General features: G+C 45.2%; 40 protein-coding genes and 2 pseudogenes. 20 read left to right on the plus strand and 22 right to left on the minus strand.

Going from position 1 to position 47,383, the window contains the following annotated elements; all coding sequences use genetic code 11:
* The first annotated feature begins 97 nt into the window (after positions 1 to 97).
* Both QUA53_RS21385 and QUA53_RS21390 read left to right on the plus strand, forming a co-directional pair.
* Positions 98 to 1,144 carry an FAD-dependent monooxygenase gene (locus tag QUA53_RS21385; RefSeq protein ID WP_333099758.1) on the plus strand — a complete coding sequence of 349 codons (1,047 nt, stop codon included), beginning with the start codon at positions 98 to 100 and terminating at the stop codon, positions 1,142 to 1,144.
* A gap of 193 nt (positions 1,145 to 1,337) precedes the next feature.
* Positions 1,338 to 2,603, plus strand: a complete 1,266-nt coding sequence (locus QUA53_RS21390; protein ID WP_333099756.1) for an alpha-L-fucosidase — start codon at positions 1,338 to 1,340, stop codon at positions 2,601 to 2,603.
* A gap of 1,134 nt (positions 2,604 to 3,737) precedes the next feature.
* Here QUA53_RS21390 and QUA53_RS21395 read toward each other — a convergent pair.
* On the minus strand, positions 3,738 to 4,526 hold the full coding sequence (locus QUA53_RS21395) for a class II glutamine amidotransferase (protein WP_333099754.1): 789 nt from the start codon (positions 4,524 to 4,526) through the stop codon (positions 3,738 to 3,740).
* Between the two features lie 192 nt (positions 4,527 to 4,718).
* On the opposite strand from QUA53_RS21395, the gene QUA53_RS21400 reads away from it, so the two are divergent.
* Positions 4,719 to 4,901: a hypothetical protein gene (locus QUA53_RS21400; RefSeq protein WP_333150845.1), complete on the plus strand. Its 183-nt coding sequence runs from the start codon at positions 4,719 to 4,721 to the stop codon at positions 4,899 to 4,901.
* Positions 4,902 to 5,161: 260 nt separating this feature from the next.
* On the opposite strand, the gene QUA53_RS21405 is transcribed toward QUA53_RS21400, so the two are convergent.
* Positions 5,162 to 5,311: a hypothetical protein gene (locus tag QUA53_RS21405; protein ID WP_333099750.1), complete on the minus strand. Its 150-nt coding sequence runs from the start codon at positions 5,309 to 5,311 to the stop codon at positions 5,162 to 5,164.
* Between the two features lie 34 nt (positions 5,312 to 5,345).
* Between QUA53_RS21405 and QUA53_RS21410 the strand changes: the two genes are divergently transcribed.
* A complete protein-coding gene (locus QUA53_RS21410; protein WP_333099748.1) occupies positions 5,346 to 7,265 on the plus strand; it encodes an iron uptake porin in 1,920 nt (639 codons plus the stop codon).
* An 875-nt stretch (positions 7,266 to 8,140) separates the two neighbouring features.
* On the opposite strand, the gene QUA53_RS21415 is transcribed toward QUA53_RS21410, so the two are convergent.
* Both QUA53_RS21415 and QUA53_RS21420 read right to left on the minus strand, forming a co-directional pair.
* A complete protein-coding gene (locus QUA53_RS21415; RefSeq protein WP_333099744.1) occupies positions 8,141 to 9,031 on the minus strand; it encodes a thermonuclease family protein in 891 nt (296 codons plus the stop codon).
* Positions 9,032 to 9,127: 96 nt separating this feature from the next.
* Positions 9,128 to 9,706, minus strand: a complete 579-nt coding sequence (locus tag QUA53_RS21420) for an ACP phosphodiesterase (protein WP_333075001.1) — start codon at positions 9,704 to 9,706, stop codon at positions 9,128 to 9,130.
* 43 nt (positions 9,707 to 9,749) lie between these two features.
* Between QUA53_RS21420 and QUA53_RS21425 the strand changes: the two genes are divergently transcribed.
* Positions 9,750 to 9,995 (plus strand): hypothetical protein, encoded by a 246-nt coding sequence (locus QUA53_RS21425; protein ID WP_333099742.1) that lies wholly within the window; start codon positions 9,750 to 9,752, stop codon positions 9,993 to 9,995.
* Between the two features lie 141 nt (positions 9,996 to 10,136).
* Here QUA53_RS21425 and acs read toward each other — a convergent pair whose 3' ends face one another.
* The gene (gene acs, locus QUA53_RS21430) at positions 10,137 to 12,107 is read right to left on the minus strand and encodes an acetate--CoA ligase (RefSeq protein WP_333099740.1); all 1,971 of its coding nucleotides are present in this window, start codon (positions 12,105 to 12,107) and stop codon (positions 10,137 to 10,139) included.
* Positions 12,108 to 12,398: 291 nt separating this feature from the next.
* Here acs and QUA53_RS21435 point away from each other — a divergent pair, with 291 nt between their 5' ends.
* Both QUA53_RS21435 and galT read left to right on the plus strand, forming a co-directional pair.
* A complete protein-coding gene (locus QUA53_RS21435; RefSeq protein ID WP_333099738.1) occupies positions 12,399 to 13,058 on the plus strand; it encodes a restriction endonuclease subunit R in 660 nt (219 codons plus the stop codon).
* A 243-nt stretch (positions 13,059 to 13,301) separates the two neighbouring features.
* Entirely contained in the window at positions 13,302 to 14,324 is a 1,023-nt protein-coding gene (gene galT / locus QUA53_RS21440; RefSeq protein ID WP_333099736.1) for a galactose-1-phosphate uridylyltransferase, read from the plus strand.
* A gap of 420 nt (positions 14,325 to 14,744) precedes the next feature.
* On the opposite strand, the gene QUA53_RS21445 is transcribed toward galT, so the two are convergent.
* Positions 14,745 to 15,029, minus strand: a complete 285-nt coding sequence (locus tag QUA53_RS21445) for a hypothetical protein (RefSeq protein ID WP_333099735.1) — start codon at positions 15,027 to 15,029, stop codon at positions 14,745 to 14,747.
* Positions 15,030 to 15,185: 156 nt separating this feature from the next.
* Positions 15,186 to 16,163, minus strand: coding sequence for an acetamidase/formamidase family protein (locus QUA53_RS21450; RefSeq protein WP_333099734.1), 978 nt, complete (start codon positions 16,161 to 16,163; stop codon positions 15,186 to 15,188).
* Positions 16,164 to 16,479: 316 nt separating this feature from the next.
* Here QUA53_RS21450 and QUA53_RS21455 point away from each other — a divergent pair, with 316 nt between their 5' ends.
* The 3 genes and pseudogenes from QUA53_RS21455 to QUA53_RS21460 all read left to right on the plus strand — a co-directional run bounded on the left by QUA53_RS21455 (position 16,480) and on the right by QUA53_RS21460 (position 19,800).
* Positions 16,480 to 18,276 carry a metallophosphoesterase gene (locus QUA53_RS21455; RefSeq protein WP_333099732.1) on the plus strand — a complete coding sequence of 599 codons (1,797 nt, stop codon included), beginning with the start codon at positions 16,480 to 16,482 and terminating at the stop codon, positions 18,274 to 18,276.
* A 253-nt stretch (positions 18,277 to 18,529) separates the two neighbouring features.
* Positions 18,530 to 18,703 carry a transposase family protein gene (locus QUA53_RS29305; protein WP_445304976.1) on the plus strand — a complete coding sequence of 58 codons (174 nt, stop codon included), beginning with the start codon at positions 18,530 to 18,532 and terminating at the stop codon, positions 18,701 to 18,703.
* Between the two features lie 76 nt (positions 18,704 to 18,779).
* A pseudogene (locus tag QUA53_RS21460) lies at positions 18,780 to 19,800 on the plus strand (IS4 family transposase).
* 512 nt (positions 19,801 to 20,312) lie between these two features.
* Here the strand turns inward: QUA53_RS21460 and QUA53_RS21465 are convergent.
* From QUA53_RS21465 to QUA53_RS21475, 3 genes are all read right to left on the minus strand, one after another.
* Positions 20,313 to 20,615: a hypothetical protein gene (locus tag QUA53_RS21465; protein ID WP_333099730.1), complete on the minus strand. Its 303-nt coding sequence runs from the start codon at positions 20,613 to 20,615 to the stop codon at positions 20,313 to 20,315.
* 268 nt (positions 20,616 to 20,883) lie between these two features.
* Entirely contained in the window at positions 20,884 to 22,620 is a 1,737-nt protein-coding gene (locus QUA53_RS21470; protein ID WP_333099728.1) for a sulfatase-like hydrolase/transferase, read from the minus strand.
* A gap of 321 nt (positions 22,621 to 22,941) precedes the next feature.
* Positions 22,942 to 23,439 carry a peptidoglycan-binding protein gene (locus tag QUA53_RS21475; RefSeq protein ID WP_333099725.1) on the minus strand — a complete coding sequence of 166 codons (498 nt, stop codon included), beginning with the start codon at positions 23,437 to 23,439 and terminating at the stop codon, positions 22,942 to 22,944.
* 314 nt (positions 23,440 to 23,753) lie between these two features.
* Between QUA53_RS21475 and QUA53_RS21480 the strand changes: the two genes are divergently transcribed.
* Positions 23,754 to 24,422, plus strand: a complete 669-nt coding sequence (locus QUA53_RS21480; RefSeq protein WP_333099724.1) for a response regulator transcription factor — start codon at positions 23,754 to 23,756, stop codon at positions 24,420 to 24,422.
* A gap of 7 nt (positions 24,423 to 24,429) precedes the next feature.
* Positions 24,430 to 25,746 (plus strand): hypothetical protein, encoded by a 1,317-nt coding sequence (locus tag QUA53_RS21485; protein WP_333099723.1) that lies wholly within the window; start codon positions 24,430 to 24,432, stop codon positions 25,744 to 25,746.
* A gap of 84 nt (positions 25,747 to 25,830) precedes the next feature.
* Here QUA53_RS21485 and QUA53_RS21490 read toward each other — a convergent pair whose 3' ends face one another.
* The gene (locus QUA53_RS21490; protein ID WP_333099721.1) at positions 25,831 to 27,036 is read right to left on the minus strand and encodes a DUF4336 domain-containing protein; all 1,206 of its coding nucleotides are present in this window, start codon (positions 27,034 to 27,036) and stop codon (positions 25,831 to 25,833) included.
* 125 nt (positions 27,037 to 27,161) lie between these two features.
* Entirely contained in the window at positions 27,162 to 27,983 is an 822-nt protein-coding gene (locus QUA53_RS21495; RefSeq protein ID WP_333099719.1) for a Uma2 family endonuclease, read from the minus strand.
* Positions 27,984 to 28,102: 119 nt separating this feature from the next.
* On the opposite strand from QUA53_RS21495, the gene leuB reads away from it, so the two are divergent.
* The gene (leuB, locus tag QUA53_RS21500) at positions 28,103 to 29,188 is read left to right on the plus strand and encodes a 3-isopropylmalate dehydrogenase (RefSeq protein ID WP_333099717.1); all 1,086 of its coding nucleotides are present in this window, start codon (positions 28,103 to 28,105) and stop codon (positions 29,186 to 29,188) included.
* A 365-nt stretch (positions 29,189 to 29,553) separates the two neighbouring features.
* Positions 29,554 to 29,625: a hypothetical protein gene (locus tag QUA53_RS21505; protein ID WP_333152334.1), complete on the plus strand. Its 72-nt coding sequence runs from the start codon at positions 29,554 to 29,556 to the stop codon at positions 29,623 to 29,625.
* A gap of 10 nt (positions 29,626 to 29,635) precedes the next feature.
* Here QUA53_RS21505 and tnpC read toward each other — a convergent pair.
* A pseudogene (tnpC, locus tag QUA53_RS21510) lies at positions 29,636 to 30,654 on the minus strand (IS66 family transposase); the annotation flags it as partial.
* 846 nt (positions 30,655 to 31,500) lie between these two features.
* Between tnpC and QUA53_RS21515 the strand changes: the two are divergent.
* Positions 31,501 to 31,902 carry a hypothetical protein gene (locus QUA53_RS21515; protein ID WP_333099713.1) on the plus strand — a complete coding sequence of 134 codons (402 nt, stop codon included), beginning with the start codon at positions 31,501 to 31,503 and terminating at the stop codon, positions 31,900 to 31,902.
* Positions 31,903 to 32,046: 144 nt separating this feature from the next.
* Here QUA53_RS21515 and QUA53_RS21520 read toward each other — a convergent pair whose 3' ends face one another.
* The 3 genes from QUA53_RS21520 to QUA53_RS21530 all read right to left on the minus strand — a co-directional run bounded on the left by QUA53_RS21520 (position 32,047) and on the right by QUA53_RS21530 (position 35,067).
* Positions 32,047 to 33,069 carry an ATP-binding cassette domain-containing protein gene (locus QUA53_RS21520; protein WP_333099760.1) on the minus strand — a complete coding sequence of 341 codons (1,023 nt, stop codon included), beginning with the start codon at positions 33,067 to 33,069 and terminating at the stop codon, positions 32,047 to 32,049.
* A gap of 572 nt (positions 33,070 to 33,641) precedes the next feature.
* Positions 33,642 to 33,830, minus strand: coding sequence for a hypothetical protein (locus QUA53_RS21525; protein ID WP_015175516.1), 189 nt, complete (start codon positions 33,828 to 33,830; stop codon positions 33,642 to 33,644).
* A gap of 313 nt (positions 33,831 to 34,143) precedes the next feature.
* On the minus strand, positions 34,144 to 35,067 hold the full coding sequence (locus QUA53_RS21530) for a histone deacetylase (RefSeq protein ID WP_333099711.1): 924 nt from the start codon (positions 35,065 to 35,067) through the stop codon (positions 34,144 to 34,146).
* Positions 35,068 to 35,463: 396 nt separating this feature from the next.
* Between QUA53_RS21530 and gyrA the strand changes: the two genes are divergently transcribed.
* Complete coding sequence (gene gyrA / locus QUA53_RS21535) at positions 35,464 to 38,181, plus strand: DNA gyrase subunit A (protein ID WP_333099709.1); 2,718 nt, start codon at positions 35,464 to 35,466, stop codon at positions 38,179 to 38,181.
* A gap of 228 nt (positions 38,182 to 38,409) precedes the next feature.
* Positions 38,410 to 39,702: a ribonuclease D gene (locus QUA53_RS21540; RefSeq protein WP_333099707.1), complete on the plus strand. Its 1,293-nt coding sequence runs from the start codon at positions 38,410 to 38,412 to the stop codon at positions 39,700 to 39,702.
* A gap of 54 nt (positions 39,703 to 39,756) precedes the next feature.
* Here the strand turns inward: QUA53_RS21540 and QUA53_RS21545 are convergent, their stop codons facing one another.
* Positions 39,757 to 40,167 carry an aldo/keto reductase gene (locus QUA53_RS21545; RefSeq protein ID WP_333099705.1) on the minus strand — a complete coding sequence of 137 codons (411 nt, stop codon included), beginning with the start codon at positions 40,165 to 40,167 and terminating at the stop codon, positions 39,757 to 39,759.
* Entirely contained in the window at positions 40,109 to 40,342 is a 234-nt protein-coding gene (locus QUA53_RS21550) for an aldo/keto reductase (protein WP_333099703.1), read from the minus strand. Before QUA53_RS21550 ends, QUA53_RS21545 begins: the two co-directional genes overlap by 59 nt.
* A 130-nt stretch (positions 40,343 to 40,472) precedes the next feature.
* Between QUA53_RS21550 and QUA53_RS21555 the strand changes: the two genes are divergently transcribed.
* Positions 40,473 to 41,258 carry a hypothetical protein gene (locus QUA53_RS21555; protein WP_333099701.1) on the plus strand — a complete coding sequence of 262 codons (786 nt, stop codon included), beginning with the start codon at positions 40,473 to 40,475 and terminating at the stop codon, positions 41,256 to 41,258.
* 53 nt (positions 41,259 to 41,311) lie between these two features.
* Here QUA53_RS21555 and QUA53_RS21560 read toward each other — a convergent pair whose 3' ends face one another.
* The 4 genes from QUA53_RS21560 to QUA53_RS21575 form a co-directional block, all read right to left on the minus strand.
* A complete protein-coding gene (locus tag QUA53_RS21560; protein WP_333099699.1) occupies positions 41,312 to 42,319 on the minus strand; it encodes an aldo/keto reductase in 1,008 nt (335 codons plus the stop codon).
* Between the two features lie 58 nt (positions 42,320 to 42,377).
* Entirely contained in the window at positions 42,378 to 43,022 is a 645-nt protein-coding gene (locus QUA53_RS21565; RefSeq protein ID WP_333099697.1) for a TMEM175 family protein, read from the minus strand.
* Positions 43,023 to 43,107: 85 nt separating this feature from the next.
* On the minus strand, positions 43,108 to 44,169 hold the full coding sequence (locus tag QUA53_RS21570) for an NAD(P)-dependent alcohol dehydrogenase (RefSeq protein WP_333099695.1): 1,062 nt from the start codon (positions 44,167 to 44,169) through the stop codon (positions 43,108 to 43,110).
* A 12-nt stretch (positions 44,170 to 44,181) separates the two neighbouring features.
* Positions 44,182 to 44,592 (minus strand): (R)-mandelonitrile lyase, encoded by a 411-nt coding sequence (locus tag QUA53_RS21575; RefSeq protein WP_333099693.1) that lies wholly within the window; start codon positions 44,590 to 44,592, stop codon positions 44,182 to 44,184.
* A gap of 303 nt (positions 44,593 to 44,895) precedes the next feature.
* On the opposite strand from QUA53_RS21575, the gene QUA53_RS21580 reads away from it, so the two are divergent.
* A complete protein-coding gene (locus QUA53_RS21580; RefSeq protein ID WP_333099691.1) occupies positions 44,896 to 45,879 on the plus strand; it encodes an AraC family transcriptional regulator in 984 nt (327 codons plus the stop codon).
* 392 nt (positions 45,880 to 46,271) lie between these two features.
* On the plus strand, positions 46,272 to 47,324 hold the full coding sequence (locus QUA53_RS21585; RefSeq protein ID WP_333099687.1) for an ApeA N-terminal domain 1-containing protein: 1,053 nt from the start codon (positions 46,272 to 46,274) through the stop codon (positions 47,322 to 47,324).
* Positions 47,325 to 47,383: the final 59 nt, after the last annotated feature.

A 47,383-nucleotide genomic window follows, 5' to 3' on the forward strand; every position in this document is an offset into this window, starting at 1 on the left:
AGGAGCCGTGTGAAGAGAAATTTTCACGCACGGTTTTGGAGAGCGGCGGCGCTCGTGAGAGTGTCGCCGACTTTAATCTTTGCGCGTCTACAAGCTTTTGCAATCAGGGCAGATTTACCAGCGTTTCTACCAGCAGGGAGGCAAGATCCTTAAAGGTGGGTTTTTTGATCAAAAAGCGGAACCCCTCTACATTAACGCTCCTCAATTCATAGGCGAAGATGACTTGGGTGTGTGCCTCCTGCGACCGGAACTTCAGCAAATTTTATTTGAAGCTTTGCCAGAGGGAACGGTGCGGACTGGCGTTGCCTTTGAGAAATTTGAGGACACGGGCAACGGCATTCGGGTATTTTTCTCTGATGGTCGCACTGCTGAGGGTGACATCTTAGTCGGTGCTGATGGTCTTTACTCCAAGGTACGCGCTAGTCTTAACGGTAGGGAGCGGTTAGAGGAGCCTGTGTACAGTGGGACTTGCTGCTGGAGAGGCTACTTTGATGGCTCTGGCTTACCACTAGATCCACAATACAGTTGGGCCGAATTCTGGGGTCAGGGCCATCGCTTTGGCTACTTCGATGTCGGTGGCGGTCGGTTTGCTTTCTATGCTTTCAACAATACCCCAGCGGGCGGTAATGACGATGGGCTGGGCGGTTCCTTGAATGCCTTGCGCTCCCTATTTAAAGGCTATGCTGACCCAGTACCAGCTATCATCGAAACTCTCGACGGGCAGAAGATTTACCGAGATGATATTGTCGATCGGCCACCGCTGGGAACCCAATGGGGGCAAGGGCGAGTTACCTTAATCGGGGATGCCGCGCACCCAGTTCAACCGAATATCGGTCAAGGGGGCTGTATGGCGGTGGAAGACTCTTTTGAACTAGCGAAACTCCTATGTACTAGCCGAAGTGGTGGCGATACTGTTCCTTCCCTATTGCGGCAGTTTGAAGGCAGCCGCACTCAGCGAGTTACTCGCGTTTTCGATACTTCCAGACAAATAGGGAAATTGGGGCAGGCGGATACGGCGATCGGATGTTTGTTGCGGAACGGCATTTACAAGCTCACTCCTACTTGGTTGGCTGACTTGCAGTTCAAATGGTTGTTTGATTACCAACCTCAATGGAATCATACCCGTACAAATCATTTAGAATAAGTTTGACATTGGGAAACACAAAATACTCCCTCAGTTTCCCAACGATTACCATTGTTAGAAACCTCTGTGGCGTTACATTTGGGGCAGCTCATTTCAGCCCCATTCGACAAAGAAGTTTACCCTAGGTTATTCATTTTACCTGAGAGTAAACATTACTCTTTCAGCTATACCGCCTATATTTCAGGGTAAACCAATGACTCAAGAAAACAACTGGTTTGAGACAGCACGATTGGGAATGTTTGTTCACTGGAGCCATAGCAGCCAGTGTGGGTACGAAGTATCTTGGCCGTTGGTCGGAGGCGTCTTTAGCTTGCCGTACTGCCAAGATGTTCCGGTAGCGGACTATCACCGCACCGCCCAAACTTTCAATCCGACTGAATACAACCCTCAAAGTTGGGCTAATTTAGCGAAACGTTTGGGGATGCAGTATGTGATTTTGACGGCTAAACATCATGATGGATTTTCCTTATTTCATACCCAGCAATCCGACTTTTCTATCGAGTATGCGCCGTACAAAAAAGATATTGTCCGAGAATTTGTGGAGGCGATGCGGGCGGAGGGTTTGCGAATTGGGTTGTATTTTTCCTTGATTGACTGGCATTACCCTGACTATCCGGCTTTCACAGAAGCCGACAAACCGTATCAGTTTGGGAAATTTCGACAGCCAACGAGTTCTCAGTGGGACCGCTACCTAGAATTTATGTTCGCTCAAGTCAAAGAATTGTTGAGCAACTACGGAAAGATTGACTTGCTTTGGTTTGATGGCGGTTGGGAACGAAAACCAGAGCAATGGCAAGCTAAACAGCTACATGAAATGATTCGATCGCTGCAACCGCATTTGCTAATCAACGATCGCCTCCCTGGATTTGGAGACTTCGATACCTGCGAGCAATTCATTCCCCCCCAACCGCCTCAACGTACTTGGGAAGCTTGCCTAACTCTGAATGAAAGCTGGGGTTACAACCCGAAGGACACCCAATTCAAGTCAGCTCGCCAACTTATTCATACCCTCTGTGAAGTTGCAGGTAAAGGTGGCAATCTGCTGTTGAATGTCAGTCCAATGGGCAATGGGCAGATTCAATCTGAACAATTGGATTTGTTGCAATTTGTAGAAGACTGGATGGCTGTCCATGCCCAGAGTATTGTAGGAACACAGCCTGGACTGGAACCTTGGCAATTCTACGGCCCTTCTACTCGGCGGGGCAATCGCTTTTACTTATTCTTGCTGATGAAGCCCTACGAGTCAGTAACAGTACGAGGTGTACCCATTAAACGGATTCAAGACGTTTCTAAAGTCGCTGGAGGGGAATCATTACAATACTCAACTCGCTGTGCGATTGTCGATTCTATGTTAAGTGCCGATCCTCTTGGGGAGTTAACGATTCAAGTGCCTGAACAAGCTCTCGATTCCTATGCTACGGTGATTGCAGTTGATATTGCTCCAGCCAACGATCCTTAGAACAAGATTTGGCCAGTGTAGCGATCGCACTTCTTCACTTCCTACCCCAGGAGCCGATCGCATCCAGCTCAATCTCACGATCGCACTTTGGGTTCCATCTTATACAAATCATTCAGAATAAGCTTGACCGAAAGGAAAAGTGAAATACTCTGTCAGTTTCCCAATGCGATAATTGGTCGTCCTCCATAGTCAGGGTTAAGAGAGTTTTTCAATAACTTCAAAACTCGTTAGAATGATGGATAAAATTCCTCCTGATAGCTGCCAATATACTTTGAAAGTTTTTTACAAAAAGCCAGCGTTTTTCTCACCCATCTACAGAGCCTATACCTCCGAGTATTATTAATTTTTTATAAGTCATAAATTTTCCCACTATCCTTGTCTTTCCCTTTGTGTCTTTTGCTATAAAAAACTGCGGACTAAGAGCTTCCAAAATCTGTATGACTGACAGCAAATTGCCTCAGCCAGTGGTAATAAATTCCATAATTTCCTAGCTTCCTTCTCATCTCGCTGCCCAATATATGCTATAGAAATAAATTTTTTTAGAGCATCTCTAGCCAGTTCTTTCTACTGCTTATTACCTTATTCACTCTGATGAACTTCTATCTATCAGAAATTTTCGTTATTGTGGAATAGGTTGATGTTGGGGGTTAATGACAAACTGTCAGAGACAGTCTTTACCTTTAAATTTTTGCTTTTCACTATGATTCAGACCATTTTTTATGACATTTTTACAACGGCAAAGCGGACAATTCATAAAGAAGGAAGTTAAGAAAGTAGAACTAAATAATTCTACCGGCTTTCCATAACTATGCACCGCTACCAAATTATTAAAGCCTTGTGGATTTGAATTGAGCAACTTTAAGAAGTTTAAAATTAGAGCTTTGATTAGCTGGCGGTTTCCTACACTCACTTTAGCATAGTAAGTACGAAAGATCCGTTTGATTATTTGCCAACAGTTAACAGGAGGATGGAGAAGGTGTTGGAGGAACAAACCTGTGAAAACCTTTATGCTCTGCCTGGTCAGTTTAACAACTATATCTTATCGATTTGTCCCTTGGCTGCAAGATAATGGTGACGTGCGTCATAAACAGCAGGTTATGGCTTTGTTTAGGCTTTAAGTTTGTTTGAGTCCCGTTAACTTAACTCCAGCAGCCCAGAAGAGACCGGCAAACCATCCTGAAATACCAGCAATTCTCCAGGCTGAATTTGCGTCCAAACTTCGTTATCTGTCAGCGGAAAAGTGGCAATAACAGCCACGCGATCGTCCTCATTGGTCAATTCCCGAAAATCGACTGTTATATCTTCGTCGATCGAGTGAGCGCTAGCAAAAGGTGCTTGTCGCACAATATAATGCAAATTAGTAGAACAGTGGATAAACAAGTGTTCTCCATCGGAAAGTAAATAATTAAAAATTCCGTGTTCTGCCAAAGTTTTAGTAATTTCCTCCAGTACCTGGTAAATTTTCGCTAAAGCAGGCTTACTATGAGGAAAAGTGGAGCGCAGCTTTTCTAATATTAAACAAAATGCTTTTTCACTGTCAGTTTTGCCCACAGGTTTGTAAACTCCGGCACATTCTGGATAAAAATTTTCAAGATTTCCGTTGTGAGCAAACACCCAATAACGTCCCCAAAGTTCCCGAATAAAAGGGTGGCAGTTTTCCAGAGCAATTTCGCCTTGCGTAGCTTTGCGGATGTGAGCAATGACGTTAGTTGAATGAATGGGATAGCGACGCACTACTTCTGCAACCGGAGAAGCAATCGCAGGTTTAGAGTCTATAAAAAGACGACATCCCAAACCTTCAAAGAAAGCAATTCCCCAACCGTCTTGATGAACGTCGGTTTTGCCCCCCCTTGCAGAAAAACCCTCAAAAGAAAAGCAAATATCTGTCGGAACATTGCAGTTCATTCCCAGTAATTGGCACATAGCTTTTAAGTCTCTGGAGTGTGGATCGATCGCGCAGCTATTGGCAGCTACAGATTTGCGGTGATAATATTATAGTATTAACGGGTTAAATAAGTTAAATACACTTAATATTTTGGCTGGATCAATGGTAGTGAGACTGAAGCCAAAAACTTGGCGATAGCTAAAAAAATCGCTCGTGTTTCCTTGGGAACGATGTTAACCGATAAATCGCTATACACTTTTTCCAGTGTAGACAGCGAGTATAAAATATTAGCCGATATCCGGGATGGAATTGATAGGACTTTGATGGTTTGGCAGCACCGTTTGAATGCCTTTAACAATCAGCCGGTCATTCACATTATCAAAAATCATGGAAAAATTAGTTTGCTTAAATGATCGGGGAACTGAATCTGGTGTTTATGAATGGTGCTGTAAAAGATGATATCTAATGTATAAAAAGCTAATTAATGGTGTATTTTGGTATCGATTATATCTGCCCCCACATCATTAATATTACTACTTAACTATCCTAGCGATAAAGAGATGTTTTAATTAAAATTAAAGCAATGGCACAGGAATGTCTGAGGAAATAATATCGCAGATTTTTAATTTTTCCTTCATTATAAAATCTGTTAAAAAAAACGGGAACCGGATAGTCAATCAGGCGTCACATAGGTGAAGAAACCGAGGACAGCAGTTTGACTCGTGCGTCGGTTTTGGGAGAAGGAATGCAATTTACGATCGCCCTTCATCTCGAATAGTGCATGAAGCCTAGCTATCCCGTCGGGAATCGCGCTTTTTCTCACTTTTTTTGCTGTAAGCTCACAAAGTATAAATAATATGAAAAATCACAACTGCGATCGACCAATTTGGAAAATCCTTAGCAGCTTAATATTAGGATTGGGATTGCAGGCATTATTCAGCATTCCAGCCTTAGCAGAAACGACTGATCCTGAAACAACAGCCAATAGTCCAAATTCGGAAGATCCAGTTAATGAATGGTATCAATTACCCGCACCGACAAATAATTTCCCGGAGAATTTCGATCGAGATTACGATCGCAAATTAGTCGAAAAAGCTGACAATGTAGAGGAAACTTCACCGATAAACCGCACATCGGAGCCACCCGTACCTATCGCGAGTGAGATAGAAACTCACGTATCCGAAGCCAGCGAAACGCAGCCCGCCCCAATACCCGCATTAGTGGAAGAAAATAAATTAGAAAGTCCCCCGTTAATTTACCAGGCTGAAAACTCGATAGAACAAGTTACATCAGTTTCCCAACTCAGCGACGTACAGCCCACAGACTGGGCATTTCAAGCACTGCAATCCTTAGTAGAGAAATACGGCTGCATAGCTGGATACCCCGACGGAAGCTATCGCGGAAACCGCGCTATAACTCGCTATGAATTTGCAGCAGGAGTCAATGCTTGTTTAGATACAATCCGCGAGTCCATCGCCAAATCAACTGAAAGTATAGCTAAGCGAGACGACTTAATAAAACTGCAAAAATTGCAAGAAGAATTTGCAGCAGAAATTGCCACAATCAGAGGCAGAGTGGATGTGCTAGAAGCGCGAACTAGCGAACTAGAAGCCAATCAATTTTCGACCACAACTAAACTGTCGGGATTCACAATTTTTGGAATACAAGGGCGCACGCCCAACCGTGCGGATCGGACTCCCAGAGACGGCAAAAGAGATACCAAAGACCCCGGTACAAATGTCAACATTATCAACCTAAATCAATTCTACTTAACCACTCAATTTAGTCCTCGCAGTAACTTATTAATAGGTTTTTACAACCAGAACGGCAGCAATTCACCACAATTAACCGAAGACGTAAACCTTGCTTATAATGTAGCCGAAACTTCTGGATTAACTGTCAGCGACCTCAACTACCGCTTTCTGGTCGGTGACAAATTGGCAGTGTTTGCAGGGACAGCAGGAGTTAACATGATTACCGCTTTTCGAGGGCCGAATCGGGCAGAAAGTGCAGCTTCGGGCCCCCTTTCTGCCTTCGCCCAAAGAAACCCAATTTTGAACACTGGTTTGGGTTTAGGCGGCATCGGCATTGACTGGCAATTTGCGAAGCGAGCCAGTTTGCAAGCAGTTTATTCAACTAACATTTCTGGATTTTTTGTCAGTTCTAACGGGCCTAGGGGACACAATACATTTGGTGTACAACTAACTCTGACACCAGCAGATCCAGTTGATTTGACTATTTATTATGTTAACGATTATTCGCCCGACGGGAATCTGATTAGTTTGGCAGGGGATAGCCAATTAACTGCCATTAATCCTAACACAAATAAGTCTGCTTCTCTGGAAACCCATGCAGTGGGAACAAGTTTAAATTGGCGCCTTTCATCGCGAGTTTCTCTGGGAGCTTGGGCTGGTTATACTAATTCTCGCATTCCGGGTAAATCTGGTACGATAGCAACTACAAATTATATGGTTTTTGTAAATTTCCCCGATTTGTTTAAAGCCGGAAATTTAGGAGGAATTTATATCGGGCAACCGCCTAAAATTGTCAGCAGCAATTTACCTACAGGCAATAACGTTCCTGATTTTTTAGATACGGGTTTAGGGCGATCGGGCGGGCAACCCGGAACCACTACTCATGTAGAGGTATTCTACCGCTGGCAGGTGAATGATAATATCAGCGTCACCCCTGGATTGATCTTGATTTTTCAACCCGGTCACACTCCCGATAGCGACCCGATCTCAGTTGGTGTATTGAGAACTTCATTCTCCTTTTAAGAGTTTAATCCTGTGAGGGCGGGTTTAGTAGAGCACCAATTGCAAACAATTTTGGCGAACCCGCCCCGGAAGAACGAACCACAAGAAAATTTAATTTAATTTTGTGGAACCGACATCCTGCCTGTTAAGCGAGAAAGGTATTATTCGGTAAGCCGACAGTAATTAAAACCCCAGGCCAGCGGGATTTCCTAAAATTTTTTCTCAGTAAAAACCCGCTATCTTTACTGCAACTTTACATTTAGTAGTAATTTCCCCGTTTTTATCTTTTTTTCATACATACAAATACTTAATTATTAAGTTCAAAAAAATACGCATAAACACGCTTGAAACATAAGTTTTCCTAACTTAATCTATTATTAGGAGCATTACTAATAGTTCTTAAGTTTAGGTTTAGATAAATATGATTAAATCAACGGGCTATTTTGGGTTTCTTAGCTTGGCTGTAATTTATGCTATGACTGCCTATCCGTGTCAGGCACAAACCACTGTCAAATCGCAGACAAATGTCAATGCAACACAGGAGATTACAATTACCGAATCACCAAATCTTGCTAACACTTCTGCCAGTCCTCTCTGGAAAAATCCTAACATTTCTAAATCTTTTACCGTCTCAGAATTGAATAGCACACCTTCTACCTCTAGTCCTTCTATAACCACTCCTCAAAATCAATCTGCACGCACAAATCCATTAGGATGTAGATTTTTCACGACTCCTTCTATGGAGCAATAAATTTTCCTGCACCTCTGGACAAAAAATATTATGCCTGAATAGATGGCGATCTTTTTTTAGCATCGCCCTCTATTTGTGCTATCTTACTTCCTAATGAAATTATCTATAGCAAAAAGGATTGATAAAATTAACTCTAGTTAAAATATTATCGGGGAAAGTCTGAAAGTTGTTTGATATCCTTCAAAACTATTTGAGGCTTCCCTTTGTACTGTTCTACCTTCCCACTGACATACACATATCCCCGTCCCAGGCCCGCATAACGCTTCTCAATTAGCCGCTTCAAGGGAGCTCTTTCATCAGTTTTAGCATCGGGTATCCACAAATCTAATTTATGATACACTGAACCAGCATAAATTAGAGCGCTCCCACCGATCCATTTAGTAATTCCCGCCTGCAAATCGCAGAAAACAGTAATAGATTTAGCTCTCTCAGAAGCCGCTAATATTTTCGGGTAGTGCAACCTCAAAGAAAGCGCTCCTACCGTTGCTTCCGACAACCGAAACTCTTCCACAATTGAGGCGCGCATCGACCACCAAGGCAGTAAATTAGCATAATTGCGAGAGGGGATTTTGGCATTGATAACCGGATTCCAAATCATCAGATTGTAAGCTTTTGCTGCGGATTCTGCCTCAGTCATTGGGCGGTGATACAATCTGGAGCGCCCGTATTTCACGAAGTAGGGACTCCAGCCTTCTTCAATCAGTTTAAGATTGTAATTTTCTGCGTCTTTATGTACGTAACAGAGGAGACGCCCGTAGTTGTCGCGGTGTTTTTGTAGAGCCACTTCAACCGAATCGTCTGTATCAAATTCTATGTCAATTTGAGCAAGTCCACCATCTGCTGTGGCGAAGTATTTTTTAGCCATTTCTGAAGCTGCTTTCCCCGCCGCAGTTACAGGTTTGGAGCCTCCCGAATGACTTTCTTCTGTATCGACGCAAATCAGGCGCAGAGACTCGGTTTTGCCGTTGAGAGAAATTTTGATGCTGTCGCCATCAACTACTTTAGTTATTTGCAGGTTCGGAATTCTGGTTGCCATATTTTGAACCCTTTTGCATTTGAGATTTCATGCAGGTATCGCTTGGATTATACACGAGTTCGTTATCGCTAGCAACAAGAATTTTTGTTTATTATATTAAAATTTGCCAACAGTCGCGTATTTTATTAAATCAGGAAAAAAATCCCGAAAATCCGATTCTAAGCGTTGATAGTTAGCTGTCAAATCTTCTATGCCACTTGCCAAGTTATTTGTCCGTTTGAGCCGCGCCGACATTCTTGTAAGAGTGATGCCGATTTCGGCAATTTCCTGATAAGATGAAAGCAAGTCGCGGGCAATTATTGTGGGCAACACCCGCTGGAGAGAGTCAGGTAATATATCGCGGTTGTCTTGCAGGATTTTATAGACATCCTGAGAAAAATCCCGGAGCGGAATTTCTGAATACTCCAGCCAATTTTTAGCTAAGAAGTGGTCGTAAAACACGTCAATCAAAACTCCCGCAAACCTTCGTCTGTGAGAAGAAACAAGGCTTTTACTCGATCGCACTATTGGGTGAGAGTCCGTGTAGCTATCTACTTTGCGGTGCAAATCGATGCCCTTTCTAATTTCCTCGGAATAAAGGTTGACGGCCGAACCTTTGACAAAATCTCCTAAGAGGTTGCCAATCAGGGATTCTGGCGTGCCTTCTGATAAGAATAGATGAGCCAAATAATTCATTGCTACAGTAAAAATATCTAAGATAGCATAAGGAGAAAGAATTATGGCTGTTCTAGAATGTGTAAAACCGGGTGCTAAACTCGGTCAAATTATTCTTGCCGTCGATCTTACTGTTGCCGGTGCTGTCCATCGCGTTTTGGCAAAAATTCAAGACTTGGGATCTCACCCAAAAATTCGTCATGTCAACTATTCGTCTGGAGTTAGCGTCTTGTCTTGGCAATTCTCAAAGACGAACAGCACAAGCAAGCAGTTGATGATGACTACTTGCTGGAGGATTGGCTACAGGTAAGGTCTGAAATTAACGCCGCTGCCGTTCATCTGTGGAGCGGCAAATAAGCTACTAAACAATTATCTAAAACCGCAGATAAATGCAGATAATTATTAAACTTATCCGCGTTTATCTGCGTTTATCTGCACTTACAAAATACCCCTACGCACCACCCCGCAATTTATCCAAAACCGTCCGGTCTTCCAAGGTTGAAGTATCCCCAGAAACCTCTTCTCCCGCAGCTAAAGAACGCAGCAATCGGCGCATAATTTTGCCGCTTCGGGTTTTCGGCAAAGCATCGGTAAATCGAATTTCGCCGGGACGGGCGATCGCCCCAATTTCCTTAACCACGTGCTGCTTCAATTCCTTAGCCAATTCATCGCTAGGTTGCTGCGAGTTGTCCAGCGTGACAAAAGCCACAATGTCCTCACCTTTAATCTCGTCGGGTTTACCAACAACCGCAGCTTCCGCCACCGCTGGATGCGATACCAAAGCTGACTCTACTTCCATTGTGCCCAGTCGGTGTCCGGCCACATTAATTACATCGTCAACGCGACCCATTACCCAGAAATAACCGTCTTTGTCCTTGTGCGCGCCGTCCCCTGCAAAGTACACAAATTCGCCATCTTTCGGGTGCAAATATTCCCAATAAGTGCGACGGAAGCGGTCTGGATCGTTGTAAAGTGTACGCATCATTCCCGGCCAAGGATGTTTCACCACTAAATAACCGCCGCTTTCGTTAGTTACTGGTTCGCCCTCTTGGTCAACAACATCGACCATAATTCCGGGGAACGGTAGGGTTGCAGAACCGGGTTTTGTAGGAATTGCACCGGGCAAAGCGGTAATCATAATTCCCCCGGTTTCTGTTTGCCACCAAGTATCGACGATCGGACAATTTGAGTTGCCAATTACGCGCTGATACCACATCCAAGCTTCGGGATTGATGGGTTCGCCGACGGTTCCTAACAATCGTAAAGATGACAAATTGCGCGCATTCGGCAAGTGTTCGCCCATTTTCATAAAGGTGCGAATTGCGGTTGGTGCAGTGTAGAAAACTGTGACGCCGTATTTTTCAATTACATCCCAAAAACAGCCGGGATTAGAAGGGCGAGGAGCACCTTCATACATTAAAGTTGTCGCACCGTTGGATAGCGGGCCGTAGAGAATATAACTATGTCCAGTAATCCAGCCGACATCAGCAGTACACCAGTAAACATCGGTATCTTGGAGGTCGAATATCCACTTGGTTGTCATGTGGGTATAAAGGTTATAACCACCGGTTGTATGGACGACTCCTTTCGGTTTTCCGGTACTTCCAGAAGTGTAAAGAATGAACAGCAAATCTTCGCTATCCATCGGTTCTGCCGGACAGTCAGCGGATGCACCTTTTTGCAATTCATGCCACCAGCGATCGCGCCCTGGTTCCATGTCAATTTGCTGCTTGGTGCGCTGAACTACCAGAACGTTGGTAACGCTGGGTACGGCATTATTTGCTAGTGCTTTGTCTACTTGTGTTTTGAGCCCGACGGCGGTATCTTTGCGGAAGCCTCCGTCGGCGGTGATGACGAGTTTTGCTTGGCCGTCGTTGAGCCGATCGCGCAAAGCTTCTGCACTAAATCCGCCAAAAACAACGCTGTGTACGGCACCGATTCTGGCGCAGGCTAGCATGGCGATCGCAGCTTCGGGAATCATGGGCATATAAATGCCGACGCGATCGCCCTTTTGAACTCCCAATTCCTTAATCACATTTGCCATTTGGCAGACTTCGCGGTGGAGTTGCGCGTAGGTGAGGGTGCGAGAGTCTCCGGGTTCGCCTTCCCAAATCAGGGCGGCTTTATTTTTGCGCCAAGTGGTTAAGTGGCGATCGAGACAATTGTAAGAAATATTAATTTTACCGTTGACAAACCATTTAGCAAAAGGCGGCTGCCAGTCGAGCACGGTATCCCAGTTTTGGAACCAGTGCAATTCTTGGGCAGCGAGTTCTGCCCAGAATGCTTGGGGGTCAGCTTTGGCTTTGTCGTAGAGGGCTTGGTATTCTTCTAGGCTTTTGATGTGAGCTTTTTGGGAGAATTCAGCGGGCGGCTGAAATAGGCGTTTTTCTTGCAGAATTGACTCGATCGTATCTTGTGACATTGCTTTTAACTTTAACTTCGGTTCGTCTTTTTAACTATTGTTTGCATAAGTTGGGACCAAAGTATGTTTATTTTCCTTAAGACTTTGGGAAATTTTGTAAGAGGTTGAGATGTTGTTCTTTTTTTGCTCGCCGAGTAATGCCGATTAACGCAGATCTAGAGGATTTTTTAGCTTATTTAATAATTAATTATTCTTAGTAATTATTGGGTGACAAGTTTTTAAGTTATACTTTTTTGTAAATTAGATTAGCTATAATTTAGGTAGTTAGTTAAATTTAATTAAAGGAAAACTATGACGCAAAATTTAGAAGCAAGCCAACTCTCGCTAAATGACGTTCGCCGCCTGCTCAAATTGGAAGAGCGAGAAGGAGACGCCTTCACCGGTTTTTTCTCTTTGGAACCGCTGTCAGAATTAGAACAGCAGGAAATATTAAAAATTATAACTAACTTTCGACGCTACTTATCCGCCGGAAAAGTTTCAGAAGAACTGGTTAAGTTTTTAGTGCTTTCACCGTTAATGAGATTAGCAGGATTTTTTGATATTCCGATCGTGCTGACAATGGAAGATAGCATCCCGATCGAGGTTGAGGATGGGGATACTTTAATTAAAGGGCGCTTGGATATTTTAGCGGTAAATCAGCCGGATGCAGAGCTCGCGGCGGCACAGTTTTGGATTTTGGTAGTGGAGGCGAAAAATAGTGCGATCGATCCTTGGGCCGGTTTGCCGCAATTGCTGACTTATGCTTATAAAAGTTTGCAGCAGCAATCGTCTGTTTGGGGATTGACAACGAATGGACGTAACTATCAGTTTGTGTATCTGACGCGGGGCAATCCTTGCACTTATCAGATTTTACCAGACTTGAGTTTGACTGACAGGGAGCGATCGCTCTTGTTGGCGCAAGTGTTGAAAGCGATTTGCAAATTGCAGAATGTGCAGTTGCAGTTGGCTTAATCTCTGGGGTTAAAATCTGTGCTTACCCGTACTGCTTAGATAGATATTCTGTAACATCGGGGGAGACACCTTTAGTCGCTAATCGTCCTCTATCGCTGGTTTCAAATGTTGTTAACTTTTGTTGAGAAACTGCCGATTTAATTATAAATTAAGATTTGTAAAAAATTTACTCTAGTGAGTGACAAAATAAAAGTTTTTGTCTAAAATAAGACACAATTTGACCCGGAAACTGAAGGTAAGAAAATGTCTGAACTTAGACAAAATCTAATTACCAGAGATTGGGTAATCATCGCCACGGAACGGGCGACAAGACCGGATCAATTCGCTAACAAAAAAAAGTGGGCTGCCGTAGTGCCACCGCACCGTGCCGATTGCCCTTTTTGCGTGGGAAATGAGGAAGACGGAACCTTAGAAACTTGCCGTTTGGGCGATCGCACTGGCTGGAAAGTCAGGGCAATTTACAACAAATATCCCGCCCTCTCCCCGACAGCAGAATGGATGAGGATATCATCGGGAATTCACCGCACGATGGCGGGAATCGGCGTTCACGAGGTAATTGTCGAACACCCGCGACATGATTTGACGACAGCTTTGTTGAGTGTTAAAGAAGTTGCAAACATACTTTTAGTATACCGCCAGCGGTATGTAGAAATTAGAAAAAATCCCCACATTGAAACAATTATTATCTTCAAAAATCACGGGGAAAGTGCCGGAACTTCTCTCGAACACCCCCACTCGCAGATAGCAGCGACGCCCGTTGTACCCAGCCAATTTCGCAGCCGCATCGACGAAGCTATTAGATATTTTGATGACACGGGAGAATGTCTATTTTGCCGGACTTTGGAAGATGAATTAGCGGCGGAGGAAAGAGTGATTTGTGAGAGTGAACATTTTGTCGCTTTTATCCCTTACGCTGCACTTTCACCGTTTCACACGTGGATTTTTCCGCGCCGTCATTCCTCTTCGTTTGATGAAATAACTGATGGGGAAGTTGCCGATCTTGCTGATACTTTGAAAACTGTACTGGCTAAGCTTTATTACGGATTGAACAATCCCGATTATAACTATAATATTCGATCGGTGCCGATCGCCCAACGGGCAACAAAATACTTTCACTGGTATATTGCAATTATTCCCAGAGTTACTAAGCAAGCTGGGTTTGAGTTGGGTAGCGGGATGTTTATCAATACTGCTTTGCCCGAAGAAAGTGCGGCTTTTTTGCGATCGATTGAAATTCCTAGCGACAGTAATTTCTCCCCTATCTAAAGTATCCTACATCACAATAGTCCAATTTACTTCAAATTGGGGTGGAAATGCACGCAGCCACTCACTCTTAGTTGCGAGTCTGCGTTGAGAGAGGAAACTGATATCATATCGATTCCGGTTGCACTCCTTATCATTGTTGGCTGTTGACTGTGAGTCAAAAAAATGAAAATAGCGCGAATTATTTGTTGGCAGCTTGATTCGACTTTATGCCCGACTCCGGAAGCGCGGATTTGATATCATTCCGGCGCAGATGGAATTTATATTATTGGAGATTTGATATTTGAGATTAAAGAATTGCGCATAACGCATGCATGATCTAATGGGGTAGATCACCGGCCTAAAGTTGGATTCTTTTGTTAAACTGGTATAACTTACGTTCTCAAGTTATGAACGTACAAATACTTGTGGGTTTTACCAAACTCACAATAAACTTTCGACATAATGCCAGCCGTCGTCGCTAAAAGTAGCTCTCAACATATCTCTAATTTTGGCATCGATCGATAATACCCCCTCACCAGAGTCAACATTATCGCCGATTTCGCAACTGTCTTCAGACATATGTTCTTGGATGTGTGCCAGAGTATCGGCGAAATTAGCCAGAAAATAATGTTCGTGCACCCACGCTGTCGGATCTGGTATTGCTGCATTCCCAAAAGCTCGATCGACTAAATCTTTTTTGGCAACATCGTCAGTCTGGTTTTTCATGTTGAGTTCGATTTAGGTAGAACTGGTAACTTATATCATTTTAAGCTTAATTGTCAACAGGATCGCGATCCAGATCGACCACAGCAGTGACAAATTGGTGTCGTTTGTGCGATCGCGATCCTAATTATTTGGTCGATCGCGTGTTATCATTTTACCTCAAACTCCGTGACCAATAATTTTCCCTTCGGGCAAAATACACTTGGGCATCATTCCGTGAACTCCTTTTTGGGGATTGTTGACAGCCTGAGTAATCCGAAAATTTACCGCAATGGAACACAAAACATAAGCATCTTCCTCTTGGAAACCTGCAAACTTTTGCAGCCAATAAACCGTCTGTTTTACCGCCATCTCAAACGCTTCATCTAATGTTCTACCAAATCCCATAATTACAATATGAGTGGGCGTTTCTGCAAACGGAAACATCAAAATAAAATCCTTGCGTAAGATGATTTTAATAGTCCCGTTCATCGAAGTTTCTATAGCAGTACCGTCAACTTCACCGTCTCCTTGTGCCGAATGTCCGTCGCCGATGGACAGTAAACCGCCGCGCATAAAAACAGGTAAAAATAACCGCGTTCCTGCTTGGAGTTCCTGATTGTCCAGATTGCCACCGTAGCGCTCTGGAGGAATAGAAGAACGGTTGATTTCTGAATTTGCAACGCCGATAATTCCAAAAAAAGGATGCAGGGGAATCCGAATGTCGCTACCTGGGGGAAATTCAGCAGTTTTTTGCGGTAAATCTAGCGGAATAAAACGCAATTTAGGTTCTGGAAAATAATCAGGTAATGCTCCCCATCCGGCGCGAATTGCATTAAATCCTACTGGCAAACTTGGGTAAACATTCTCAATGTGAATTTCTAAAACGTCTCCCGGTTCGGCATTGTTAACATAAATCGGGCCTGTCAGCAAGTGGGGCCCAGGGCCAACTTTGCGGTTGGGAGGCAAATTCTGACAAATATCTAAAAATTCCGGCGTTTGAAATTCCGGCGGCGCTTTGTCAGCAACATAATATCCTGAATAGGTTTCGATGTCGATGCGATCGCCTGAATCCACCCTTAAAGCAGGTTCGATATTCGGAGAGAAACCGCCCAAGTGTACGGTTTTGCAGTTAGCCTTGAGAAGGTGGCGAGTCATGAGATTTTAGATTTTAGATTTTAGATTGAAGGAAGGGTGTTAAGAATGTTATATCGCAAGTCTCAATCATTTTTGAGAGTTTTTTTTAATGAACCGCAGAGGGCGCAGAGGGCGCTGAGAAAGAGAATGGAGAGAGCACAAGAGGTCAAAAAATGGTTGAGGTTTGTTTGATGTGAGATATTTTACTATTTTCTTAACTTTGTGATCGCGTTGGTAGTTTAAAATTTAAAGTTAGCGGCGCGGGTTTATATGTATTTGGGGGGGGGAGTTGCGTTTGGCTGGTGAAACCCCCCCTACAACTAATGACTAATGAATTATGTTAACGCCTTTGCCCAATAAAGTAGAAAGTTCTCAAGGTTATTCTCGCAATCCCTGGTTTTTTGCTGTTTTGATTTTGATTGTCCTCTTGCTAGGTTTCATTATGCCATCTAACCTCAACGAACCTCAGCTTTTAACCGATCCGTTTTTGCAAGTCCCAACAGCAAACTCGGTGCGAGTTGTCTGGTTCACCGAGTTTGGCGGTACTCGCAACACTGTTGCTTACGGCGAAAATTTGAATCAAGTTGTGATGGCAAATACTACTAAGCTAAGCCGCACTCGCGAAGACAAAGACTCGCGCATCTCCGATGAAATGAAACAAAGCATAATTGACAGCAATCCAATTGTCCGCGACATCTGGCGCCACGAAGCAGAAGTCTCCAATTTAATGCCCGGTGTTCGCATTCCTTATCGAGTCACTAGCGAAAGGAAAGACGGCGCATCTGTCAGCAGCAAAGTTTTCACTCTTTCTCCGACACCAGCAGCAGGAAGGTCGCTCAAAATCCTCCTAACTTCCGACCATCAATTGATGCCTATGACAGCAGCAAATCTCCAGAAAGTAGCCGAAACAATTGGGAGAGTTGACGCGGTTTTCATGGCTGGGGATTTAATTAATATACCCGATCGCGCTTCCGAATGGTTTGACGACGACCGAGGCCGCGCCTTCTTTGCCGCTATGCAAGGTCGCGCATTTTCCGAACTGGACAAAAACGGTATCAAAACCGTTTACAGCGGCGGCGAACTGATCCAACACGCGCCTTTATTCCCCGCCATTGGCAATCACGAAATCATGGGCAGGTTTGCAACCAACAGCACACTCTATGACCAATTTAGTGATCCTTTTCCCCGCGCCGCTGCCGAGAAAATCTACGCTCAACGTGCTGCCTCTTTGAATCCCAATAATGACCCTTCCGTGCGGGAAATATGGCTAAAAAACAATAGTTTTAATAGCGATACCTATGACGAAATTTTCAATTTGCCGGGAGGCAAAAATTACTATGCTGTGACTTTTGGGGAAGTGCGGTTAGTGACTTTGTACGTTGCGAATATCTGGCGGACTCCGAATTTAGATGCGGGTGCGAGAGGCAGGTATCGGGAACGAGACGCAGATTTTAATAATCCCGAAAAATGGGGATACGGACAGCATATTTTTGAGCCTATTGTCAAGGGCAGCGCTCAATATAATTGGCTGCAACAAGAGTTAAAGAGTTCGGAATTCCAGCAGGCAAAATATAAAATTGTGATGTTTCACTACCCGCCACATTCTCTGGGTGACAATATTGTACCTGCTTATACTGATCCAGTGCAAATAGTCGATCGCGCTGAGAATGGCGAGATTAAAATGGTGCGTTACGAGTATCCGAAACAGCAAGATTATCTGATTCGGGATGTAGTGCAACTGCTAGAAACAGCGGGGGTGCAGTTGGTATTTTACGGACATTCGTACTTGTGGAATCGGTTTGTAAGTTCCAGCGGAATGCACTTTTTGGAGACTTCTAATGTTGGCAACAGTTACGGTGCTTTTGTGGGGGAAAAGCGCCGATTTGTGCCGCCGGGATATCGGGAAGATTACAGCGCTATTGGAGACCCGAACGGATTGGAACCTGTGGTGCCGACTGTTGCGCCTTTGTTGGGAGAAGATAGGCTGCCCCTGCCGTATATTGATAGCAATGATATTACGGCTTTTACTATTTTTGATACGGGGGAAGGTACGGTTAGTAGCTACTATTTTGATACGCGGAAACCGGAGTCGGAAGTGGTGAAGTTTGATGAGTTTAAGTTGAAAAATTCGTAAATTGATTTAGTAGGGACAGGGCAGTGTTCAAAAGTCTCAGCTTAAGACTAAAACCCTCTATTTCTCTCGTTTATATCTAAGTCTAGATCCCCCTAAATCCCCCTTAAGAAGGGGGACTTTGAAGACTCCAGTCCCCCCCTTGTTAAGGGGGGTTAGGCAGGGTGGATTAATTATCACAGGATAAAGGTCTCATAGAAGAGGCGATCGCGTATTTGGAACTTGTAAGACTATCAAGTCATGGAGTGCATCAACAATGAATTTAATTGAAGCAATTAAATCTGTTCCCGACCATCGACAACCGAGAGGAATCAGACATCCTTTATGGCTGATACTAACAATAATTTTATTAGGCAGTTGTACGGGATATTGGGGCTATAAGCCCTTGGTTCATTTTACCACAAATCATCGAGCCACCCAAAAGTATTGAAAGTGAATAAATAAGTGATATAAATTGCCCAAAATCGGTTAAAATTGGGCTAAATATAAAAAAATATCTATTAATAATGATTCTAAATCACTTTCCCAAGATTGTCAAAGATATCCTCAAAGGGCTCCCAAAAAATGATTATCCAGTTTTGAATAGCCGCCTTTTGGTCGAGTGTTGGTTAGCTTATGTCCTGGATAATAGCTTAACTCGTCAAGCGCGATTTGTTTAAACCGATAAACCCTATAGGATTTGAGGTTGATATTTCAACATTTTCCAAGGCTAACACTCATCGAAGTCAAGAACCATTCCGAAAGATTTATAAGCAATTGAATCAATTATTCCCAACGCAACTCACAAAAAAATGCCTAATACATACGCCATTTCTCCAATTGATTCAATAATTATTACATTGACAAGTAAATTATTATGGATCCTAGGTCATCCAAAGAGTTAAAGTTTTTACTACCCTCAATTTATCGACAGGGAGTCCCGACGATAACCTCATTAACTTTGGACAGGCTCATGATTATAATTTGGGTTCAAAGATGATGTCTAAACTGCCAGGAAATGCTGTGGAAGTAATGGAATTAGGATGTGCCTGACTAAAGTTTATTCAATAATTAATCCAAGATAACAAATATTTTATGTTGCGGATTAACAACAATTGGAAGTTAGAATTTTAGTCAGAAAGTAGGTTGATAATAATTGGTTCATTAACCGATGCTCGCTTTTATAGAATGGTAAATTTTTGTGATGTAGATACCAAAAGTGAGTTTCGCTTAGTCACTAATTTATCGGATGATGGAGAGGCGGCAGTTTCTGATGATGAAATTAGGGAGATATATCGCTTAAAATGGGAGTAGAATTGTTCTGGAAGTTTTTAAAGGTGCACCTAAAACTTGATAGATTGATTAGCAAAAGTTTGAATTGTATTACCATACAACTTTATACTAGGCTAATTGCATATCTAATTTTACTACTGATATCTATTGCCGCGCCATGGTAACAAACTATTAGACAAAATGCGCTATCTTCAAGCTTGTATGTGTCAGAAAATTAGTTGTGTTCATTGGTTTGAGGAACTCATGTTTTCTTGAAATGTTTACCTGGTTAGTCTTGCTCTATCTGAATCTGTAAAGTTTTGTATCAATATTCAACATTTCTAGTTTATTAATTGCTGCTACTGTACCTCATAACATCCGGAAGTGCTGTATCTGCTATCTCCACAAGTGCTGTTTTTGTGGAAAATTGTGGCTGAGGCAAGTTTTGAGTTCCCTTGTTATCATTAGCCACTTTTTACGCATCCCAATTAATCATTAGTGGCAGATGACTTATGTATTGATAATTCCAGTATATAAAACTTAAGCTACAACAATTATTTGTAGTTTCAGACAAGTTTAGTTGGTATTTTCTGTCATCAGCATTCCACTTTTCGGTAATCAGCTTGATAGGGTCTTGCCTTTGCAGGTTAATCGCCCAAACCCTTGATTGCTATCAGGTTGGCTGTGGCTTGAGAAGCTCCAGTCGTGACCGGTTAAGAAACTGGAGCGAATGTCTATGGGCTAATCTACGCAATTCAACAGAGAAGGGCTGTTAAAGCCATCTTAAATTAGTGGGATTTGTCAATAGAAAGAGCAGCCTGAACATCTTGATAAACAGAGCGTAAATGCTGGAGTAACTCTTGTTGGGACAACTCATGAATCTGAAGCTCTCTGATCAAGAACGCCAGCCTTTGTAAGGCACCATTGTGAATTTCTGCCTCAAGCAGCTCGATTAACTGTTGCTGTGTTAGCAGTTGTTGTTCCAAACAACGCATTCGTCGCCACCAACAAAGTTCATGATAGACAACGCCCGCAATTAATCCCGCTGTACCAAAGATAATTAGGCTGGACACAAGAGTTATCTTATCCATTAGTCTTCCTCCTTCCCTGCTTCATCAAAAAAAAGGTGAAGTCTAACCAGACTTCACCTGGCTTAAATTAGGAATTGCTAAGTCAGCCTTATTAACTTTTCCGGAGTGGTTCTTCTAGAACTGACTAGGTATTATTCCTAACAATTCCATCAGCGCTTAAAGCCAAAATTGATGGTGTTTAACAGTGGCTTCGGAATCAGGCATGGGGTTTTTATACCGCACCGCCGATTTCAGGTTTCCCAAAATTTTTGATCTATGTGGGGCGAAGCTACAAATTAGCAATTGCAGCATTTAACGCCAGGAGTTGTTCATCTGTTTTATCCAGCCTGCTTTTTGTCCTGGTTGTCTGGTCGGCGAAGGACAAATAGTCTTTTAAGGCTTGTTGTTGCACGGCTTGCAGTTCGGGTGTAGGTAGAGGTTTACGCAATTCATTGGGAATAGCGTCGTTAAAGAGATGGCTCACCAGTTGAGAGTACAATCTAAGTTCAGAGTTCCTGACGTTATCTAATTCCTGCTTTCCTCTAGCTGTACTGTAGTTGTAAAGTTCTGCTTCCATACCTTTGGTTTGAATATCGATGGTGCCAGAACGCCAGAAGTTATAAGCTCCTAGTTTCGCTTTGTCTGTGCGATATCCAATTACATGATTTGGAGCATCGCCGGCGAGTAGCAAAGCGCCCAACAAATCTAAGATCAGTTCATCTGTCGTATGAAGAATGTAAGGGCGACCTGACGCATTTGGTTGGCGCAGGATTTGGGCAATATCCAAGCGTGTCTTTAAATGCGAGAATGCCTGTTGGGTACGCCATCTATTATCTCCACTAGCGAGGGTAAGTAACAAGGGAACAATATCTACGCTAGAGCAAAGTTGTGTCCGTTCTGTTCCTGGGGTGGAAACCCACTGTTTAGTTGGGTCTTTGATGTAAAGAGGAACGTTAATTGATTCTTCATAGACAGCAGCACTTTTACCGCGCAACCCGTGAGAACCGCCATACTCGCCGTGGTCTGAGGTAAACACGACGATCGTATTTTGGGCAAATGGGGATTTTTCTAAACTATCAAGTGCTTTCCCGATTTGAGCGTCCACAAATTGTTGGAATAGTAGGTATGAATCCAACAGTTTCAGCCAGGGTTCTCCGAATTTAGGCGGTAAGTAGCCAGCCCCTAAGTTTGCTGCTCGGCGGAATGCTTCTTGCAAGCGGGGCTTTTTCGCTAACCCGATGGGGTTTTCAAAGTTGGGAATTTTATCTTTGAAGACACTTGGCGGGTTGCTTTCTGCGGGTATGTCCTTCGTTCCTTGGGGGTACCAAGAAATGTCATGGGGGTTGATTAAGCTGATGGTCGTACACCAAGGAGTCTTTCTGGCTTCGTTGGAATTGAGCCACTCGGTAAACTGTTCGGTGGATTTAATTCCTTGAGGAGGCGTACCGCCTTTGACAATATAAGGGTCTACTTCTAAACCTTCTCCGGGATTACCATTGGGGGAAGGATAAGTTCCGCCACTAAATCCGTAGGGTTCTAGGGAATCTCCGGTGGATAAATGCCATTTACCGAACCACCACGTACTGTAACCAAAGTTGTCTCGCAACAGTTTTCCCCAGGTAGGAAAGCCAGGATTAAGACTTGGCGCTGGCGCTGGAAAGAGTATGCTACTACTCTCACCACCATCATTCAAATGCGTATCCATCACAAATGTTTGGTGGGAGTATAAACCTGTCACCAATGTGCCGCGAGCGGCCGTGCAGGCTGTTGCTGCTGTATAGTACCGCGTGAAGTTGACTGAACTCTTTCGCAATTTCGCGATCGCGGGTAGATATTTGTCGAGAGTGGCTTGTGCTGGAAACCATTGGGGAGTGCGTAGTTGGTCTACGACAATCACCAGGATATTGGGCTTTTTATATCCCGATGTTTGTGCAATTGCCGGACTGTCGGATTTATTTACAATTTGAGAGCCAATTAGTGCAGCTCCTGCCAAACCCGTTGCTGATAGAAATGTTCGCCTTTTCATGTTCTTGATTTAATTGTACGAAACATAAGAAATCTAAAGAGTACGAGATAACTTTCCAAGAAAAAGGGGAGTAGGTAGCAGGGAATGAAGGAAGAGGCTTTCATTCTTTACCTGTGAAACTCAAAAAATTCTTGAAGCCTAAAACTAGGATTGGAGTCAGTATCATCTGGGTTGAACATTGGCATCATAGCGATGATTTCCTTATTCGGAAATATTTCATGTGTAAATTTTAATCAGGATTCACCTTTGATTAAAATTTATTCGGGCAACCTTAATAAAACTTCACCTTGCTTAAATTAGGAGTTGCCAGTGTCAGCCGTGTTAGCTTTTTAAGAGTGCGTCTTCGAGTAATAACCAGGTGTTATTTCCTACAATACCATCAGCAGTTAGCCAGAAATCTGATTGAAAGCCTTTCACTCGTGTCGTGGTTTTATTGCCGAAATCGCCATCTACAGCTATCGTCATACTTCCTGATTTTCCTTGCCTTTTGGCTTGATTGAGGCGTGCCTGTAGATATTTCACTTCCGAAGGATTGTTGCTTTTGCTTTGGCTCAAGGTAGAGTGCATTTTGTTGGAATAAGGAACGATAGCGTCAAGGTAACTCCAAGTTGGTGAATCAACAATGCCATTAACTTTCAGGCAGCAATCAGCTTGAAACTTTTTGACATACTCAGTAGTAATATCACCAAAGTAGCCATCGACACTGATATAGCTGTGGTAAAAAAGATTGAGTTGTTGTTGCAAGTATTTAACTTGATTGGCCTCATTGTTATTACTGCCAGGGGTTAAGGTGGAGTGAGTTGTTTGGTCAGCGTGCATTGTTTTTTTCCCAAAATCAATGTTGTTGGTCTTTGATAATTCCAGTATCCAAACCTCCAGAAGCTTTCATCATTGGTAGTTTCGGACAAGTTGAGCTGGTATTTTCGGTCAGGTGCATGGTAGTTTTCGGTAATCACCCGATCGACCCCATTGATGACAGGCAGATTAGATATATTTACTCATTGACAAAAGTTCCACTTTCTTAATATGTCCCGAATCGATAGGGCTTAACTCATAAGGGGTAATCGCTAGCAGCTTTAAAGATCCCTTGATGAAACCAAGTTAAGATAAGGTTGTTGCGTCGAGAAGCGCTGATGCCAGATAGTTTGACCCAAGAGCAGCAACTAGATATTCTGATCGTTGATGACCATCGCTTGCTTCTCAATGGAACGATTAGTCTGGTTGGCGATCGCTTTCCTAGGGCACAAATCCGCTCTTGCCAAACCGTCCAGGAGGCTCTAACCGAAGTGAGAAAGCATTTGCCTGACCTGGCGATCGTGGATTTGTCCCTTCCAGAGATATCAGGAACGGCTGCCAATGTTGAGCAGGGATTGGGGTTGCTGAAGGTCTTGATGCAGGATTATCCCCAGCTAAACCTGATGGTGCAAAGCAGTAACGTCAAGGCATTGATTCGCATCATACCGGAAATTGACAATCATCAGGGAGGATTTACGATCGCAGACAAAAGCGTGCCAATAGATACCTTCCTGACCCGGATGGAGTGGGCTATGCAAGGGTTAACCCATACCAAAGACCTGCAAACCGACTTGGAAGTGAAACCCGAATGGTTGGAAGTAATGCGACTCGCTTTTGAGGAGGGACTTCAGGATAAAGCGATCGCCCAAACTATGCACAAGTCCGAACGGATGATTCGCCACTATTGGTCTAAGATTCAGGATGCACTCTCAATCTACCCGGAAGAGGGTAAAAATATGCGTGCACAAACCCAAATTCGTGCCCGTAAAATTGGATTAATTGATTAAACGAGCAATGTCTACGGTTAATGAGCCATACAATATTTTAATTTTAAAGCGCCGAGTCGTGCTGGCAATGTTGAGTTTGGCGACGGTTGGCGCAACTATTGCTACATTTCTGCACCGACTGCAACCGCACCCTCGTACCATTTATCTAATTACACCTCCGTTGTTGGCGATCGCCTGCCTGATTTTACTGATTCGTCTCTACAAAAAACCAGAGAGCTTGCAACAAGTGATAAATCTGGCTTTACTTGCAGGGGTACTGTTCGTAGTGGTTCCCAGTTGGTTATATACCCTACAAGCGATCGTCACATCGGGCACCACCCTCGTAGATAGTTTGCCCCCTGTAACACCCGCGTTGTTCGTGTTGACAATGGTGATGCTGATCGCCCTGCGTCGCCGCCAGCAATTGGTGATTGCAACTGTGATCGCTTGGATGGCGATCGCTGCCCCAATTCTCACCTATTTGCTGCTGCACCCGTCAGAACTTCACACTTCGCGAGGCTTAGATTTATTCATCTCCCTCGGCCCAACAATGGGGATACAAATTCTCCTGATTCTGTTTTATAACCGCGTCCAAGATATCGTCCAGGGCTTATATACCGAGCGTCTCCAATACTATGCTCAAATTGTCGAGCGACAGGCGATTCGTCAGCAGGCAATGGAACAAGCCTTCACGCAAATCCACAATGGCCCTTTGCAAACCTTAGCTCTCCTCCTGCGGGATATGCAGCAAGAACAGATGCCATCTCAACAATTGTTCCAACGCTTGCATAGCCTGAATGCAGAGATCCGGGCAGTGGGGCGCAGTCTCACCGATGAAGCGGATTCAGAGCAACACTCCGCAGCCGTTTTTTCCAGCCTAGAACCCCCTAATTCCGAACAAACTCTCCGTCTGGGGGAAGGCACTTGTATCGATCTCAACCGCCCCCTGCATAATTTATTGTATGAAGTTTATGCCATTACTTTGAAGCGCAATTTGCCCTATTTCCAGACCATTCAAGTCAAAGTGCGGAATTTCGCCCCCATCGAGCAAACTAACCTCACCTTGGAGAGAAAGCGGGATTTCTGTTTGTGGTTAGAGGAAGCTTTATGTAATGTGGGGAAACACGCTCTTGGAACAACTCGAATTGTCGTGACGGGAGAACATCAGCAGGGGCAATATGTTCTCAAGGTGCAAGACAATGGCGCTGGACTTAAACCCGAACAAGGACAACAGGGAACAAAGCACTCTCAAATTTTGGCTCAACGATTGGGGGGACAGTTTCGACGAGAATCTTTGCCCAAGGGAGGGGTGATTTGCGAACTTTCTTGGTTAGTGAAGTCATAGCTATTGTTGAATTGGATTGGGTTTTACTTCTGGCCCAAGTTAGGGCAAACTGTCCTGTTCTTAACAATGGTGCAAGATGTAAGATTAAACCTTCTCTTTCGCAGGCGGAACCAAACCAGTTTTATTCAAACCCGCATCAATCTGCCTGAGCAATTTAAAATCGTCTTCGGGTAAGGAATTAACAGGCGAGTGTTTTTCCAGAAATGAGAATGCTTGGCGAAATTCACGCGGCCGGGAGTCGATCGCACCATCGAAGTGACAAGGTACAATTTTTTCAAAGTCCCAACTCGCCACTTGATCCACCCAATCGAGAGTTTCCCTCGGCGCGCGGTTGAGAATCAATGTCTGCAAAATCGGCGCCACAAACAACCGCCCTCCTCCCCGCAAAGCCTCAAACGATCGCACCCAATCTGTTTTCCACTTGAACGGATACAACCCAAAATAAGCTTTCCTTGAGCGTTCTGGCGCTTGGCGTGCGCTGGCAAATACCTCCGACCACGGCGGCACTTCCAGCACGCTGGGGCTAAAATACATGGCAAATAAGGCGATTCTCTGCCACCCTTTGCGGCGATTTTCCTGGGTGTCTGCCACCGTGTCCGAGGCGCTTTCTTTGGCGTGAAATAGCAGCGGGTACGAGTCGAGTTGGACGATCGCGGGCGGATTTTCGGGAATGGAAACTATGGAATCTGTTAACATCAGGGTGCGCGATCGCCTGTGAAATAACGCAACTTCAGCAAATCTGCCCAAACCGAGGTCTAGCGGGCCGAGAATTGCCCAGTCAAATTGATCGGCTAACGGCGTGTTGCTGCTGTCAAAGGGCAGTACAGACGTGCGTTTGGCGGGCAAACCCAGCCACGAGAGCGGCAAATTCACCGGGAAACTCCACTGATGCGGGGCGACAAACACCTGCGCTTCGGGAAAACACCTCGCAAAGGGGCCGACAAAAACTTTGTGCTCGATGCCCGAAACCGTTGTCAGCAAAATGTACTTCACCTCGCCGTGCTCTGCTACTAACTCCTTTACCAAGCGGATGCACTCAGGAGTCGGTGCAACGGGGGCGTAGACGAGAAGGCCTTCGGGTTCTAATTTAATTACTGTCATCCGAATCGGGACGACTACGTAGAAAATGCCTTGTAGTTGGTCGAAAGTCCAGATTGTGTCCTTGACTATTTCCTTGCGGATGGTGCGCCGCTTGCTGTAGGGATAGAGGGGGACAACTGGCCAAAAGGCCCAAGAATAGTCCCGATAATCAATCTGTGCTGGTGTTGGTATGCCTTCGCCCTCTGCCACTGGTGCGACTCCTTGCCGATTTTTTTGTAAGTGCGTGCGATCGAACTGTTTTTATCTTATTTCACTCCTGTTGCGCGGATTCGAGGAGTTGAAAAGGGGTTTCACCAGGGCTGAGTGCGGGACTATTAAACCAACTGTTCAGGATCGATGCCTAACTCCCGCAACCGCGCCGCTAGTCTTTCCTCTCGCTGTTGAGATTCTGTCAGTTGCTGTTGAGATGCTATGAGTTGCTGTTGAGATTCTATCAGTTGCCGTTCCGCCGCCGTTGCTCTTTCACCCGGACTCAAAATCAACCCTCCTTGGGCCGTAAACCACCGCAACCACAACCGATTCATACTCTTATAAGTGCCCTGCCACCAACCTAAACTCAACTGCAACTCAGGAATAAATAACCGCCCATCAATTAATTCTGCCGGTTCATAGTGGCCTCCTACAAGATGAAAAGCTCGCAATTCATCCGTGTAGCGACTGAAAATAAAATAGTAAGGAATCCGCAAAATTTGTTCATAAACTTGCCACTTAGTCGGCGGTTCCCCAGCTTGCTGAACAGTCCGCCCTAAATCTTCATCTTCAGTGCCCGGCGATAGCAATTCCACCACCACAAACGGATTTACCCGTTCTTGCCAAACTACATAACTCAAACGCATATCGCGCCCTTGATAAAGCCTTGGCACACCCACCGCAGCAAACCAATCCGGGCGTTTGTGCCAGCGCGGTTGTGTTGCATCGTAATACAAATTTAGGTCACTGGCTGTAAAGACTTGTTCCGCATCCCATCCCGGCGGCAAAAACGTGAATTCCAAGAGTTGCGGCTGATCTAAATGAAATGTATCTGGCAAACCGGGTTCCTTTGGGTCTTCGCTAGGTAAATCATACATTGTTGGCAAACTCTGTCGGGGGTCTAGAGGCGGTTCAGCTTGAGCAGGCGGGTAAGTCGGGAATGTCATAATGAATTCTGAGGTTGCTTATCCTGATATGATTATAGCCTTGTGAGAATGTCTGGCATTTCCAAAGAATTCCCATTAACTCTCAATCTCAAATCTCAAATCAAAACTCCTAAATCGATATGACTCAAAACTACCGCATCACTCTTTTACCAGGAGACGGCATCGGCCCTGAAATTATCGCTGTGGCGGTAGATGTCCTGAAACTTGTCGGCCAACAATTGGACATCGGCTTTGAATTTCAAGAAGCTTTAATGGGCGGTGCTGCTATTGACGCAACAGGCAATCCGCTGCCCGAAGAAACACTCTTAAAATGCCGCGACTGCGAGGCAGTATTGTTAGCAGCAATTGGCGGTTACAAGTGGGATAATTTGCCCCGCGAACAGCGCCCGGAAACGGGATTATTAGGACTGCGCGCTGGATTGGGATTGTTTGCAAATTTGCGTCCGGCGACTATTTTACCGCAGTTGGTTGATGCTTCAAGTTTGAAACGGGAAGTTGTCGAAGGCGTAGATATTATGGTCATCCGCGAACTCACAGGCGGCATTTATTTCGGCAAACCGAAAGGTATTTTTGAGACGGAAACAGGCGAAAAACGCGGTGTTAATACGATGGCTTACACCGAGTCGGAAATTGACAGAATCGGGCGAGTCGCTTTTGAGACGGCTAGGAAGCGGGGAAAAAGGCTGTGTTCCGTTGATAAAGCGAATGTTTTGGATGTTTCGCAACTGTGGCGCGATCGTATTATTGCCCTTTCTTCAGAATACCCTGATGTCGAACTTTCTCACCTCTACGTTGACAATGCAGCAATGCAGTTAATTCGCTGGCCGAAACAGTTCGATACAATTGTCACCGGCAATTTATTCGGCGACATTCTTTCCGATGCGGCGGCGATGCTAACTGGTAGTATTGGAATGCTGCCTTCGGCTAGTTTGGGAGCAAGCGGACCGGGAGTTTTTGAACCCGTGCACGGTTCCGCACCAGACATCGCCGGACAAGATAAAGCCAATCCCATAGCCCAAGTTTTGAGTGCGGCAATGATGTTACGTTACGCCTTAAATCAGCCGGAAGCTGCTAATAAAATCGAGCAAGCAGTTGTAGAAGTTTTGAATCGAGGTTATCGCACTGGTGATATCATGTCGGAAGGCATGAAACTCGTCGGCTGTCGGGCAATGGGCGATGCTTTAATTGAAGTTTTGCAAGGTTGATCTATTTATTTTGTAGATACTGTCTTGACCTGTCAAGGGGTAGCGTTCCAATAATTGGGATCGAAAGGCTTTTGGGATTTTAAAATCCCAAAAGCCCAATGCAGCAACTGCCGATATCATTGCATCAATCACCTGCATTTTGACGTTTCCACGACCCCATAATCGCACAGCGAGTCGGTTGGAGTAAGAGGTTGCAAGGTATCGCCACTACATCCTGCAGATACAACGCCTTTTTTCGTCGGACGTTTCCAGTACAAAACAAACGAGTTTTGCCTTTAATTGAAGTTCCAGAAGTGCGATCGCGCTTGAGTTAGACCAGCATAGGCTGCTAATTGACGCAGCAGCAAGTTGCGGATGAATTGAACGTGAGTGTAACCACTGTGAAAAATTGGGAAGCCGGTAGACATATTCCAAAGCTGTATCAAGAACAAACGTAAGGATTCAGGTCTAAACCAGGGGTATTAAAGATGGGGTCTGCACAGCAGGATTAACCCTCGCTTTGATAGCTTGCTCAAAAAACTCGGTGGACTGAACGTCTTTGACGACGGCAAGTTTGTATAACTGTCAATAAATTGGCAGTATCTTGGAACCGTGACATTGAACGGGAACCGCCACTAACTTTTCTTTTTGTAACGGCTCTCACGTAACCTTTGTTCGGCTAAATTATTATCTGGTGGAATCTCTGGGTGATTTAGAAAATACCACCATTGATCCGCTTTATGGAGCAAGGAACGTAACAGTTTACTTCCTTGGGTTCCGGCTCGCTCAAACCAAGTTAAGAGTGCAGATTCAATTTTTAATTTAAACTCTGATGCCCAACTCCAGAACTCGTCAATCAAGAGAGTTTTTTGGTATAAAGCGTAATTATGAAAGCCTTCATCGATCAAATCGATAAATTTGACGCCAATCTCCTGATTATTTAAACCTGGTAACTTGCTCAGCTTTTTGAAATGACGGCGTAAATGCGCTAGACATTTCTGTTGTGCTGTGACTGAATAATCATTATAAACGCTATAGTCATCCGAACTGAGGACACCTGTATAGCTTGCACCCAGAATTACTTCTAATTCGGAGCGAGAACGAGTACCAGCCGCATGAAATAATGCGAAATCTGTATTGGCAAAAATCCATAACCATTCTTTTACCCCTTTGACTGCCCAAGGTGTTTCATCCGCATGGATATTGGGCTGGGTTTGTTTGACCCACTCTTTGAGCCGGTCAATACTTTTAGCCACTGCACCATCTATTCTTTCATTCGTGGCTACTAAAGTTCCCACTCCTCTTTCTATTTTTCCCAGTTCCCACAACAGTTCTTCTTGTTTTTCGTAGGATAAATTTCCGTAATTATTTATCTATCCCAAAAAAGTTTGCAGTCTGATTCCGATATCTTGTCCCGGTACTATTTCTGGCGACCAGTCTGCTGTTTGTTTTTCCCCACACTCGCTGCAAATACAGGTATATCTCTGGGAGGGTAACAACCAGCCCCAAACCCATACCTTTGTAAGGATTGAGCCAATCCGCTGCTCAAAAAAAATAGGCAGCATAATTGTTACACGCTTGCGTATCTAAAAAATAATGTCTACCTAATTGATTTAAAAAAAACAACTAAGTTCAGCTCAATTTAAACTGATTGGAATCTTGCTACCCTTGATACAATCAGAAAAACAAGTGAGATTAGAACGGCTCTCCCGGGTATTTCCCTATCCAATTACAACCGAAAGTCGGTGCAGAAAACTACAAAGATTTCTGGATTTACCAAATTTAACTATATCATTAATTTGGTTCCCATTAATTACTTATTGCTTGACCACTTATTGCCCCATTGGTACTCGTTTATCAAGCTCAATCGACCGCAGTCAATGGGGGCGCATTAATCTATTTATGGTTAGCCCGATCGGGGAGCGAAGAGCAATTCCCTTATACTGGTCACTGTTGCCCAAACTGGGAAACAGTAGCATCGAGTCACAGACTACCAATTTACAGTAAGTTTTACCATTATTTGCACAATATAAAGTCATCGTTTTAGGAGACCGTGAATTTTGTTATGTCGATTTGGGAAACTGGCTGAGGGAAAAGGGTATATCTTTTTGTTTTAGACTGAAAAAAAATCCTTGTATCGAAATGGAACATTTAGTTTGGCAACGGTTAGATGAATTATGAATAGTACCAGGAACCTGTTTATATTGTCACGGAGCAAGAGTGAGCAAAACACGAACCTCTAACCTGATTTGATATTGCTTGTAAGTGGAAAAGGAACTACGGGGGATGGAATGTGGATGAAGCATGGTTTATTCTCACAGATTTACAGCTAGTTGTTACCAGCAGCCATCAATGCTTATAAGCAGCGGATGGGTATTGAAGAAATGTTCCGAGACTGTAAAACAGTCGGCTACGATCTTGAAGGAACTAGCTTAAAAGGAAACCGACTTATTAACATGATTTTGCTCATGACCCTCGCCTACAGTGCGGGAATATTTCAAGGCACTGAAATCAGGAAAAAGCAGGTACAAAAATATATCTCTCGCCGCAAAGAAACTAAAAAAATATACCGAAGACGGAGTACATTTGGTGTTGGTTTAGATGTAGAAAAGTGGGTCAATTATCTAGAGCAATATTCTGACGAGGTAGAACAGTTAATGAAGTTAAGTCCTTCTAAACGCCGCTTTAATCAACAAGGTATGCGGACCGCAACCCTTATACAGTCTATCTCGTAGACCTCTTTGTCACCCCCCCAGCACTCTCCTCTTAAGATTATATAGCAGAAGGAAGAAGGTTTTCTCTTCCTTCTTCCCTCTTCCCTCTTCCTTATATCCGTTACATCCGTTACATCCGCTGCGGAACTTCCCTCTTCCTTCAAATTACGATCGCATCGCCTGTTTTTGCTCCGCCTTCAAATCGCGGTTGCTAGCAGCAGCCAACTCCGCATCCAACAGCGTCTTACCAGTCGCAGCCAAATACACATCATCCAAACTCGGCCGAGATTGAGCAATCCCAAAAGTAGGAAGTCCCGCATCTTTCAAAGCTTGCTGAATAGTCACCAGCCCATCGCTTTGCGGTGTTACTACTAAATTGAGAGAATTTCCTTGAGCCGCGTTGACAATTACTTCCTGCACAAAAGGCAGCGATTGCATCAGATTTTTAGCTTTTTCGGCTTCTTCGATCGGCGAAAACTCGCGAATCCGCAGAGTCACCCGATCGCCTCCAACCCGATTTTTCAGCTCCTCCGGCGTGCCCTGTGCAATCACCGTACCCTTGTCAATAATCGCCACGCGATCGGCCAAAGCGTCAACTTCTTCGAGATAGTGACTCGTAATCAAAACCGTCGTACCTTCCTCCCGCAACCGGCGCAGGAAATCCCACACTACCACCCGGCTTTCAATATCCAGCCCGACAGTCGGTTCGTCTAACACCAAAACATCGGGCTGGTGCAGCAACCCAGCAGCTAAGTCGAGGCGTTTGCGGATACCGCCGGAATAAGTACCCGTCTTTTTATTTTCCCACTCCTCCAAACCGAGGAGTTTCACCATTTCGTCAATCCGCCCTTTAATCGTATTGCGCGGCAAATGGTAAAGCGCTGCTTGCAGTTGCAGGAGTTCCCGCCCCGTCAGCACCTTATCGAGAGCAACTTCTTGGGCGACGTAGCCGAGTTTTTGTCTGGCAATTCTCGGCTGGCTGACAGCAGAAATGCCAGACACTTCAATGCGTCCGCTATCGGGCGCACTCAAAGTACAAAGTACCCGCAGGGTTGTGGTTTTGCCTGCACCGTTAGGGCCTAGCAAACCAAATATTTCCCCCGGTTCTACCTTGAAGGAAACATCTTTAACGGCTTCTACAGTGCCGTAGCGTTTCTGAAGATTTTCAATTAAAACGGCGGGAGCCATATATTTTGGGGATGAACTGGTTGTTAATATTTTGACACTTCCGGGCTCAAATTGCCGGAATGGTCGATCGACCATTCCGGCTCGCTGTGCTTGTAACAATCGCACACTCCTCCTCAACCGGAAACTGCTTGTAGTTTTGATTCTTAATATCAGTTTAAGAAATATTAACTTTATAGCGCTTTTTAACCCTGATATTCATCACTTTTCCCACTCTCGAATCTCCCCTCTCAACTCCAAAAAATTATGAGTTTTGAGTTAAATATAACTTTTCAGTTAACAACTCAAAACTCAAAAGTTTTCAACAAGTAGAGATGCACCCGATACCTGTCATTTTATAATTATCTCTACCTATAGGCTGATGTGTAGCGAGATTTTGATGATAATTAACACTCTGGTCAAATACATCACACTCTCGAACCAAGTATGAAACACAAAAAACTTCCCTAAGTGGCAAGTTATACTTGTAATGAGTTCCACAGAAAATGTAACAGTATTTCCGTGCTCTCAACCCCGATATTTATCAGTCATTACCAATTGTCTTAACTCCCCGACAGAGAGCCGTTGCCATGTCTTTAATCGACAATTTTTACCCAACCGCGACGCACGTTGTACAGCAGTCGGTTGATGATGGCATACTCATCTTCATTCAGTGTTCTTTCTAAGAGTGCAGATCTGAGCTGTCTCCGGTCGTGGCGAGTCACGACGCTGGAGAACATGACCTGACCAAATAACTCTTCGAGTGTCATTTGGGATACTGACATGATAAACCTCCTAGTTGATTGAGACAGATAAAATTTTAACAGGCTTGTTGTATTTGTATTATGCACTCTGGAAGTGACTTCAAAGGCGATCGAAAACATTGGCACAGTGTGATTTTTTTGTTAAAAATCTGTGACCAAGACTTTGATGCCCAGTGACTTGGATCTATTCAATTTGTGATGGTTGTCACTAAAGTCAGGAGGAAGGAGTCAGAAGTCCGAGGGAAAAAGACCATCAAGGAGGATCGCCCTCAAAAGCTCTCCATCCCGTCCTCACCGCTTCTCAACCTTATTTTTCCCTATGCCAATTTTCCAGCTAATTGAGGCATCGGTCAATAGTCGCCACAACCGACTCGGCCAAATCTTTCAGCGCGTAACCCCCCTCCAATCCAAAGGCGATGCGGCGGGTGAGTTGCAGGCAGTATCCGGTGAAAGTACCGAAATCTGACGGAGCCAGAGTCATGCTCGCCAGCGGATCGGACGCAGTAGCGTCATAACCAGCGCTGACAATCAACAAATCCGGTTCAAATTTGGACAAAAAAGGCACGACAAGAGATTCAAAGGCGCTCAGGTATTCAGCTATGCCACCGCCCGGATAGAGGGGAATGTTCAGCACGTTGTCGTAGGAACCGCGCTCCTCGGCATCTCCCGTTCCCGGATAGCACGGAGATTGGTGCAGGGAACAGTAGGCAATTTGGCGGCAGTGTTCCACCAAAGATTGAGTGCCGTTGCCGTGGTGCACGTCCCAGTCAAGGACGGCGACGCGGTTGATTCCCGGCTGTTCCAAGGCGTAGTGAGCGGCGATCGCAGCATTAGAAAACAAGCAAAAACCCATCGCGCGGGCGTTTTCGGCGTGGTGTCCCGGCGGCCTGGCCAGCACAAAAGCCGGTTCCCCCGCAGCCACCACTCGATCGACCCCATCGAGCCAAGCACTCGCCGCTAGCAGCGCTACGTCGTAACTTTCTGCAGAAATCGGCGTATCACCGTCGAGGTAGCCGCCTCCCCGATGAGCCAAATGTTCGACTTCTTTGATGTATCTTTGCGAGTGAACTTTTTTGATAGCCGAGAACAGTGCTTTTTCGCGCTGCGCCACTGGGGTGGGCAATTGCCACTCAATTTGAGCCGCCCAAGGAGCAGCTTTCAGAGCGTTGACGATCGCCGTTAAACGTTCTGGTCGCTCTGGGTGAAGCATTCCAGTCTTGTGCAGCAAAAAATTTTCGGAGTAGATGACGGGTAGCATCGGCTGATTTTAGATTTTAGATTTTAGATTTTAGATTTTTAGTTTGCTTTAAGAAGGCCTTCGGTTTTGTGAAATTAAAATTGCGATCGGGCCACCATTTTAATTTTTTATATAGCCCTCAAAAAAACTCACCAAAGCATGAAACCCGACCGCCTAAAAAAACCTTTCTAGCTTTTGCCAACCGCTGACCAAATCACCAACTGACAAAGTATCAATTGTCCTTGTTTCGTCCCTTAATTTTTCTGGCAACTTTCCCATAAAGTCAAAGGCAAATTGTGATATAATTTCAGGAGTAATTTGCAATATTTGGCAGCTCTACTGAATCCAAACCGATTTTATCGCATTTTTGAGATTTATAGCCGTCAAATTTAAATTTTTAACGGAGTTTTTCAACCTATGAGCACCTCTGAGTCGCGGATAATCCCGACGGATCTGGGTAATGAGATGTCCCGATCGTACTTGGAATACGCCATGAGCGTAATTGTCGGTCGGGCGCTACCAGATGCCAGGGACGGTCTCAAGCCCGTTCACCGACGCATTCTCTACGCCATGAACGAATTGGGCTTGACTCCCGATCGACCTTTCCGCAAATGCGCCCGCGTCGTGGGGGAGGTGCTGGGCAAGTATCACCCGCACGGAGATACAGCGGTTTACGACGCCCTGGTGCGGATGGCTCAGGATTTCTCCATGCGGGAACGCCTGATCAACGGTCACGGCAACTTCGGCTCCGTTGACAACGACCCGCCCGCTGCCATGCGGTACACCGAATGTCGCCTCACAGCTTTGACTAGCGACTCCATGCTGCGCGACATCGACTCCGAAACAGTTGATTTCGGCGACAACTTCGACGGTTCCCAGCAAGAACCCCTCGTACTCCCGGCACGCATCCCCCAAATTTTGCTCAACGGTTCCTCCGGGATTGCTGTAGGGATGGCAACCAACATTCCGCCGCACAATTTAGGCGAAATAATAGACGGTTTAGTAGCACTAATCCACAATCCAGCAATTACTGACCTGGAATTGATGCAGTACATCCCCGGCCCGGACTTTCCCACCGGAGGACAAATTCTGGGGAGATCCGGCATTCGCGATGCTTACACCACAGGTCGCGGTTCGATTACAATGCGCGGAGTCGCTGGCATTGAAACCATCGAACATCCCGGTCGCCCCGACAAAGAAGCAATTATTATCACCGAATTGCCTTACCAAACAAACAAGGCCGCCCTAATTGAGAAAATTGCCGAACTTGTCAACGACAAAAGATTAGATGGAATTTCCGACATTCGCGACGAAAGCGACAGAGACGGAATGCGCATCGTGATCGAACTCAAGCGCGATGCCTATCCCCGCGTCGTCCTCAACAACCTCTACAAACAAACACCTCTCCAAGCCAACTTTGGAGCCAATATGTTAGCGCTAGTAAATGGGGAACCCCAACTACTTACGCTCTCCCAATTCCTCAATGTCTTCCTAGATTTCCGCATTGAGACAATTACTCGCCGGACTCAATACGAACTCCGGAAAGCAGAAGAACGCGACCACCTTCTGCAAGGCTTATTAATTGCCCTAGAAAACTTAGATGCAATTATTCACCTAATTCGCGCCGCTGCCGACTCCGCCGCGGCGAAACAAGAATTGATGGATAATTACGGTCTTTCCGAACAGCAATCAGACGCAATTCTGCAAATGCAGCTCCGGCGTTTGACAGCCTTAGAAGCCCAAAAAATTCAGCAAGAACACGAAGAACTGCGAGCTAAAATCGAAGATTTGGAAGATATCTTAGCGCGCCGAGAACGCATCTTAGAAATCGCCGAAGTTGAAGCCGTCGAAATCCAAACAAAAATCGCCACTCCTAGACGCAGCGTCATCGAGCACGCCGAAGGAGAAATCGATGAAAGAGATTTAATTGCTAACGAACAAGCAATTATTCTGATCACAGAGCAAGGCTACATCAAGCGGATGCCTGTCAGCACTTTCGAGGCCCAAAGTCGCGCTACTCGCGGCAAAGCAGGCGCGAAAATGAAAGAAGACGACGGAGTAGAACATTTCCTTTCCTGCTGCGATCATGACAGCGTTTTGTTCTTCAGTGACAGGGGCGTAGTTTACTCTGTCAAAGCTTATCAAATCCCAGTCTGTTCGCGGACTGCCCGCGGCACTCCTGTGGTACAACTGCTGCCGATTCCTATAGAAGAAAAAATCACTTCTATGGTGTCAGTTACAGAATTCACCAGCGAAGAATACTTGGTCATGCTGACTCGCGGCGGCTACATCAAGAAAACCGCACTTTCGGCTTTTGGCAACATCCGCACTAACGGATTAATCGCGATTTCTCTAGAAGAAGGCGACCAACTGCGCTGGGTGCGGAGAGCAAAAGTGGGCGACAGCATCATCATCGGCACGCGCCAAGGGATGGCAATTCATTTCCGCACTAATCACGAACAGTTGCGCCCTGTCGGCCGCGCAACGCGGGGTGTAAAATCGATGAAATTGCGATCGGGCGATGAGTTGATCAGCATGGACATATTGCCCAGTTCAATTGTTGCCGAGATTGCTGAATTGGAAACTGAAGATTCGGAATTCGAGGGAGCTAATATTGCTCAGTTAGAAACTGAAGATTCGGAATTTGAAGTAGCAGAAATTACTGACCTAGAAACTGAAGATGCGGAATTGGAAGATGAAGAATTAGAACTGCAATCCGAGGAAATTGAAGGCGAAGAAGCCGAAGGAATTACCAAAAGTAGCAGCGACGTTCCTTCAGTGTTGGTAATCACCACCAACGGCTATGGCAAGCGGGTTCCAGTTTCTCAATTCCGCCTACAAAGACGGGCTGGCAAAGGATTGACGGCTACTAAGTTCAAGTCTAAAAAGGCTAAAGATTACGTAGCTGCGCTGCGAATTGTCAACGAAGATGACGAGTTGATGATCATTACCAACCGAGGTATTATTATCCGTCAGGCTGTGAGTGCAATTTCCACGCAATCGCGAACTGCAACTGGCGTGCGGGTGCAGCGGTTGGATGAGGATGATTCGATCGTAGCTGTGGCTTTAGTGCCGCCTGCTGGTGAAGAATCGGCCGAAGAATCGGAATCTGAGGAAGTGGCAGAACAGTCATAGGTTAATAGTTTGTAAGGTACGCGCTGCGTACCTTACTGCTGAACGGTAAAAATGCGATCGTCTATTTCCGCTTTCTGCCTCCAAGACTGGTCAACATTTAATACTAATTATGAAAAAATATCTCTAGGGACACGGCATTGCCGTGTCCTTAATGCGATCGTTGACAATCGATCCCATAATTGCCATAGCATAAGAGAATCAAAAAGTTAATAGCAAAAGTCTGTAAAAATGCCTTATTTAACAGCAGAAAACGACATCAAAGCACTCATCACTAAATTTGCCCGAGCTAAAATCCTGTGGGTTGACACAGAAATAGCAGACTATAAATCCAACCCCAGATTATCTCTGATTCAGGTGTTAGCTGACTCCACCGATTCAAGTGGAGATGGCACTTTTCTACTAGATGTCTTGGATAAACCTGAATTGGCCAAAGATTTTATCAACCAAATCATGGTCAATCCAGATATTGAAAAAGTTTTGCACAACGCCAGCTATGACATCAGATTTCTGGGCAATGACGACGCTCAAAATGTCACTTGCACATTAAAAATGGCGAGAAAGATTCCCACTTACATTCTGCCATTACCTAATCGACAACTCAAAACTTTAATACAAACACTTTGCGACATTGCTTATGTAGATAAAACAGAACAAAGCGGCGATTGGGCAAAGCGCCCCCTGACCGAGAAGCAGCTAGAATATGCCAAGATGGACGCGGTTTATTTAGCTGGAGTGCATCGCCGCCTGGTAGATATCCTTGCCCAATGTTACCCCGAACCCGCAACGGAAAACTTGACAGCATTGGGCGAAAAATATCAGGAATTAGAATCTCGGTGGAAGCCACTAGACTCAGAAATCGCTGAAGTCAAAGAACGCATTAAAGCAGGGATGCTGGCCCAAAAGCTCAAAGACAGTTCTTATTTTGAGCTTTCCAGTTCGACAGCTATGAAAGTAGATTTTCTCACCCTGGCAAGACTGACGCAAACTGAGGAAATTGAGTTAAATTTTCCGGTGACACTGACGAAAGAAATTCAAAAACAGTTAGGCAAACTCCTCGATCATCCATCTTTTGAAGTGGAGGATATTGCTAGTTGGCGGTTGAATTCTAATGTACAGCAGCGACGAAAATCTACTAAGAAAGTTGCGCCAGAACCGGAGAGTGAGGATTTAACTGCATTGGGGGAAAGGTACAAAGAAATTTTGCCCGAATGGAAGTTGCTGGATTCTGAAGTTGAGCATCTGAAAGAGCGCATTAAAAAAGCAATGTTGGTGCAAAATCAGGAAAATACTCCCCATTTTAAGTTATCCAGTTCCTCGATTTTGAAGGTAGATTTTGCTAAATTGGCAAAACTTGCGCTATCTGTGGGAGTTGAGTTAGATTTTATGGTGACGCTGACTCAATACATCCAAAAGCGGTTAGGGGAAGCTATTAACAAAATTGATGTGCAAATTGAGTATATTACCAGTTGGCGGATGACGGCTAAGACTGGGGAAGATGAAGAGGAAGAAATTCCGTTTTAACTACCAAAATATCACATTTTCTCTTCTGCGCCGCTCAGCGACCCGTCAAAAGCTCTAACTTTTCGGGGTATCTCGCCCCTTGTACAGTGATTTTGGCGGCGGCATCATCGATGTCACGCAGCGCAGATCCGCAGGCGTGAGTTCGACGGAGACTGCCCCGATGTTTTCGTCCAAGCGATGCAGCTTCGTGGTGGCTGGGATTGGAACAATCCACGGCTTCTGGGCCAGCAGCCAGGCGATCGCGATCTGAGCAGGTGTCGCCTGCTTCTGTTGTCCGATCCTACCAAGCAAATCAATCAAGGCTTGATTCGCTTTGAGAACCTCCGGTGTGAAGCGAGGCAGGGTGCTGCGGAAATCGGAACTGTCAAAGATCGCGTTTTCGTCGATTTTGCCAGTGAGAAAGCCCTTACCCAGCGGGCTGTACGCGACAAAGCCGATTCTGAGTTCCTCCAGGGTTGGTATCACTTCCGCTTCCGGCTTTCTCCACCGAGCGCGAGTATTCGCTCTGGAGTGCAGTCACCGGCACCACTGCGTGTGCGCGACGGATCGTTTGCACTCCGGCTTCAGAGAGTCCAAAGTGCTTAACCTTACCTTCCTCAATCAGTCCCTTCACTGCTCCTGTCACGTCTTCGATCGGCACGTTCGCGTCAATATGGGAATCATATTTTCACGTCTCAAAAGCTGGACCAGTCGAAAATTAAAACGTACAATTAATATATCAATTATATATTGATATATTGAGTAAAGCTTCAACTAAAATCCACCCAGATATGAAGCCCAAAACAAACTATACAGAACAATCTGCACAGCATCGCCCGATAAAAAAGCTGCCAGAAGTTACCATTTTTTTCTGGATTATCAAGTTGCTGACTACGGGAATGGGCGAAACAACTTCAGATTACCTAGCCCATCACATGAACCCAATTTTTGCGGTCGCTCTGGGGGGAATTGGATTAGTGATTGCTTTACTAATACAGTTTTCAGTACGGAAATATATTCCCTGGGTCTATTGGTTAGCTATTATTATGGTCGCTATATTCGGAACAATGGCTGCTGATGCTATCCATGTTGTATTAGGGGTTTCGTATCTCCTATCGACTGTAGGATTTTCCGTCGTACTGAGTATTATTTTTGCAGTTTGGTATATGAGCGAAAAGACTTTAGCGATTAATCATATTTACACACTTCGGCGCGAGTTATTTTACTGGGCAACCGTTATGGCTACATTTGCGCTTGGCACAGCCGCAGGTGATATGACAGCATCAACTTGGGGTTTGGGGAACTTCACATCAGGTTTACTGTTTGCCTTGTTATTTGCTTTACCAGCGTTCGCATACTGGCGCTCAGGACTTAATGAGGTCGGGGCTTTTTGGCTCGCATATATCCTGACTAGACCATTGGGCGCTTCATTCGCAGATTGGATCGGTAAATCTCAGGATAGTGGTGGAGTAGGCTTTGGTACAGGGCGGATCAGCATTGTCTTAGCTATTCTGATTTTTGGTTTTGTTGTTTATGAGACATACTCGAGCAAAGACAGTTATAGCAAGTCATCATGAGTTGGGTCTGGTTTAAGGAGCAGTTATGCCAGACCCAAAGACTAAAACTAGACTCAGCGGCCCGTCATTTGCTCTAGCTTTTCGGGATATCGATCGCCTTGCACTGCGATCTTGGAAGCAGCGTTATCAATGTCATGCAAATCGTCAGATGTGAGTTCAATGGAGATAGCTCCAATATTTTCATCCAAGCGATGCAGCTTCGTGGTGCCTGGAATCGGAACAATCCACGGCTTTTGAGCTAACAGCCAAGCGATTGCGATCTGAGCCGGGGTCGCCTGCTTCTGTTCTGCAATACTGCCAAGCAGATCGATCAGGGCTTGATTCGCCTTGAGTGCATCCGGTGTGAAGCGAGGCAGAGTGCTGCGGAAGTCGGAGCTGTCAAAGGTCGTGTTTTCGTCGATCTTACCCGTGAGGAAGCCTTTGCCCAGCGGGCTGTACGGGACAAGTCCGATGCCAAGTTCCTCAAGGGTCGGTATCACTTCCGCTTCAGGCTTTCTCCACCACAGCGAGTATTCGCTCTGAAGAGCCGTGACTGGCACAACGGCATGGGCGCGCCGAATCGTTTGCACTCCCGCTTCAGAAAGTCCGAAGTGCTTCACCTTACCTTCCTGAATCAGTTCCTTCACTGCTCCGGCCACCTCTTCAATGGGCACGTTTGGGTCAACCCGGTGCTGATACAGTAGGTCGATCGCCTCAACTTTGAGCCGCTTGAGCGATCCCTCCACGGCTTCCTTGATATGCTCCGGTCGGCTATTCAATCCGGGTGAACCTTTCATGCCGCGAGGATCGGAATTAGGACTGATGTCAAACCCAAATTTGGTCGCAATGACCACTTGGTCGCGGAAGGGAGCGAGGGCTTCACCCACCAGTTCTTCGTTCAAGTACGGGCCGTAGACTTCGGCAGTGTCAAAGAATGTAATACCGCGATCGACTGCAGCCCCCAGAAGAGCAGTCATCTCCTGTTTGTCTTTGGGCGGACCATAAGAAAAGCTCATTCCCATGCAGCCGAGCCCGATCGCTGAGACTTCCAGATTGCTGTTTCCAAGTTTGCGCGTTTGCATTGTTTTTCTCCGTTAATGTGGAATTGATAGTGTTCGCCGTCGATCGCTCTGGTCGTTGTCAGTCGTTTTCGCTGCGATCTCTGCTCGCCGTAGGGTCATTGATGCGAGACAGGGCGGTCTTATGACCCCAGCGAGGCCATAGATAGAAGAGGTTGAGGAGGATGAAGATCAACACTGCCAGCCAGGGCGCGAACAGTGCGACCGCGGTGGCGATCGCATAAACGATCGGTCCGACAAGGAATAAACGTCTGATCTTCCGTACTTTTTTCGCTGTGAGGCGCGTATCGATCAGCCGATACTCGTGAGCCGCATACCGCCACATGACGTTGACGAAGATACCAATCAGGGTCAAGATGCCACCGTAGAACCCAGCGGCAACCGACTCGTCCATTCCCCGGTGGAACGCTTCTGCAAGTACAGCGGTTGGAAACGGCAGGAAGGCAATCGGCATCAGGTGGAGGACGTTAAGCAGCAACAGCGTTCCGTCCACGCGGACGATGTGTTTGAACATGGCGTGGTGGTTGATCCAGATTGCGCCGATCACCAGGAAGCTCACTACGTAGGCGAGGTAGGACGGCCAGAGATGGAGGAGTTCTGCCCCGAGCGCCGTATCGGGTGGCGGCACTTTGATTTCGAGTACCAGCAGGGTGATGGCGATCGCAAAAACACCGTCGCTAAATGCCTCCAAGCGTGTGGTATCCACACTCACCTCCTCTGCGAATAGTTGCTGTTACCAAGTTTGCGCTTCTGCATGACGACTCCTTCGAGCCTCCACCGTCCCAACTCAGTTATTCAGATTTAAGAGAAGCCATATCAATTACAAAGCGGTACTTCACATCGGACTTGAGCAGTCTTTCGTAGGCTTCGTTGACCTTCTGGATCGGGATAACTTCGACATCGGCGGTGATATTGTGTTCAGCGCAAAAGTCGAGCATCTCTTGGGTTTCGGCGATGCCGCCGATCATAGACCCAGAAAGACTGCGGCGGCCCATAATCAGGCTGAATGCTGCGACCTCCAAGGGCTTCTCAGGTGCGCCGACAAGGGTGATGTTACCGTCGAGGCGAAGCAGGTTGAGATAGGCGTTGATGTCGTGCTTGGCGGCGACGGTATCGAGGATAAAATCGAAGCTACCAGCGTGCTTTTGCATCTCGTCAGCATTGCGGGAAACAACAACTTCATCGGCACCCAGACGGAGTGCGTCTTCTTTCTTGTCGGGGGACGTGGTAAAGACAACGACGTGTGCTCCCATTGCATGAGCAAGCTTCACGCCCATGTGCCCCAATCCGCCCAGACCGACCACACCTACTTTCTTACCCTCTGTGACTCCCCAATGACGGAGTGGCGAATAGGTGGTAATCCCGGCGCACAGGAGCGGCGCAACCCCGGCGAGATCGAGGTTATCTGGAACGCGCAGCACGAAGCGTTCATCGACGACGATGCTGTTGGAATAGCCACCATAAGTGACCGGAGCGGTCTTGTGCTTGTCTGGGGAGTTGTATGTGAGGATCACGTTTTGGCAAAACTGCTCAAAGCCAGCTTTGCAATGGGGGCACGTACTGTCCGAATCGACCATACAGCCGACTCCCGCTAGATCGCCGGACTTGAACTTCGTCACTGCTGAACCAACTTGAGTGACCCGTCCGACGATCTCATGACCGGGAACGATCGGGTAGGTAGTAGACATGAAATCGCTCCACTCGTCCCGCACTGAATGCACGTCAGAGTGACAGATGCCGCAGAAGAGGATTTCGATCTGCACATCGTGTTCGGTCGGGTCGCGCCGTGCGATCGTGTCGGAGGCTAGCGGTGATGTTGCACTGGCTGCGGAATAAGCTTTGGTGTTGTACATGGGTTGATGCTCCTATTTGTTTACTTTTGGTGCCTGGTATTGTTCGTCGCTGACCTTTTCCATCCAGTCCACGGTCTTGCCGTCGAGCTGTTCCTGAATGGCGATGTGCGTCATAGCCGTGGTTGCCGTGGCACCGTGCCGATGCTTCTGGCCCGGCGCGAACCAGATCACGTCCCCTGACCGAATTTGCTCGATCGAGCCGCCCCAGCGCTGTGCGAGACCGCAGCCAGCCGTCACGATCGGGGTTTGTCCTAACGGGTGGGTGTGCCATGCTGTTCGAGCACCCGCCTCAAACGTGACACTGACACCAGACGTGCGTGCCGGATCATTTGCTTGGAACAGGGGGTCAATGCCGACAGTGCCGGTAAAATACTCAGCCGGTTCTTTGGCCGAAGGCTGTGAGCCACTTCGTTTAATGTCCATTTCTTAATTCCTTCACTTGATGCCATTTCGGTGGCTGTCCCAATAGTAGAAATTGAGCACATATCGCTTCTCTATCAATAGGGATGGATTTTTTAAGAAGCAAGGTTAGCCTTGATGGCATTTTGGTTGTCAGTAGGCGAGTCTCTTGCCCAATCAAACCTGCGTTTTCTCTTGAATAAAAATCCAGAATGCTTACAAGAAGCCGGAATCGTTTTTCATTGCTTTAGCTTCATCTTAGGCATTTTGGAGGACAAGCAATAAAACGATCGTCTAAGATTGTTGTACAATCCTGCAAACTTAGAAATGAACGCTGTCAAAACGAGTGAAAAGTCGGCTATGGAGTTAATGAACGACCAGCAGGCAAAGCGCGAGGCAGATAGAGCGCAAGCCCACAGAGACGAGCTGACAGAGCGGATTGCACAGGCGATTCGTCATGATGGGACGATTGAGCCGCTCAAAGGATTGCACTTCAACCGCTCCTCCTCACCTTCGGAATGCGTTCACAGTGTCTCTCTCCCTGCCTTTTGTGCGATCGCTCAGGGCAGCAAAGAAGTCCTTCTGGGCTGCGATCGCTATCAGTACGACCCTTTGCATTATTTGCTGGCTTCGATCGAACTGCCGATTGTCAGCCAAATTTTTGAAGCGTCCAAAGCGCGACCTTACCTTAGCCTTCGCCTCGATCTCGACCCCACACTTGTCGGTTCAGTCATGGTCGAGGCAGGGCATCCTTCATCGCGCAGTCGTGCTGATGTGAAAGCGATTGACGTAAGTCCGTTGGATGCAAATCTGTTAGACGCTGTGGTGCGGCTCGTCAGGCTTCTAGATTCCCCTGCTGAAGCTCGTGTTCTCGCACCACTGATTAAGCGGGAAATCATTTACCGACTGCTGATGGGAGAGCAAGGTGGTCGGCTATGTCATATTGCAGTTCTGGGTGGCTCTACCCACCAAATTGCTAGAGCCGTCGATCGACTTCGTAAAGACTTTAACCAGCCGCTTCGGATTGAAAGCATCGCACGAGAGCTGGGAATGAGTGTATCGAGCTTCCACCATCACTTCAAGTCTGTCACTGCCATGAGTCCTTTGCAGTTCCAGAAGCAACTGCGGCTCCAGGAAGCTCGCCGTCTGATGCTGGGGCAAAACCTTGACGCTACCAGTGCTGCCTACCGTGTGGGTTATGACGATGCCTCGCACTTCAACCGAGAGTACAAGCGACTCTTTGGTATACCACCGATGCGCGATGTGGAGCGGCTGCGAGAAGCTGCTAGGGAGATTGCGAGTTCAACATAGTCCAGACTTCAATATTATTGAGAAGGTAAGTGAATTGAGCAAAGCTGATGAAAGTTAAAGTAACAGAACAATGTGTAGTCATTCCCAAGGATTTTCTCAAGGGAGTTGAAGAGGTAGAAATTCGCAAGGAAAATAATATTATTTTTGTGAGCGTAACTAATCAAACATATCCAATTTTTGAGATAGGATGAACCAGGTAAACTGCGGGGTAGCGTGCTTTAGTGCTGAAGTGTTAAGAGATGTTGAAGAGTAATCCAGTAAAGCAGTATAGAGTGAGATACTACGGGAAAATAATAAGTGAGGGTAAACATCTCCCATATAAATGAGCGCATGGCTCATCTATATGGAATGACGGCTGAGGAAATGAAAATTTTTATAGAATATTAAATGCTATGGAAAGTTTTGAAAAAAATGGAATATGGTTTCTTCCCGAAAGTCCAGATAGACAAATAACTGGTACATTAGTATTTTCACCAGATCAGGAACCCAGACTCAATTTAGTAGGAGAATTGAGAGAACTTGATCTCCACGAAAAATTAGAAAGCGATATTAAATATCCTCTTATACATGGTTATCTAATAGGTGATTCCGGCACTTTTGAAGAAGTAACGCTTTGTAACTCTTACCTAAAAAATGAATTTAAAACTGGATATCCTACCAGTGAATTATATCCTGAATTTATATTAAAAGGTTATCATTTTTCATCTTTAGATGAAATCGAATTTCAAGCCATTATTGTTAAATACGATTACTTAGAAAAATGGGTTAATTTACCCAATATTGAAATTGGTTGTATTCCGCATCATGACCAAACAAATACTTACAAAGAAATAATTTTTAACCAAAAAGTTAATGAACCAATTGAGATAGGCAAAATAAATGATTGCTCTATTACTATTATTGATCTACCTTTTTTAAACCCACAATATGTTCAGTCAATAAATCTATTTGCAACTTTGGGGCGGAATTGGGATAGAAGTGAAATTTTAATAAAAGAACAAAAAAATATTCTAATTAAACCTGACAGCCCTAAAGAATTAAATTTTTTTTTAGATTTTGTTAATTTAATACAGGAATTTTTAACTTTTAGTTGTGGACAAATTATTCTACAATTTAAGATTGAAACAAGCATTATTGCTAGTAATCAAGAATTTGAAACTCAGCTTTTTAATGGAGCTCCGAGGGTAATTCAAACTGAAAGACAAAGGGAGTTTCCGATTAATATTTTCTATAAAGTTACTCCTCCTTTAATTAATAAAGTATCTTTTAATGCTAGTTTAATTCTGTTCAAATTTACAGACATTAGAGAAAGCTCAGCAACAGTTTTAAATAATTGGCAAAATATTAGACAAAAAATATCATCAATTATTGAAATCTACTTGGGGTTATACTATATTCCTGTTCGCTATAAGAATGATTTATTTTTGGGTAGTGCTTTTATGTAAAGGATGGAGAAAATAGAGGCGGTTGAGCCTTCAGAATTGCTAATCGGATTTGGTGATTG

Source organism: Microcoleus sp. Pol12B3 (genome assembly GCF_036701355.1).
Classification (GTDB): domain Bacteria; phylum Cyanobacteriota; class Cyanobacteriia; order Cyanobacteriales; family Microcoleaceae; genus Microcoleus.

Bases quoted from the DNA above. Each gene is read 5' to 3' on its own strand.
- QUA53_RS21390 (WP_333099756.1), top strand. From the start codon at position 1,338: ATGACTCAAGAAAACAACTGGTTTGAGACAGCACGATTGGGAATGTTT.
- QUA53_RS21395 (WP_333099754.1), bottom strand. From the start codon at position 4,526: ATGTGCCAATTACTGGGAATGAACTGCAATGTTCCGACAGATATTTGC.
- QUA53_RS21400 (WP_333150845.1), top strand. From the start codon at position 4,719: ATGTTAACCGATAAATCGCTATACACTTTTTCCAGTGTAGACAGCGAG.
- QUA53_RS21410 (WP_333099748.1), top strand. From the start codon at position 5,346: ATGAAAAATCACAACTGCGATCGACCAATTTGGAAAATCCTTAGCAGC.
- QUA53_RS21415 (WP_333099744.1), bottom strand. From the start codon at position 9,031: ATGGCAACCAGAATTCCGAACCTGCAAATAACTAAAGTAGTTGATGGC.
- QUA53_RS21420 (WP_333075001.1), bottom strand. From the start codon at position 9,706: ATGAATTATTTGGCTCATCTATTCTTATCAGAAGGCACGCCAGAATCC.
- QUA53_RS21425 (WP_333099742.1), top strand. From the start codon at position 9,750: ATGGCTGTTCTAGAATGTGTAAAACCGGGTGCTAAACTCGGTCAAATT.
- acs (WP_333099740.1), bottom strand. From the start codon at position 12,107: ATGTCACAAGATACGATCGAGTCAATTCTGCAAGAAAAACGCCTATTT.
- QUA53_RS21435 (WP_333099738.1), top strand. From the start codon at position 12,399: ATGACGCAAAATTTAGAAGCAAGCCAACTCTCGCTAAATGACGTTCGC.
- galT (WP_333099736.1), top strand. From the start codon at position 13,302: ATGTCTGAACTTAGACAAAATCTAATTACCAGAGATTGGGTAATCATC.
- QUA53_RS21445 (WP_333099735.1), bottom strand. From the start codon at position 15,029: ATGAAAAACCAGACTGACGATGTTGCCAAAAAAGATTTAGTCGATCGA.
- QUA53_RS21450 (WP_333099734.1), bottom strand. From the start codon at position 16,163: ATGACTCGCCACCTTCTCAAGGCTAACTGCAAAACCGTACACTTGGGC.
- QUA53_RS21455 (WP_333099732.1), top strand. From the start codon at position 16,480: ATGTTAACGCCTTTGCCCAATAAAGTAGAAAGTTCTCAAGGTTATTCT.
- QUA53_RS29305 (WP_445304976.1), top strand. From the start codon at position 18,530: ATGAATTTAATTGAAGCAATTAAATCTGTTCCCGACCATCGACAACCG.
- QUA53_RS21465 (WP_333099730.1), bottom strand. From the start codon at position 20,615: ATGGATAAGATAACTCTTGTGTCCAGCCTAATTATCTTTGGTACAGCG.
- QUA53_RS21470 (WP_333099728.1), bottom strand. From the start codon at position 22,620: ATGAAAAGGCGAACATTTCTATCAGCAACGGGTTTGGCAGGAGCTGCA.
- QUA53_RS21475 (WP_333099725.1), bottom strand. From the start codon at position 23,439: ATGCACGCTGACCAAACAACTCACTCCACCTTAACCCCTGGCAGTAAT.
- QUA53_RS21480 (WP_333099724.1), top strand. From the start codon at position 23,754: ATGCCAGATAGTTTGACCCAAGAGCAGCAACTAGATATTCTGATCGTT.
- QUA53_RS21485 (WP_333099723.1), top strand. From the start codon at position 24,430: ATGTCTACGGTTAATGAGCCATACAATATTTTAATTTTAAAGCGCCGA.
- QUA53_RS21495 (WP_333099719.1), bottom strand. From the start codon at position 27,983: ATGACATTCCCGACTTACCCGCCTGCTCAAGCTGAACCGCCTCTAGAC.
- leuB (WP_333099717.1), top strand. From the start codon at position 28,103: ATGACTCAAAACTACCGCATCACTCTTTTACCAGGAGACGGCATCGGC.
- QUA53_RS21520 (WP_333099760.1), bottom strand. From the start codon at position 33,069: ATGGCTCCCGCCGTTTTAATTGAAAATCTTCAGAAACGCTACGGCACT.
- QUA53_RS21525 (WP_015175516.1), bottom strand. From the start codon at position 33,830: ATGTCAGTATCCCAAATGACACTCGAAGAGTTATTTGGTCAGGTCATG.
- QUA53_RS21530 (WP_333099711.1), bottom strand. From the start codon at position 35,067: ATGCTACCCGTCATCTACTCCGAAAATTTTTTGCTGCACAAGACTGGA.
- gyrA (WP_333099709.1), top strand. From the start codon at position 35,464: ATGAGCACCTCTGAGTCGCGGATAATCCCGACGGATCTGGGTAATGAG.
- QUA53_RS21540 (WP_333099707.1), top strand. From the start codon at position 38,410: ATGCCTTATTTAACAGCAGAAAACGACATCAAAGCACTCATCACTAAA.
- QUA53_RS21555 (WP_333099701.1), top strand. From the start codon at position 40,473: ATGAAGCCCAAAACAAACTATACAGAACAATCTGCACAGCATCGCCCG.
- QUA53_RS21560 (WP_333099699.1), bottom strand. From the start codon at position 42,319: ATGCAAACGCGCAAACTTGGAAACAGCAATCTGGAAGTCTCAGCGATC.
- QUA53_RS21570 (WP_333099695.1), bottom strand. From the start codon at position 44,169: ATGTACAACACCAAAGCTTATTCCGCAGCCAGTGCAACATCACCGCTA.
- QUA53_RS21575 (WP_333099693.1), bottom strand. From the start codon at position 44,592: ATGGACATTAAACGAAGTGGCTCACAGCCTTCGGCCAAAGAACCGGCT.
- QUA53_RS21580 (WP_333099691.1), top strand. From the start codon at position 44,896: ATGAACGCTGTCAAAACGAGTGAAAAGTCGGCTATGGAGTTAATGAAC.
- QUA53_RS21585 (WP_333099687.1), top strand. From the start codon at position 46,272: ATGGAAAGTTTTGAAAAAAATGGAATATGGTTTCTTCCCGAAAGTCCA.